The 57,125-nt window shown below is 52.2% G+C and carries 54 protein-coding genes, 1 other RNA gene, 1 pseudogene and 1 other annotated feature (2 of these 57 cut by a window edge); of the genes and pseudogenes, 24 read left to right on the plus strand and 32 right to left on the minus strand.

What is annotated here, in order from left to right; genetic code table 11:
- The 6 genes from htpG to ACHHZ7_RS13660 form a co-directional block, all read right to left on the minus strand.
- A protein-coding gene (htpG, locus tag ACHHZ7_RS13635; protein WP_060682645.1) for a molecular chaperone HtpG crosses the window boundary here: on the minus strand, positions 1–1,163 show its 5' portion. Its footprint begins 712 nt before the window's first position; only the first 1,163 of its 1,875 coding nucleotides appear in the window; the start codon lies at positions 1,161–1,163; its stop codon lies beyond the left edge, outside the window.
- A gap of 110 nt (positions 1,164–1,273) precedes the next feature.
- Complete coding sequence (gene recR, locus ACHHZ7_RS13640) at positions 1,274–1,879, minus strand: recombination mediator RecR (protein WP_003831050.1); 606 nt, start codon at positions 1,877–1,879, stop codon at positions 1,274–1,276.
- Positions 1,879–2,208 (minus strand): YbaB/EbfC family nucleoid-associated protein, encoded by a 330-nt coding sequence (locus ACHHZ7_RS13645; protein WP_003021764.1) that lies wholly within the window; start codon positions 2,206–2,208, stop codon positions 1,879–1,881. The genes recR and ACHHZ7_RS13645 overlap by 1 nt, the downstream gene beginning before the upstream one ends.
- A 57-nt stretch (positions 2,209–2,265) precedes the next feature.
- On the minus strand, positions 2,266–4,194 hold the full coding sequence (dnaX, locus tag ACHHZ7_RS13650) for a DNA polymerase III subunit gamma/tau (protein ID WP_060682646.1): 1,929 nt from the start codon (positions 4,192–4,194) through the stop codon (positions 2,266–2,268).
- Positions 2,869–2,933: a sequence feature (DnaX frameshifting element), on the minus strand. It overlaps the preceding gene by 65 nt.
- A gap of 210 nt (positions 4,195–4,404) precedes the next feature.
- Entirely contained in the window at positions 4,405–4,956 is a 552-nt protein-coding gene (apt, locus tag ACHHZ7_RS13655) for an adenine phosphoribosyltransferase (RefSeq protein WP_003021759.1), read from the minus strand.
- Positions 4,957–5,149: 193 nt separating this feature from the next.
- Positions 5,150–5,527, minus strand: a complete 378-nt coding sequence (locus tag ACHHZ7_RS13660; RefSeq protein WP_008783969.1) for a DUF454 family protein — start codon at positions 5,525–5,527, stop codon at positions 5,150–5,152.
- 69 nt (positions 5,528–5,596) lie between these two features.
- On the opposite strand from ACHHZ7_RS13660, the gene priC reads away from it, so the two are divergent.
- Both priC and rsmS read left to right on the plus strand, forming a co-directional pair.
- Entirely contained in the window at positions 5,597–6,124 is a 528-nt protein-coding gene (priC, locus tag ACHHZ7_RS13665) for a primosomal replication protein N'' (protein WP_008783968.1), read from the plus strand.
- A 14-nt stretch (positions 6,125–6,138) separates the two neighbouring features.
- The gene (rsmS, locus tag ACHHZ7_RS13670; RefSeq protein ID WP_008783967.1) at positions 6,139–6,300 is read left to right on the plus strand and encodes a pleiotropic regulatory protein RsmS; all 162 of its coding nucleotides are present in this window, start codon (positions 6,139–6,141) and stop codon (positions 6,298–6,300) included.
- Between the two features lie 75 nt (positions 6,301–6,375).
- Here the strand turns inward: rsmS and mscK are convergent, their stop codons facing one another.
- Both mscK and acrR read right to left on the minus strand, forming a co-directional pair.
- The gene (gene mscK / locus ACHHZ7_RS13675) at positions 6,376–9,741 is read right to left on the minus strand and encodes a mechanosensitive channel MscK (RefSeq protein WP_048214782.1); all 3,366 of its coding nucleotides are present in this window, start codon (positions 9,739–9,741) and stop codon (positions 6,376–6,378) included.
- 128 nt (positions 9,742–9,869) lie between these two features.
- On the minus strand, positions 9,870–10,520 hold the full coding sequence (gene acrR / locus ACHHZ7_RS13680) for a multidrug efflux transporter transcriptional repressor AcrR (protein WP_395149121.1): 651 nt from the start codon (positions 10,518–10,520) through the stop codon (positions 9,870–9,872).
- Positions 10,521–10,661: 141 nt separating this feature from the next.
- Here acrR and acrA point away from each other — a divergent pair, with 141 nt between their 5' ends.
- The 6 genes from acrA to ACHHZ7_RS13710 all read left to right on the plus strand — a co-directional run bounded on the left by acrA (position 10,662) and on the right by ACHHZ7_RS13710 (position 17,456).
- Positions 10,662–11,855 (plus strand): multidrug efflux RND transporter periplasmic adaptor subunit AcrA, encoded by a 1,194-nt coding sequence (acrA, locus tag ACHHZ7_RS13685; RefSeq protein ID WP_003831044.1) that lies wholly within the window; start codon positions 10,662–10,664, stop codon positions 11,853–11,855.
- Positions 11,856–11,877: 22 nt separating this feature from the next.
- Positions 11,878–15,027: an efflux RND transporter permease AcrB gene (gene acrB, locus ACHHZ7_RS13690; protein ID WP_354649667.1), complete on the plus strand. Its 3,150-nt coding sequence runs from the start codon at positions 11,878–11,880 to the stop codon at positions 15,025–15,027.
- A gap of 488 nt (positions 15,028–15,515) precedes the next feature.
- Positions 15,516–15,890 carry an Hha toxicity modulator TomB gene (tomB, locus tag ACHHZ7_RS13695; RefSeq protein WP_003021733.1) on the plus strand — a complete coding sequence of 125 codons (375 nt, stop codon included), beginning with the start codon at positions 15,516–15,518 and terminating at the stop codon, positions 15,888–15,890.
- 27 nt (positions 15,891–15,917) lie between these two features.
- Positions 15,918–16,136, plus strand: a complete 219-nt coding sequence (locus tag ACHHZ7_RS13700; protein ID WP_002892050.1) for an HHA domain-containing protein — start codon at positions 15,918–15,920, stop codon at positions 16,134–16,136.
- Between the two features lie 181 nt (positions 16,137–16,317).
- A complete protein-coding gene (gene maa, locus ACHHZ7_RS13705) occupies positions 16,318–16,869 on the plus strand; it encodes a maltose O-acetyltransferase (protein WP_060682647.1) in 552 nt (183 codons plus the stop codon).
- Positions 16,870–16,985: 116 nt separating this feature from the next.
- On the plus strand, positions 16,986–17,456 hold the full coding sequence (locus ACHHZ7_RS13710) for a YlaC family protein (RefSeq protein WP_060682648.1): 471 nt from the start codon (positions 16,986–16,988) through the stop codon (positions 17,454–17,456).
- 78 nt (positions 17,457–17,534) lie between these two features.
- On the opposite strand, the gene ykgO is transcribed toward ACHHZ7_RS13710, so the two are convergent.
- Complete coding sequence (ykgO, locus tag ACHHZ7_RS13715; protein WP_005125190.1) at positions 17,535–17,675, minus strand: type B 50S ribosomal protein L36; 141 nt, start codon at positions 17,673–17,675, stop codon at positions 17,535–17,537.
- Position 17,676: 1 nt separating this feature from the next.
- Positions 17,677–17,937 carry a type B 50S ribosomal protein L31 gene (locus ACHHZ7_RS13720; protein ID WP_008783961.1) on the minus strand — a complete coding sequence of 87 codons (261 nt, stop codon included), beginning with the start codon at positions 17,935–17,937 and terminating at the stop codon, positions 17,677–17,679.
- Positions 17,938–18,125: 188 nt separating this feature from the next.
- Between ACHHZ7_RS13720 and ACHHZ7_RS13725 the strand changes: the two genes are divergently transcribed.
- On the plus strand, positions 18,126–19,679 hold the full coding sequence (locus ACHHZ7_RS13725; RefSeq protein WP_032942548.1) for an EAL domain-containing protein: 1,554 nt from the start codon (positions 18,126–18,128) through the stop codon (positions 19,677–19,679).
- A gap of 51 nt (positions 19,680–19,730) precedes the next feature.
- Here ACHHZ7_RS13725 and ACHHZ7_RS13730 read toward each other — a convergent pair whose 3' ends face one another.
- Together ACHHZ7_RS13730 and ACHHZ7_RS13735 are read right to left on the minus strand one after the other, a co-directional pair.
- On the minus strand, positions 19,731–20,084 hold the full coding sequence (locus tag ACHHZ7_RS13730; protein WP_008783959.1) for a DUF1428 domain-containing protein: 354 nt from the start codon (positions 20,082–20,084) through the stop codon (positions 19,731–19,733).
- An 82-nt stretch (positions 20,085–20,166) separates the two neighbouring features.
- Entirely contained in the window at positions 20,167–20,778 is a 612-nt protein-coding gene (locus tag ACHHZ7_RS13735; RefSeq protein ID WP_060682649.1) for a YitT family protein, read from the minus strand.
- 87 nt (positions 20,779–20,865) lie between these two features.
- Between ACHHZ7_RS13735 and ACHHZ7_RS13740 the strand changes: the two genes are divergently transcribed.
- Positions 20,866–22,293, plus strand: coding sequence for a PLP-dependent aminotransferase family protein (locus tag ACHHZ7_RS13740; RefSeq protein WP_060682650.1), 1,428 nt, complete (start codon positions 20,866–20,868; stop codon positions 22,291–22,293).
- Positions 22,294–22,352: 59 nt separating this feature from the next.
- Here ACHHZ7_RS13740 and ACHHZ7_RS13745 read toward each other — a convergent pair whose 3' ends face one another.
- The 3 genes from ACHHZ7_RS13745 to ffs form a co-directional block, all read right to left on the minus strand.
- Positions 22,353–22,571: a hypothetical protein gene (locus ACHHZ7_RS13745; RefSeq protein ID WP_032942544.1), complete on the minus strand. Its 219-nt coding sequence runs from the start codon at positions 22,569–22,571 to the stop codon at positions 22,353–22,355.
- Positions 22,568–22,819, minus strand: a complete 252-nt coding sequence (locus ACHHZ7_RS13750) for a hypothetical protein (protein ID WP_003831029.1) — start codon at positions 22,817–22,819, stop codon at positions 22,568–22,570. Before ACHHZ7_RS13750 ends, ACHHZ7_RS13745 begins: the two co-directional genes overlap by 4 nt.
- 198 nt (positions 22,820–23,017) lie before the next feature.
- Positions 23,018–23,114, minus strand: an RNA gene (gene ffs / locus ACHHZ7_RS13755) — signal recognition particle sRNA small type.
- A gap of 84 nt (positions 23,115–23,198) precedes the next feature.
- Here ffs and ACHHZ7_RS13760 point away from each other — a divergent pair.
- Positions 23,199–23,588: pseudogene (locus ACHHZ7_RS13760) on the plus strand (MGMT family protein).
- 31 nt (positions 23,589–23,619) lie between these two features.
- On the opposite strand, the gene ACHHZ7_RS13765 reads toward ACHHZ7_RS13760, so the two are convergent.
- Complete coding sequence (locus tag ACHHZ7_RS13765; protein WP_032942542.1) at positions 23,620–24,189, minus strand: YbaY family lipoprotein; 570 nt, start codon at positions 24,187–24,189, stop codon at positions 23,620–23,622.
- Between the two features lie 212 nt (positions 24,190–24,401).
- Between ACHHZ7_RS13765 and tesB the strand changes: the two genes are divergently transcribed.
- Entirely contained in the window at positions 24,402–25,262 is an 861-nt protein-coding gene (gene tesB / locus ACHHZ7_RS13770; RefSeq protein WP_003831027.1) for an acyl-CoA thioesterase II, read from the plus strand.
- A gap of 50 nt (positions 25,263–25,312) precedes the next feature.
- On the opposite strand, the gene amtB is transcribed toward tesB, so the two are convergent.
- The 5 genes from amtB to decR form a co-directional block, all read right to left on the minus strand.
- Positions 25,313–26,599 carry an ammonium transporter AmtB gene (gene amtB / locus ACHHZ7_RS13775; protein ID WP_008783954.1) on the minus strand — a complete coding sequence of 429 codons (1,287 nt, stop codon included), beginning with the start codon at positions 26,597–26,599 and terminating at the stop codon, positions 25,313–25,315.
- Positions 26,600–26,630: 31 nt separating this feature from the next.
- Positions 26,631–26,969, minus strand: coding sequence for a P-II family nitrogen regulator (gene glnK, locus ACHHZ7_RS13780; protein WP_003021657.1), 339 nt, complete (start codon positions 26,967–26,969; stop codon positions 26,631–26,633).
- Between the two features lie 248 nt (positions 26,970–27,217).
- On the minus strand, positions 27,218–28,996 hold the full coding sequence (locus ACHHZ7_RS13785) for a SmdB family multidrug efflux ABC transporter permease/ATP-binding protein (RefSeq protein WP_060682651.1): 1,779 nt from the start codon (positions 28,994–28,996) through the stop codon (positions 27,218–27,220).
- Positions 28,989–30,761 carry a SmdA family multidrug ABC transporter permease/ATP-binding protein gene (locus ACHHZ7_RS13790; protein ID WP_395149122.1) on the minus strand — a complete coding sequence of 591 codons (1,773 nt, stop codon included), beginning with the start codon at positions 30,759–30,761 and terminating at the stop codon, positions 28,989–28,991. The genes ACHHZ7_RS13785 and ACHHZ7_RS13790 overlap by 8 nt, the downstream gene beginning before the upstream one ends.
- Before the next feature lie 44 nt (positions 30,762–30,805).
- The gene (gene decR / locus ACHHZ7_RS13795) at positions 30,806–31,264 is read right to left on the minus strand and encodes a DNA-binding transcriptional regulator DecR (protein ID WP_003831023.1); all 459 of its coding nucleotides are present in this window, start codon (positions 31,262–31,264) and stop codon (positions 30,806–30,808) included.
- A gap of 116 nt (positions 31,265–31,380) precedes the next feature.
- Between decR and ACHHZ7_RS13800 the strand changes: the two genes are divergently transcribed.
- The gene (locus ACHHZ7_RS13800; RefSeq protein ID WP_220471131.1) at positions 31,381–32,436 is read left to right on the plus strand and encodes a PLP-dependent cysteine synthase family protein; all 1,056 of its coding nucleotides are present in this window, start codon (positions 31,381–31,383) and stop codon (positions 32,434–32,436) included.
- A gap of 50 nt (positions 32,437–32,486) precedes the next feature.
- Here ACHHZ7_RS13800 and cof read toward each other — a convergent pair whose 3' ends face one another.
- Positions 32,487–33,305 (minus strand): HMP-PP phosphatase, encoded by an 819-nt coding sequence (cof, locus tag ACHHZ7_RS13805; RefSeq protein ID WP_060682653.1) that lies wholly within the window; start codon positions 33,303–33,305, stop codon positions 32,487–32,489.
- Between the two features lie 144 nt (positions 33,306–33,449).
- On the opposite strand from cof, the gene ACHHZ7_RS13810 reads away from it, so the two are divergent.
- Both ACHHZ7_RS13810 and queC read left to right on the plus strand, forming a co-directional pair.
- On the plus strand, positions 33,450–35,150 hold the full coding sequence (locus ACHHZ7_RS13810) for an SgrR family transcriptional regulator (RefSeq protein ID WP_048214789.1): 1,701 nt from the start codon (positions 33,450–33,452) through the stop codon (positions 35,148–35,150).
- A gap of 65 nt (positions 35,151–35,215) precedes the next feature.
- Entirely contained in the window at positions 35,216–35,911 is a 696-nt protein-coding gene (queC, locus tag ACHHZ7_RS13815; RefSeq protein WP_043015404.1) for a 7-cyano-7-deazaguanine synthase QueC, read from the plus strand.
- Positions 35,912–36,016: 105 nt separating this feature from the next.
- Here the strand turns inward: queC and ACHHZ7_RS13820 are convergent, their stop codons facing one another.
- The 9 genes from ACHHZ7_RS13820 to bolA all read right to left on the minus strand — a co-directional run bounded on the left by ACHHZ7_RS13820 (position 36,017) and on the right by bolA (position 46,438).
- Entirely contained in the window at positions 36,017–36,415 is a 399-nt protein-coding gene (locus tag ACHHZ7_RS13820) for a YbgC/FadM family acyl-CoA thioesterase (RefSeq protein WP_032942538.1), read from the minus strand.
- Positions 36,416–36,521: 106 nt separating this feature from the next.
- Complete coding sequence (locus ACHHZ7_RS13825) at positions 36,522–36,896, minus strand: helix-hairpin-helix domain-containing protein (protein ID WP_060682654.1); 375 nt, start codon at positions 36,894–36,896, stop codon at positions 36,522–36,524.
- A gap of 146 nt (positions 36,897–37,042) precedes the next feature.
- On the minus strand, positions 37,043–38,917 hold the full coding sequence (gene ppiD, locus ACHHZ7_RS13830) for a peptidylprolyl isomerase (RefSeq protein ID WP_003831016.1): 1,875 nt from the start codon (positions 38,915–38,917) through the stop codon (positions 37,043–37,045).
- Between the two features lie 268 nt (positions 38,918–39,185).
- Positions 39,186–39,476, minus strand: coding sequence for a nucleoid-associated protein HU-beta (gene hupB, locus ACHHZ7_RS13835; protein WP_219352570.1), 291 nt, complete (start codon positions 39,474–39,476; stop codon positions 39,186–39,188).
- A gap of 190 nt (positions 39,477–39,666) precedes the next feature.
- Positions 39,667–42,021 carry an endopeptidase La gene (gene lon, locus ACHHZ7_RS13840; RefSeq protein WP_003831014.1) on the minus strand — a complete coding sequence of 785 codons (2,355 nt, stop codon included), beginning with the start codon at positions 42,019–42,021 and terminating at the stop codon, positions 39,667–39,669.
- 184 nt (positions 42,022–42,205) lie between these two features.
- Positions 42,206–43,480: an ATP-dependent protease ATP-binding subunit ClpX gene (clpX, locus tag ACHHZ7_RS13845; RefSeq protein ID WP_003831013.1), complete on the minus strand. Its 1,275-nt coding sequence runs from the start codon at positions 43,478–43,480 to the stop codon at positions 42,206–42,208.
- 126 nt (positions 43,481–43,606) lie between these two features.
- Entirely contained in the window at positions 43,607–44,230 is a 624-nt protein-coding gene (gene clpP, locus ACHHZ7_RS13850; RefSeq protein WP_003021624.1) for an ATP-dependent Clp endopeptidase proteolytic subunit ClpP, read from the minus strand.
- A 247-nt stretch (positions 44,231–44,477) separates the two neighbouring features.
- Positions 44,478–45,776 (minus strand): trigger factor, encoded by a 1,299-nt coding sequence (tig, locus tag ACHHZ7_RS13855; RefSeq protein ID WP_003021622.1) that lies wholly within the window; start codon positions 45,774–45,776, stop codon positions 44,478–44,480.
- 344 nt (positions 45,777–46,120) lie between these two features.
- Positions 46,121–46,438, minus strand: coding sequence for a transcriptional regulator BolA (gene bolA, locus ACHHZ7_RS13860; protein ID WP_003021619.1), 318 nt, complete (start codon positions 46,436–46,438; stop codon positions 46,121–46,123).
- A gap of 306 nt (positions 46,439–46,744) precedes the next feature.
- On the opposite strand from bolA, the gene ACHHZ7_RS13865 reads away from it, so the two are divergent.
- The 8 genes from ACHHZ7_RS13865 to ACHHZ7_RS13900 all read left to right on the plus strand — a co-directional run bounded on the left by ACHHZ7_RS13865 (position 46,745) and on the right by ACHHZ7_RS13900 (position 55,807).
- A complete protein-coding gene (locus ACHHZ7_RS13865) occupies positions 46,745–47,323 on the plus strand; it encodes a lipoprotein (protein WP_032941838.1) in 579 nt (192 codons plus the stop codon).
- A 44-nt stretch (positions 47,324–47,367) separates the two neighbouring features.
- The gene (gene ampG, locus ACHHZ7_RS13870; RefSeq protein WP_048214791.1) at positions 47,368–48,843 is read left to right on the plus strand and encodes a muropeptide MFS transporter AmpG; all 1,476 of its coding nucleotides are present in this window, start codon (positions 47,368–47,370) and stop codon (positions 48,841–48,843) included.
- Between the two features lie 584 nt (positions 48,844–49,427).
- Positions 49,428–50,375, plus strand: a complete 948-nt coding sequence (gene cyoA, locus ACHHZ7_RS13875; protein ID WP_032942534.1) for a cytochrome o ubiquinol oxidase subunit II — start codon at positions 49,428–49,430, stop codon at positions 50,373–50,375.
- A gap of 19 nt (positions 50,376–50,394) precedes the next feature.
- Positions 50,395–52,386: a cytochrome o ubiquinol oxidase subunit I gene (gene cyoB, locus ACHHZ7_RS13880; RefSeq protein ID WP_060682656.1), complete on the plus strand. Its 1,992-nt coding sequence runs from the start codon at positions 50,395–50,397 to the stop codon at positions 52,384–52,386.
- The gene (locus ACHHZ7_RS13885) at positions 52,376–52,990 is read left to right on the plus strand and encodes a cytochrome o ubiquinol oxidase subunit III (protein WP_003831007.1); all 615 of its coding nucleotides are present in this window, start codon (positions 52,376–52,378) and stop codon (positions 52,988–52,990) included. Before cyoB ends, ACHHZ7_RS13885 begins: the two co-directional genes overlap by 11 nt.
- Positions 52,990–53,319 (plus strand): cytochrome o ubiquinol oxidase subunit IV, encoded by a 330-nt coding sequence (locus ACHHZ7_RS13890; RefSeq protein WP_003831006.1) that lies wholly within the window; start codon positions 52,990–52,992, stop codon positions 53,317–53,319. The genes ACHHZ7_RS13885 and ACHHZ7_RS13890 overlap by 1 nt, the downstream gene beginning before the upstream one ends.
- A gap of 11 nt (positions 53,320–53,330) precedes the next feature.
- A complete protein-coding gene (gene cyoE / locus ACHHZ7_RS13895; protein WP_003831005.1) occupies positions 53,331–54,221 on the plus strand; it encodes a heme o synthase in 891 nt (296 codons plus the stop codon).
- A 221-nt stretch (positions 54,222–54,442) separates the two neighbouring features.
- Positions 54,443–55,807 carry an MFS transporter gene (locus tag ACHHZ7_RS13900; RefSeq protein WP_060682657.1) on the plus strand — a complete coding sequence of 455 codons (1,365 nt, stop codon included), beginning with the start codon at positions 54,443–54,445 and terminating at the stop codon, positions 55,805–55,807.
- Positions 55,808–55,853: 46 nt separating this feature from the next.
- On the opposite strand, the gene ACHHZ7_RS13905 is transcribed toward ACHHZ7_RS13900, so the two are convergent.
- On the minus strand, positions 55,854–56,345 hold the full coding sequence (locus ACHHZ7_RS13905) for a YajQ family cyclic di-GMP-binding protein (RefSeq protein ID WP_003831002.1): 492 nt from the start codon (positions 56,343–56,345) through the stop codon (positions 55,854–55,856).
- Between the two features lie 174 nt (positions 56,346–56,519).
- On the opposite strand from ACHHZ7_RS13905, the gene panE reads away from it, so the two are divergent.
- Positions 56,520–57,125: the 5' portion of a 2-dehydropantoate 2-reductase gene (gene panE / locus ACHHZ7_RS13910; protein WP_060682658.1), read on the plus strand. It continues 306 nt past the right edge of the window; only the first 606 of its 912 coding nucleotides appear in the window; the start codon lies at positions 56,520–56,522; its stop codon lies off the right edge, out of view.

Below are 57,125 nucleotides of genomic sequence, written 5' to 3' on the forward strand. Positions count from 1 at the left end.
TCCGCCGGGCCTTCTTTCAGTACCAGGCCGAACTGTTTCCAGAAGGTCTGGTATTTTTCCGCGTCGTCTTTCGCCAGTTTTTCCAGCATCTGCAGTACGCGTTTGGTCAGCGCGCTGCGCAGGTTACGGGTGACGGTGCTGTCCTGCAGGATCTCACGGGAAACGTTCAGCGGCAGATCGTTGGAATCTATCAGACCGCGCACAAAGCGCAGGTAGTTCGGCATGAACTGCTCGGCGTCGTCCATAATAAACACACGCTGGACGTACAGTTTCAGACCATGCTTGTGATCGCGGTTCCACATATCCCACGGAGCCTGGGACGGGATGTACAGCAGGCTGGTGTACTCCTGCTTACCTTCCACACGGTTGTGGCTCCAGGTCAGCGGGTCAGTGAAGTCGTGGGCGATGTGCTTGTAGAACTCGTTGTATTCGTCGTCTTTGATTTCCGACTTGTTACGGGTCCACAGCGCCTGCGCTTTGTTGATCTTTTCCCAGGAAACCACGATCTCGCCGTCTTTTTCTTCGGATTTTTCGATCTCTACCGGCAGCGCGATATGGTCGGAATATTTGCTGATGATGGAACGTACGCGCCAGTCATCAAGGAACTCATCTTCGCCTTCACGCAGATGCAGGGTGATTTCGGTGCCGCGATCGTCTTTGGTGATGTCAGCAACGGTGTACTCACCTTCACCCGCAGATTCCCAGAACACGCCGTTTTCCGGCTTATCGCCCGCAGCGCGGGTACGCACGGTGACTTTGTCCGCCACGATGAACGCAGAGTAGAAACCCACCCCGAACTGGCCGATCAACTGGCTGTCTTTCGCCTGATCGGATCCCATGGATTCGAGGAAAGATTTAGTACCGGATTTCGCAATGGTCCCCAGATGATCGATAACGTCATCACGGTTCATCCCCACGCCGTTATCGGCAATGGTCAACGTACGCTTATCTTTATCGAAGGAAACACGTACACGCAGCTCACCGTCCCCTTCATACAGGTCCGGGTTAGACAGGGCGCGGAAACGCAGCTTGTCTGCCGCATCCGAGGCGTTAGAGATAAGCTCACGCAGGAAGATTTCTTTATTGGAATACAGAGAATGGATCATCAGGTGCAGAAGCTGTTTTACTTCTGACTGAAAACCACGAGTTTCTTGTCCTTTCATGTAGATCTACCTCAACAATGCCGTTTTCAATGGTAAAAACACGTTGAGGGTGAAATGGGGACAAGCGGGAAGGATTTCAAGCGGAAGCCGCCGTCGCGGCCTCCGTTTGTTCAGAATTTAATCTTGTGTCGCCCTGCCAGAGAGTGCGACAGCGTAGTGCCATCGACCATTTCCAGCTCGCCGCCGACCGGTACGCCATGGGCGATACGGCTGGCTTCAACGCCATATTGCATGCAAAGCTCAGCAATATAGTTGGCGGTCGCCTCTCCTTCGACCGTAGGATTGGTCGCCAGGATCAGTTCGTTGATTTGCTCAGACTCCAGTCGCTGTTCGAGACGATCCAGCCCGATATCATCAGGGCCAATACCGTCCAGCGGCGACAGGTGTCCCATCAGCACGAAGTAACGTCCGGAAAATTGCCCGGTTTGCTCAATGGCGTAGATGTCCGCCGGACTCTCCACCACACAAATCTGACCGTTTTCCTGGCGACGCGGGTTCGAGCAAATGTTGCAGACGTCTTGCTCTGTGAAGGTGCGGCAATCGGCACAGTGGCCGATTTCCGACATTGCCTTCGTTAACGCCTGTGCCAGACGCATCCCGCCGCTGCGATCGCGCTGAAGCAGCGTGAACGCCATGCGCTGCGCCGACTTCGGGCCAACGCCCGGCAGACAGCGCAGTGCTTCCATAAGCTGAGTTAACAGCGGGCTGGTTTGCATCAGAACGGCATCTTAAAGCCAGGCGGCAGCTGCATTCCGGAGGAAACAGAGGCCATCTTCTCTTTCTGCGTCTCTTCAATGCGACGCGCCGCGTCGTTGAATGCCGCAGCAACCAGATCTTCCAGCATCTCTTTGTCGTCTTCCAGCAGGCTTGGATCGATCTCCACGCGACGGCAGTTGTGCGCGCCGTTAATGGTCACTTTTACCAGACCCGCGCCAGATTCGCCGGTCACTTCCAGCTTGGCGACTTCTTCCTGCATCTGCTGCATTTTTTCTTGCATCTGCTGGGCCTGTTTCATCAGGTTACCCAGACCGCCTTTACCAAACATAGGCTTCTCTCTCAATCACGTTAAGGGATGACGACCGTCAAACCATTAGGCTCACGATCAAATGGGGCGAATACTCTCTTCGTCCAGCTCCGCATCGAAAAAACGACGCAGCGTCTGGATGTTATTATCCGCAATAATCGACTCACGCGCCTGCGCGAGTTTCTCTTCATAAATGGCCTGACGCCACTCCAGCGGCGTACGCACCGCTGGATTATCATCTTCAACGATGGTCAATTCAACCGTTGACCCCGTTAAGGAACTCAGTGCTTCAGCCAGTTTTTGCTGCGCGCCGCTGGAATTTAGGTGTCGCTGCGTGGAACGCAGGTGCAGGCAAACTACGTTGCCATTCTCTTCTTTCCAGGCATTAAGCGCTACCTGCTCCACCAGTTTAGGCAGCGAGAGCTGACTCACCTGGGCGGCCCACGGGTCGCGTTCAATGGCTTCAGCCGCAAGCTTTGCCGCCAGTTCCGGCGTTTTTTCATGCTCAAGCGCTTTTTTCAGCGCTTTCGGCGTGGCAACGACTTCTTTAACTTCTGCAACAGGATTGGTCGCTTTCCAGCGATACGCTTCTTTCTTCGCCGGTGCTTTTTCCAGCGCAGAGACCGCCGGACGCGCCTGAACACGTTCCGACACCGAAGCCAGTCTTTCCAGCGCAGCATTATTCACCGGCCGCGCGCGGGAAGCGGCTGCCGGTTCACTCTTTTTTGCTTTGGTTGCTCCCTGAGCGCGTTGCAACTGGCTACGCGCCGCCAACACCTGACTGGTGGCATCGGAGAGCGGCACATTCTGTTGCTGTTGTGCAGGCGCAGGCTGCTGCTGCACCTGCGTCGGGGTCATCACCGCAGTGGGTGCGACCGGGGCAAACGACTGTCGTGGAACTTCAGGTTCCGGGAGCGGCATGCGCGGATGAAAAGCCAGCGCACGCAGCAGCGTCATTTCGACGCCCATTCGCCTGTCCGGCGCATACGGCAGTTCTTTGCGGCCGATTAACAAAGTTTGGTAGTAAAGCTGCACATCGGTTGGCGGAACAATTCGCGCCAGTTCACGCATACGCTGTTCAATGGCGGCCATATCGCTGCCGAGCGCGGCAGGCGAAAGCTGAACCATGGCAATACGATGCAGCAAAGCCGACATCTCAACCAGCAGCGCTTCCCATTCGATACCGCGCGCGGCGGCGTCGTTTACCAGCGCCATAACGCGTTCGCCGTCCGCAGCCACAACCGCTTCAACGAGCGAGAGCGCCTGGTCGTCGTCCAGCGTGCCGAGCATGGTGCTTACCGCCTCGGTCGAGACCTGACCATCGCCGCTGGCGATCGCCTGATCGGTAAGGCTCAGCGCATCACGCAGGCTGCCGTCCGCGGCGCGAGCCAGCAGTTGCAGTGCACGTGGTTCATGGACGATATGCTCTTCTTTGAGGATATGCTCAAGCTGATGGCGAATCTGTTCGACATCCAACGCTTTAAGATGGAATTGCAGACAGCGCGACAGGATAGTCACCGGCAGCTTCTGCGGATCGGTAGTCGCCAGCAGGAACTTAACGTGCGCGGGCGGCTCTTCGAGCGTTTTCAGCAAGGCATTAAAACTGTGGCGCGACAGCATGTGCACTTCGTCGATCAAGTAAACCTTAAAGCGACCGCGCGCAGGCGCATACTGGACGTTATCCAGCAGGTCACGGGTGTCTTCGACTTTGGTGCGTGAGGCGGCGTCGATTTCAATCAGATCGACAAAACGCCCCTGCTCGATTTCCCGGCAATTATCGCACACGCCGCACGGCGTAGCGGTGATACCGGTTTCACAGTTTAATCCCTTCGCCAGTAAGCGGGCGATAGAGGTTTTCCCGACGCCACGGGTGCCGGAAAACAAATAAGCATGATGAATACGCCCTAACGACAAGCCGTTCGCCAGTGCCGTCAGCACATGTTCCTGGCCGACGACGTCAGCAAAGGTTTGTGGGCGCCATTTTCGGGCTAAGACCTGATAACTCATTGGCAGGCTCTGAAAGGCTGGAGGGTGGATTCACAGGGGGATAATGCTAACACAACCTCGCAGCGACGGCGAGGTTGACACGTTATATTCGGGCGTTATCGTTGCAGTCAGTTTGGTTTCGGGCAGCGCACAGAAACCGGAGCGTACACGCAGTACGTGAGGATTTCGAGCACTGACCGGGGCCAAAATGGCAAAAAAGATAGCCCTAAATTAGTGGCCCGGGAATGGAACCAGGCTATAACAGGTCAGCCCCTGTTTTTCCAGACGCTGTTCGCCGCCCAGATCAAACAGGTTAATGATAAAAGCAGCATCGGTAACTTCACCACCCAGACGACGGATCAGCTTCACGGTCGCTTCAATCGTGCCGCCAGTTGCCAGCAGGTCGTCCACAACCAGCACTTTATCGCCAGGTTTGATGGCATCAACGTGGATTTCCAGCTGATCGGTGCCGTACTCCAGCTCATAGGTCTCAGCAATAACTTCACGCGGAAGCTTACGGGGTTTGCGTACCGGAACAAAGCCGACGCCCAAACCCAACGCTACCGGCGCGCCAAACAGGAAGCCACGCGCTTCGGTGCCAACCACTTTAGTGATACCCGCATTTTTGTAGCGTTCAACCAGCAATTCAATGCTGAGGGCGTAGGCTTTCGGGTCTTCCAGTAAACTGGTGACATCACGAAAGAGAATGCCCGGTTTTGGGTAGTCGTGGATGCTTTTGATGCTATTTTTGAGAAACTCAAGCTGCTGTGCTGTCGCGGTCATAAGTTTGTGCCTGATTAATACAGTATTACTTCACGGCGCACTAAACACTTCATCCTCGACGAATCTTGAATGATTTTGTGTCTATATAAGAGCCAAGGTTACACTTGCTTAACCTTTGACCACCTGCGCCTGTGCTCGAAAACGGTCGAATTTACTGGCTGTGAGAGACAATTGCAACAGCGATTATTGCGCTTTACTGCTTTTGTTGTTTTTCATCAATCACCGGGATCCGCCACATAAAAATCAGTAAACAGGCGAGAATAACCAGCAGCAGGCCGCGTACCCACATCATATTGACCAGCCACAGTGAAATACCAAACGTCACCAGGATCAACAAAATAGCGCGCGGTTTTGCTCCCGGCGGCATCGCACGGTGTTTTTGCCAGTGGCGCAAATACCCGCCGAACCACGAACGGTAAAGCAACCAGTCGTGAAAACGCGGCGATGAGCGGGCAAAACACCAGGCAGCCAGCAGTATAAACGGCGTCGTCGGCAACAGAGGCAATACAACGCCCAGCGTACCTAGCACTACCGCTATCCAGCCAATGATGATTAGAATAATGCGTTGCATAATATGAGTACTTAACACAGAGAATCGCTACTTTAGCATAACGGTTCTCATTTTCATCGGAGTGTTGTTGTGAAAACCGCCATGCTGTTACAGACGCTCGAAAACCAGCTTAACCGCTTGCGACAACATTGCGCCCCGCTGGCGCACCACACAACGCTTAGCGCCCGCTTTGACAGGCATCTGTTTCACACGCGCAGCACGTTGCTGCAGGCCTGTCTGGATGAGGCTGACGATAATCTTACTGCCCTGCGTCGCGCCGTTGAGCAGCAGCAACTCCCACAAATCACCTGGCTTGCGGAACACCTTGCCTCACAGTTAGAGGCGATTTCACGTGAAACCGCCAGTTGGTCGCTCCGGGAGTGGGACAGCGCATCTCCAGGTCTTGCGCGCTGGCAGCGCAAGCGAGTACAACACCAGGAGTTTGAACGCCGTCTGGTTGAAATGACGCGAGAACGCAAAGAGCGCCTGGCTCAGGCTACCGGCTTTGAAGAACAGCAAAAACTGCATCGTGAAGTAGAAGCATTCGAGGCGCGACTGGCGCGCTGTCGCCATGCTCTGGCAAGAATAGAAAACGTGCTGGCGCGTTTAACCCGTTAATCCCCGGAGAATTTATGTCATTAGAGAACGCCCCGGACGAGGTCAAACTGGCCGTCGATTTGATTGTTTTACTTGAGGAAAATCAGGTTGCGCCTGAAACCGTACTGAAGGCGCTGGAGATTGTTAAACGGGATTACGAAAAGAAACAGCTCTCTTGTTCAAAAAACGCGATATAGCTGGAATGCCTGAAAGCGTTGCACTTATCAGGCCTACGAATGAATCGAAGCTCGCAGGCCTGATGAGTTTTTCTATTAACCTACCGAAGGCGTCGGATCATCACCTTTAATGATGTCACGCTTAACCTCGGTCACGGTATCACCTTTCGCGTTATGCAGATGCACTTCGAGCTGGTTAAAGGCGATATCAATGTCGTTTTCACGGCACAAACGATCGACCGCACGGTTCAGTTCATCAACCGTGTGGCTACGATCGCGCAGTTCACGTACGTATAATCGCAGTTCATGATCCAGCGTGCTGGCGCCGAAGGCGGTAAAGAACACCGCAGGCTCTGGATCGTGCATCACTTTCGGGTGTTCCATCGCCGCCTGCAGCAGCACTTTCTTCACTTTATCCAGATCCGAACCATAGGCCACGCCGATGCGGATCACCAGGCGCGTGGTGGTATCGGAAAGCGACCAGTTGATCAAACGCTCCGTCACAAATGCTTTGTTCGGGATGATCACCTCTTTGCGATCGAAGTCGGTAATAGTGGTGGCACGGATACGGATCTTGCTGACCGTTCCTGAGAACGTACCGATAGTCACGGTATCGCCGATGCGGACCGGGCGTTCAAACAGAATAATCAGACCCGAAACAAAGTTACCGAAGATTTCCTGCAAGCCAAAACCAAGACCAACCGACAGGGCTGCTGCCAACCACTGTAGCTTGTCCCACGAAACACCGAGCGATCCGAAGACCGTCATCGCGCCGATGGCGATGATCGCGTAGTTAAGGATCGTGGTGATCGCATACGAAGCGCCCTGACGCATCTTCAGTCGCGACAGCACCAGCACTTCCAGCAGGCCGGGTAAGTTACGGATCAGCGCCCACGCGACCATTGAGGCAATAATCGCAAACAGCAGGCTGCCCATGGTGACGTCTTTCACCACCGCAGCTCCCGCTTCGGTGCCGTTGTAATGCCAGAGCGTAATGCTATCGAGGTAGCTGAATACAGTTATCAAATCAGACCAAATAGCCCAGAACAGAACACCAAACAGGGCAACCATTACCAGCATGGTGATGCGCAGCGTTTGCTGGTTCACCTGCTCAAGCGCAATGGTCGGTTCTTCCTGCGGCTCGGCTCCTTCCGCCCCTTCTTTCACCAGGTTCTGACGACGCGCTAAGGCACGGCGCCAGGCGATACGACGTGCCGCCACGCTCAATCCACGCAGTACCGTCTGATACAGCAGGTTCCAAAGGATAACCAGATAGACCGTTTCAATCCAACGACCGGCCAGGCGCAACGTGGTGTAGAAATACCCTGTCGCCGTCAGCACCATTAATGCAATCGGGATAATTGAGAGGACAGTAATGGTAACCAGACGCAAGCCATGCGACTCTTTGTCGCGCCAGCTTTCACGACACATTGGCCATACCAGGAAGGCAATCAGCAGCAGGTTGAGGAAAATAACTACCTGACCCAGCACATCGTCCATCAAATTAAGCGGCGACAGCTCAGCAATGACCGACCAGAAGTTGAGCGGTAACAGCGCCAGGCTAATACGCACGATCTGGCGGCGCCAGTGGCTTGTCTGTTTCGCTGGCATACCAAAATGACGAATTGCCACGCCATCTTTTTCCAGCACCTTCCAGCACAGACCAAACACCAGCCAGAAGACTGTCATCTTCTTACTGAACGCCCACAGCAGGTCGCTGATATTCAACTGCATGGTAAGCAGAATCAGGCCCACGGCGAGGATAATCAGGCACGCCGGCAACGCTCTGATCAGATCGATCAGAATCGCTTTTGGCGTATTGAGCTGACTGTCATTACGCAGGTTCCCTACTGCGGCGGCTAATTTCGCCTGATACTCTTTCAACCATTTCAAACGCCAGCGGATTAACCCGGCAATAAGCAGCAGTGGCAGCCCCGCCAGGAACGCAATAAAGACGGCGGGCCAGGCTTTTTCCCAGTTCACTGTGATTTTCATCGACTTAAACTGGTCTTTTAGCGTTTGCGGGAAGGCTTTGATCCAGTCCCAGTCCATCGGACGGTTACTATTAACCCAGAAGATTTGCTGCGTGAGGATCCCTTTCAGGTTCTTCGACACGCTCATTAGCTGCTGTTGATTGATTTGCAGGTTAATCGCCATCATCAACTGGTTGCCCAGCTGCTTGTTCAGCTGATCCAACAGTTCACGGCGCATATCCACAACCTGCAGCAGGGCATCATGGACTTCACCATTCACTTCGTTGCTGTGCCCTTCTTCCAGTTTGGCGACAAACGCATCGTTCTGGAATAGCGCATCACGCTGCTGGTTGATTTCAAACTGCTCCAGACGCAAATCAGCGATCCGGTTAGTCATATCGGCAAGTTCATCCGCCGACGGCAGTGTTTGTTGTTGCTGATACAGAATACGCGACAGCAGCAGGCTGCCTTTCAGGACGGCGATCTGTTCTTTAATATTGCGTTCGGATTGCAGCGCGCGGTCAAGCCAGTTTTTGACTTTGATATTCTGCTGCATCAGGTTGTTGCCGTTTTCGGTCGCGGCAATCAGACGCTGACTTAGCTGATGGTTAACGTCCAGTTCCTGCTTCACTAACGGATTTGACTGAATACGCTCGGCTTCATCCGGCGTTACCGCTTCCTGAGCCGTCTTTTCGGTTAACGTCAGTCGTTTGCTGTTCACCGCTTCTTGCAGAAGCTGGAGCTGATGTTCAAGCCGGTTACTGTTAGCTGTTACGTAATCACGTTGTTTTTGCAAGGTATCCTGCAAAACAGTATTACCTTCGAGGCTCTTACGCTGTTGGTCGATCTGCGCATTCAGCAGCGCCTGCTGCGCCTGCAGCAACACCTGCTGGCTGGGGCGTAACGCCGCCTCTCCCACATTGGTGCCATCGAGTCGATTGCGGATTTGCTGCATTTGCTGCGACGCGGTGTACATCGCATTCTGCACACGCTCTGGCTGCGTTTGCAGCGACACCAATTGGCTGTTGTAGGCAGCAAGATCGTTTTGCGAGCTTTGCAGATCATCCAAAACCTGTGCCACGCGCGACTCAAGCTGTCGTAAGGAGAGTGTACTCAGCGTTTTTCGCGTTTCATCGTCGTTATCGACATCGCTGAGCGAATTTAACGCATCCGTCGCCTGACGCATTTTCTCCGGCGCCTGGGCAACTTTCTGACGAAGCTGTACGGTCTCATCTTTCACGCGATCGATTTTATCCAGCGTGGCGATGGTATCGAGGAGATCCTGTTGAACCAGCTTATCCTGCGCGGAGAGATCTTTTTGTTTACTCAGCGCGTCCAGTTGGCTCTGAATATCCGCTTTCGTCGGCAGTTCACCACTCTGTTGCGCCCGCGCAAAAGCAGACGACTGGCAAGATAGCAAGAGAATGAAGAAAAGAATGGTAATAGCAATAAGATGCTGTGAACGTTTATAGAGCTGCAACATAGTCATGAGAATGAACGTTTCTGAACCGGAAAAGTGACCGAAAATAGTCAAGCGGCAAGAATATCACGGCTGTGACCGGCAGAATAGCAGCAGGCAAAACGACCAGGAGAATTCCTGGTACAGGCCCAAAACATTTAGTGGATTTCCGCCACGCCAAGCCGCAGAGTTGGGCACATAAGGCACATCTCCAGCAGCACTGCGACGTATTCCCGAGCTTCTTTTTTCAGATCAAACGATTCGGGGGCAAATAACCAGTTTTCTATGATTCCGGTAATATAGCTGCGCAACAGGACCGCCACGCGACGTGTGTTCAGGTTTTCCGGCAGCATATTGGCATCCATACAGTGCCGCAATGTTTGTTCGATACGATCGTAATTTTCAATACAAAGATGGCGTTGAGCTAACTGAACAGAGGCCATTTCCCCGACAAATTCGCATTTGTGGAATATAATTTCCAGCAACAAACGTCGGCGTTCTTCTGTCACGGTAGCTTCAAGAACGTAAATTAAAATTTTTCTTAATACTGATAGTGGATCGTCGGGGAATTTTGCCTGATACTCAGTCTCTAACTCATCAATGTTAGGTTTTGCTAGCTCCCAGATTTCACTGAATAAATCCGACTTGTTTTTGAAATGCCAATAGATTGCGCCGCGCGTGACACCAGCGGCTTTTGCGATCTCCGCAAGCGAGGTGGATGATACCCCTTGTTGCGAAAACAAATGCAGAGCAACATCGAGAATATGCTGTCGTGTTTCCTGTGCTTGTTGTTTGGTTTTTCGTGCCATATGTCAGTGAATTTACAGGCGTTAGATTTACATACATTTGTGAATGTATGTACCATAGCACGACGATAATATAAACGCAGCAATGGGTTTATGGGCTTTAAGCCATTGATCAATTTGAAATCGGACACTCGAGGTTTACATATGAACAAAAACAGAGGGTTAACGCCTCTGGCAGTCGTTCTGATGCTCTCAGGCAGCTTAGCGCTAACAGGATGTGACGACAAACAGGCCCAACAAGGGGGCCAGCAGATGCCAGAGGTTGGAGTTGTTACGCTCAAAACTGAACCTCTACAGATAACAACTGAGCTTCCGGGTCGCACCAGTGCGTTTCGCATTGCAGAAGTTCGTCCTCAGGTTAGCGGTATTATCCTGAAGCGTAATTTCACGGAAGGTGGCGATATCGAAGCGGGTGTATCTCTCTATCAGATTGATCCTGCAACTTACCAGGCCGCTTATGAAAGCGCAAAAGGCGATCTGGCCAAAGCACAAGCCGCAGCAAATATCGCTCAACTGACGGTTAAACGTTATCAGAAACTGTTGGGTACCAAGTACATCAGTCAACAGGACTATGATAGCGCGCTGGCAGACGCACAGCAGGCAAACGCCGCCGTTGTCGCCGCGAAAGCCGCGGTCGAAACTGCACGCATCAATCTGGCCTATACCAAAGTGACGTCGCCGATCAGCGGCCGCATTGGTAAATCATCCGTTACGGAAGGTGCTCTGGTGCAAAACGGTCAAGCGACCGCGCTGGCGACCGTTCAACAGTTGGACCCGATCTACGTGGACGTGACGCAGTCAAGCAACGACTTCCTGCGCCTGAAGCAAGAGCTGGCCAACGGCACGCTGAAGCAAGAGAACGGCAAAGCGAAAGTCGAACTGGTAACCAATGACGGCATTAAATTCCCGCAGTCCGGCACGCTGGAATTTTCTGATGTGACGGTTGATCAAACTACCGGGTCGATTACGTTACGCGCCATCTTCCCTAACCCGGATCACACCTTACTGCCGGGTATGTTCGTTCGCGCACGTCTGGAAGAAGGGATTAACCCAACGGCATTACTGGTTCCACAGCAAGGCGTTACCCGTACACCGCGTGGCGATGCCAGTGCATTGGTTATCGGTGCAGACAACAAAGTTGAAACTCGTCAAATTGTCGCCGCACAAGCGATTGGCGACAAATGGTTAGTCACTGATGGACTTAAGCCGGGCGACCGCGTGATTGTCACTGGGCTGCAGAAAGTACGTCCTGGAGCGCAGGTAAAAGCGCAGGAAATCACCGCTGATAACAACCAGCAAGGCCAAAGCGGTAGCCAGCCTGAACAGTCCAAGTCTTAACTTAAACAGGAGCCGTTAAGACATGCCTAATTTCTTTATCGATCGCCCAATATTTGCGTGGGTGATCGCCATTATCATCATGTTGGCAGGGGGGCTCGCGATCCTCAAATTGCCGGTAGCGCAATATCCAACTATTGCACCGCCAGCAGTGACGATCTCCGCGACCTACCCTGGCGCTGATGCCAAAACAGTACAGGATACTGTTACGCAGGTTATCGAACAGAACATGAACGGTATCGATAACCTGATGTACATGTCCTCTAACAGTGACTCCACGGGTACCGTGCAGATCACCCTAACCTTCCAGTCTGGTACTGATGCGGATATCGCGCAGGTACAGGTGCAGAACAAACTGCAGCTGGCCATGCCGTTGCTGCCTCAGGAAGTACAGCAACAAGGGGTTAGCGTTGAGAAGTCATCCAGCAGCTTCCTGATGGTTGTCGGTGTTATCAACACCAACGGCACCATGACGCAGGAGGATATTTCCGACTACGTTGGCGCCAACATGAAGGATGCCATCAGCCGTACTTCAGGTGTGGGTGATGTTCAGCTGTTCGGTTCTCAGTACGCGATGCGTATCTGGATGGATCCGAACAAACTGAACAACTTCCAGCTGACGCCGGTTGATGTAATCAGCGCCATCAAAGCGCAGAACGCCCAGGTTGCAGCCGGTCAGTTAGGCGGTACGCCGCCGGTGAAAGGCCAGCAGCTTAACGCGTCAATCATCGCGCAAACCCGTCTGACCTCCGCTGATGAGTTCAGCAAAATTCTGCTGAAAGTGAATCAGGATGGTTCCCAGGTTCGTCTGCGTGACGTGGCGAAAGTGGAACTGGGCGGTGAGAACTACGACATCATTGCGAAGTTCAACGGTAAACCGGCATCCGGTCTGGGTATCAAGCTGGCGACAGGTGCTAACGCCCTGGATACAGCAAACGCTATCCGCGATGAACTGAAGAAGATGGAACCGTTCTTCCCGTCAGGTCTGAAGATCGTTTACCCGTATGACACCACGCCGTTCGTGAAAATATCTATTCACGAAGTAGTGAAAACGCTGGCGGAAGCAATCATCCTCGTGTTCCTGGTAATGTATCTGTTCCTGCAGAACTTCCGCGCGACGCTGATTCCGACTATCGCCGTGCCGGTGGTGCTCTTGGGTACGTTTGCCGTCCTTGCGATTTTCGGCTTCTCGATAAACACCCTGACGATGTTCGGGATGGTGCTCGCCATCGGCCTGCTGGTGGATGACGCCATCGTTGTGGTCGAGAACGTTGAACGTGTAATGGCTGAGGAAGGACTACCGCCGAAGGAAGCAACGCGTAAATCAATGGGCCAGATTCAGGGCGCACTGGTGGGTATCGCGATGGTACTGTCAGCGGTATTTATCCCAATGGCGTTCTTCGGGGGTTCTACCGGTGCAATTTACCGTCAGTTCTCCATCACCATTGTTTCCGCGATGGCGTTGTCTGTACTGGTGGCATTGATTCTGACCCCTGCCCTGTGTGCGACCATGCTCAAACCGATTGCTAAAGGCGATCACGGAGAAGGCAAAAAAGGCTTCTTCGGCTGGTTTAACCGCATGTTCGATAAGAGTACGCACCATTACACCGATAGCGTAGGCGGTATTCTGCGCAGCACCGGTCGTTATCTGGCGCTGTATCTGATCATCGTCGTGGGCATGGCCTATCTGTTCGTTCGTCTGCCAAGTTCGTTCCTGCCAGACGAAGACCAGGGGGTATTCCTGTCTATGGCTCAGCTGCCAGCGGGTGCAACGCAAGAGCGTACCCAGAAGGTGCTGGACGAAATGACGGATTACTATCTGACCAAAGAAAAAGCGAACGTTGAATCGGTGTTTGCCGTTAACGGCTTCGGTTTTGCAGGTCGTGGTCAGAACACCGGTATCGCATTCGTCTCTTTGAAAGACTGGAGTGAACGTCCAGGTAAAGAGAACAAAGTTGAAGCGATTACTCAACGTGCAATGGGCGCATTCTCGCAGATCAAAGACGCCATGGTCTTTGCCTTTAACCTGCCAGCGATTGTGGAGTTAGGGACCGCAACCGGTTTTGACTTCCAGTTGATTGACCAGGCAGGTCTGGGCCATGAGAAGCTGACTCAGGCGCGTAACCAACTGTTTGGTGAAGTCGCGAAGCATCCTGATCTGTTGGTCGGTGTTCGTCCTAACGGTCTGGAAGATACGCCGCAGTTCAAGATCGATATCGATCAGGAAAAAGCGCAGGCTCTGGGCGTTTCCATTAGTGATATTAATACAACGCTGGGTGCAGCATGGGGCGGAAGCTACGTGAATGACTTTATCGACCGTGGTCGTGTGAAGAAAGTTTACGTCATGTCTGAAGCGAAATACCGTATGTTGCCGGAAGATATTGGAAACTGGTACGTCCGCGGCAGCGATGGACAGATGGTACCGTTCTCCGCCTTCTCCACCTCACGTTGGGAATACGGTTCACCGCGTCTGGAACGCTATAACGGTCTGCCGTCCATGGAAATCTTAGGTCAGGCCGCTCCGGGTAAAAGTACCGGTGAAGCCATGGCCATGATGGAGCAACTGGCCAGCAAACTGCCATCCGGTATCGGTTATGACTGGACCGGTATGTCCTACCAGGAACGACTGTCCGGCAACCAGGCCCCTGCCCTGTATGCCATTTCACTGATCGTCGTGTTCTTGTGTCTGGCAGCGCTGTACGAGAGCTGGTCAATTCCGTTCTCCGTAATGCTGGTTGTACCGCTGGGTGTTATCGGTGCATTGCTGGCAGCAACGTTCCGCGGCCTGACCAACGACGTTTACTTCCAGGTAGGCCTGCTCACAACCATTGGGTTGTCGGCGAAGAACGCGATACTTATCGTCGAATTCGCCAAAGACTTGATGGATAAAGAGGGTAAAGGTCTGATAGAGGCGACGCTGGACGCAGTACGCATGCGTTTACGTCCAATCCTGATGACGTCACTGGCCTTTATTCTGGGCATAATGCCGCTGGTCATCAGCTCCGGCGCAGGTTCCGGTGCACAGAACGCCGTTGGTACTGGCGTAATGGGCGGGATGGTGACGGCTACCGTGTTGGCTATCTTCTTTGTTCCGGTGTTCTTTGTGGTGGTACGCCGCCGCTTTAGCCGCAAAAATGAAGATATTGAGCATAGCCACTCAGTAGAGCATCATTGATACATCTCTAAAGATAAGGCCGCGCAAGCGGCCTTTTTTCTGGAAAAATCATAAAAATCACTTATTGCCATTCCGTTTATTTTCTATCGGATAAATAAGCGATATAATCCTTGCAGCCTTAAAAGCTATTCTTAAAAAAACAGCGAGAGTTCTTATTTACTTTAATAAATATTAAGATTAATCCTATCCACTGGTTCACATTGTCGGTTGTTGCCTTTCGTTGCTAAACCTAAACAAGATAACCCGATGATTGCCCGAAGAATAAAGAAATTGTCCCATTTCGAATAGCGGCATTTATCTGTTAAAATGTAAAAATGACTTAGCATCATAATTTTACATAATTGTAATTTTTCGTGATATGACGATGAAATCTTTTTTAGAGTAGATTATAGTTAAATCATCAGGAGTCGCGGGCAAGTTCCAGGTAGTTGTTGTATCCATCCCGAAAGGTGTTCGGTTAGTTTAAGCCACTAAGAAGGGGATGCGTTATGGATGAATACTCACCCAAAAGACATGATATCGCGCAGCTTAAATTTCTCTGCGAAACTCTGTATCATGACTGTCTTGCAAACCTTGAACAAAGTAACCATGGCTGGGTTAATGACCCTACCTCTGCAACCAGCTTGCAGCTCAATGAACTGATAGAGCATATTGCAACCTTCGCACTTAATTATAAAATTAAGTACAATGAGGACAATAAGCTGATCGCGCAGATAGATGAATACCTGGATGACACTTTTATGTTGTTCAGCAGTTATGGTATTAATACGCAGGATCTGCAGAAATGGCGGAAGTCAGGTAATCGACTGTTTCGCTGTTTTGTCAATGCCACCAGGGCTAATCCTGTTAGTTTGTCTTGTTAAAAATTATTACAATCATAGGTAAGAGTTATGTCCGATAAACCATTAACTAAAACAGATTATTTGATGCGCCTGCGACGTTGCCAGACAATTGATACGCTAGAGCGCGTTATTGAAAAAAATAAATATGAATTGTCCGACAACGAACTGGCTGTATTTTACTCAGCAGCAGATCATCGCCTTGCTGAATTGACCATGAATAAGCTTTACGACAAGATTCCAACTTCTGTTTGGAAATTCATTCGCTAATTGCACTCAAGGTTAAGTCAGGTATAGCGGTACCGTTGTCTGGCTGACCATTTTCGTATTTACAATGGTTATTTAATTCAAATCGCGTGACTATGATCACAGCAAAGAAGCGGGAACGTTCCCCTTGTTTGCATTACGTTTTACTGTGCTGAAATAACCTTCAGTACACAGGGAATTCGTAATGCGTAATGAAAAGCAAAAAATGATCGCCGGCGAATACTATCGCCCGGCAGATGAAACGCTGCGCAGTGACCGACTAAGCGCTCGTCAGTTGATCCATCGCTACAATCTCACCGCTCCCGATGAAAAAAATGAGCGTCAGGCAATCCTGCACGATCTGTTAGGTCAGAGTGAGGGAGCCTATATTGAACCCTCTTTCCGTTGTGATTACGGTTATAACATCTATCTTGGTAAAGACTTTTACGCTAATTTCGACTGCGTTATGCTCGACGTTTGTCCAATTCATATTGGCGACAACTGCATGCTGGCACCAGGCGTTCATATCTATACCGCGACCCATCCGCTGGATGCTACCGAGCGCAACAGTGGCCTGGAGTTCGGAAAGCCCGTGACTATCGGCAATAATGTCTGGATAGGTGGCCGTGCAGTGATCAATCCCGGCGTCACGCTGGGCGATAACGTGGTTGTGGCATCAGGCGCAGTGGTCACTAAAAGCGTTCCGGCAAACACCGTGGTTGGGGGCAATCCCGCAAGGATCATCAAAACGCTGTGATCTTAAATGTAACTGTTATGCTAAATTGCGGTTAATCTGTTACTTTCTTCAAAGGGTATCCCCTTTTAAAATAGGGCGATCCCTCCTGAATTTTGCAGATATCACGAAGGCAAGAGATGACAGAAATACAGCGCCTGCTTACTGAAACAATCGACGACTTAAATATTCGCGAGAAGCGCGACAACAAACCGCGCTTTAGCATCAGCTTTATTCGCAAACACCCAGGGCTGTTTATCGGCATGTATGTTGCGTGGTTTGCCACGTTGGCGGTGATGCTACAGTCAGAAACGTTAGTCGATTCGGTATGGCTGCTGGTGGTACTGTTCGTTGTACTCAACGGCTTTTTCTTTTTCGACGTTGCGCCACGATACCGCTTTGAAGATATCGACGTTCTGGATTTTAGAGTTTGCTATAACGGAGAATGGTACAACACTCGCTTTGTCCCCTCCTCGCTCATCGATACTATCCTGCACTCACCGTCCGTGGATAGCGAACATAAAGCACAGCTGCAAAAGATGATATCGCGCAAAGGCGAACTCTCGTTTTACGATATCTTTACGCTTACCCGCGCCCAGACCAGCCAGTAACGGCATCTCAGCACAGATAAAAAAAGTGCGTTCCTGCGAAAGTAACGCACTTTAATCCCTGAAATGCTGGCAAAGAAACTAACGTCTTTTTTTACGCCCCTGTACTGCTTTAAAGCGCGGATTCGTTTTGCAGATAACGTACAAACGCCCTTTGCGTTTTACTATCTGGCAGTCAGGATGGCGCTGTTTTGCGCTGCGAAGTGAATTGAGTACCTGCATTTTAACCCCGCTTAACGCCAATAAAATGACCAAAACGTTTTTGGAAACGTGCTGCACTACCTTCATTATCAAAGGTTTTTTGTTTCCCGGTATAGTACGGATGTGATTTAGAAGAGATATCGAGGGTCACGTACGGGTACATTTTCCCCTCAAACTCAATTTCACGCTCAGTCTTGATGGTCGAACCGACCTTAAAGAATTCATTGGCACTGGTATCGTGAAACACTACGGTACGGTAAAAAGGATGAATATCCGGTTTCATGGCAACCTCAATTTGATACGTTATAACATAACCATAAAAATACACCACTCTTGCACAAACCACAACCTGATTTACGCTACAGGGAGTCAAACGGGATGATAAATGGCCGTAAATATATGATGCCAATCGAATAGCTTTTTGGGGTTTCGGATATACTTTCCCTACGCTGTGTAAATAAGGATATCACTGTGACAACACGACATTTGATAAGCCTGGTGACTGGGGTACTGTTCCTTTCCATCCTCGCGCCGGTAGGTTTAAGCCTGTGGCTGGCACATCGACAGGTCGAAACGAAATTTATCGATGAACTCGATATGTTCTCAACACGAGTCGCATTACGTACGGAACGCGTAGGCGAGCAGGCGAAAAAAGCATTGCGCCATATTGAAGCATTTCAGGGGGTGCCTTGCAGTGAAGAGCATCTGCTGGAAATGCGTCGTTTGTCCTATAGCTATCGCTATATTCAGGAAGTGCTGTACCTCAAAGATAATGTTCCGCAATGCTCATCTCTGGAAAAAAGAAGCCAGGCAGACGCATTTCCACCCGCAATGAAAGTTACGCCTGATGGATATCGCGCATGGCTTACCACGCAAAATGATTTGGGCATCAAGCGCTTTATGGCAGCATTAGGGAGCGAACATTATGTTGTGATGGTCGATCCGGGTTCTTTCATTGACGTCATCCCTTTTGGCTCATGGCCGATTGAAGTGACTATCATTGGCACCGTGCGCAACGTTGTTGTTGCCAGTAGCGCCGATCTGCCATCGGACGTTTTGCAGCATGTACAGCAAGAAAAATCGATTACTCATTTTAAAAAAGATGGCAGCATTTATAACGCCCGCCCCTTCCCGGAACTGGGTATCACGATCGTAACCTGGGCATCTACCCTGCCGTTACAAAAAACCTGGCACCGACAGGCGCTGATCTGGCTTCCGGCAGGCATTCTTATCGGATTGCTCACCGCCGCCTTTGTTTTGCGCATTTTGCGCCGCTTACAGTCGCCCCATCACCAATTACAGGACGCTATCCAGCATCGGGATATCAAGGTCTACTACCAACCGATTATCTCGCTCAAAACGGGAAAAGTCGTCGGGGCTGAAGCACTGGCTCGCTGGCAACAGGCTGACGGAAGCTATCTGTCGCCAGAAATTTTCGTCGCGCTGGCGCAAGAGACCGGGCTGACAGAGCCTCTCACACGGTTGATTATTGAAAGCGTATTTGAAGATTTAGGTAAATGGCTGCGTCAGCATCCGGAGCAGCATATATCCATCAATCTTGAGTCAGCCGATCTGGCCTCCGAAACGCTTCCTGCTCTGTTAAGTCAGAAAGTGAACCACTGGCAACTTAAGCCTGCGCAAATCGCGTTGGAGCTAACTGAACGCGAGTTTGCCGACCCGAAAAACAGCGCGCCGTTTATTGCTAAATACCGTCAGGCAGGCCACTCGATCTATATCGATGATTTTGGCACCGGCTATTCCAGCCTGAGCTATTTACAGGATCTGGATGTCGACATCCTGAAGATAGACAAATCGTTCGTTGATGCACTGGAGTACAACAACGTGACGCCACATATTATCGAGATAGCGAAAACGTTGAAGCTGGAGATGGTGGCGGAAGGTATCGAAACCGAGAATCAGGAAGCCTGGCTACGCCAGCATGGCGTGCAGTACGGTCAGGGCTGGCTTTACAGCAAAGCGCTGCCGAAGGCGGAATTTATTCTGTGGGCAGAAAAACGGCTTTAACATTGCTGTTGATGTTGAGATGGCTGGCGGCACGCCGCACAGCCAGTCACATCACTCTTCCATAATGGGCGCAAATCCACCGTAGATCATTCGCTTGCCGTCAAATGGCATAGATTCACCGAACTCCTTCATACGGGGATCGGACATCATCTTCTGATTCGCCGCATCGCGGACCTCTTTGGAAGGGTATTCAATCCAGCTGAATACCACTTCTTCATGCTCCTGTGCTTTCACAGCCATGCGAAAATCGGTCAGTTTGCCGTCGGGGACATCATCTGCCCAGCACTCCACTACGCGCAATGCACCGAACTCCTTGAAAAGCGGAGCTGCTTTTGCCGCCATCGCAATGTACGCCTCCTTGTTTTCAGCGGGTACGGCAACCACAAAGCCATCAACATACTTCATGAGAAAAACCTCCGAAGTGTACTGCGCGGCAAGCCGATTCCGGCCGCGTCAGTCGAGGTTAAGTTTAGTCGCCAGTAGGCGATCACGCCCCAGGTGCATTCCTGATACGCGTACGTGACTGCGGCTGATGCCGAAACCACGGCAGGCAAAGCTGAATGAGCGGCCCGATAGCCAAGGCATACAGCACCGTACCAACGCCCACGGTTCCACCCAGCAGCCAACCGATAAGCAGCACCGACACTTCGATTGCGGTTCGAATTCGTTGTACTGGCCAGCCGGTACGCGCGTGGATACCGGTCATCAGACCATCACGCGGACCGGCGCCAAAACCTGCGCCAATGTACAGGCTGGTTGCTAACGCATTCAATATTACCGCTGACACCAGCAGCCCACTGCGCGCCAGCAGAGATTCAAATCCAGGAATCACCAGCAGCGCGGCATCTGCCGCCAGCCCGATCATAATCACGTTGCTCAGCGTGCCAAAGCCTGGACGCTGGCGCAGCGGTATCCACGCCAGCAACACCAACACGCCCACGGCAATAATCACCACGCCGATATTCATCGACAATAAATTGGCTACACCCAGGTGAAACACGTTCCACGGATCGGCCCCTAAATCAGCACGGACAAACATCGCCGTCGATACACCGTACAGTGTCAGCCCGATAAACAGCTGAAGCAAACGACGCAGCATGCTTTTCCCCTCTCACTCTCAGATAACTTTCATCTTCACCGCAATTGGCACTATGATTAATGTCCAGTTTTCAAAAAGTGGACTGCTATGTCATCTCGCCGTTATGGAAGTCAGTCTTTGCAACGCCTGCTCGGACACTGGCTGGAAAGCCCCTCGCGAACGCCCATCTGGCGACAGCTGGCAGAAGCGTTACGTCTGCTTATTCTCGATGGTCGACTGGCGCTGGATAGCCGCTTACCGGGTGAACGCGAGCTCGCCGTCGTCCTGCAAGTAAGTCGAACTACCGTCGCCAGCGCTATGGCGCAACTGCGTGAAGAGGGATATCTGGAAAGCCGTCATGGTAGCGGTTCACGGGTGATCCTGCCGGAACATATTCGCCATGTGCCAACCCGGACCAGTACCGGCACAGCACTTGATTTGTCCACGGCGGCTCTAAGTGCCGGTCCCGAAATTCATCAGGCTTACCAGCAGGCGCTGTTTGCTATGCCACAGCATTTGCTGAGCTCCGGGTATCTGCCGCAGGGGTTGTCGGTATTACGTGAATCCATCGCCCGGCATTATTGCGATCGCGGGCTCCCGACGCAGCCCGATGAAATCATGGTCGTGAATGGTGCAGTCAGCGGCCTGGCGCTGATCCTGCGTTTGCTCACCGGCCCCGGCGATCGCGTAGTGGTAGATCACCCCACTTATCCGCTGGCGATTGCCGCGATTCAAGGCGCATCCTGTCGCCCCGTCGGCGTGTCGCTACCCGAGCACGGTTGGGATACCGCGGGTCTGGTCGCCACCATCGCGCAAACCGCACCGAGAATGGCCTACCTGATGCCGGACTTTCACAATCCGACCGGGCGTTGCATGGACGCTGCAACTCGCCAGGTCGTGGCGGATATTACCGAACGAACCCGCACTACCCTGGTGGTCGATGAGACGATGGTGAACCTGTGGTATGACGCCCCGCCGCCGCCGCCGCTTGCCACATTCAATCGCGACGCGCCGATCATTCTATTGGGTTCGGCCGGGAAAAGCTTTTGGGGGGGATTTCGTCTGGGCTGGATCCGGGCGTCGGCGCGAACCATTGCGGCGCTGGTACAAACCCGCGACACCTTCGATTTAGGCTCCCCCGTGCTTGAACAACTTGCCACCAGCTGGCTGCTGGATAACGCCGCCGACTTTCTTCCTGACAGAAGACGGCTACTCACATCGCAGCGCGATCTGTGCTCAAGCCTGATGAACGCACATTTCCCGGAGTGGCAGTTTACCCAGCCACAGGGAGGACTCTCTTTTTGGGTTGAACTGCCCGATACGCTGGCAACGCTATTCGCTACGCGCGCCGAAAGCGTAGGCATTCAATTAGGAACCGGTACGCGGTTTGGGCTTGATGGCGCATTCGATCGTTTTTTGCGTATGCCTTTCACGTTGCCGGATGACACAGCGCGTGCCGCCTTCAGGGTGTTACAACCCATTTGGGATAATCTGCGTTTGCAGGCCAGCAGCGGGAAAGTACGCAAAATAATCTAAGCGACGAATCAAAGGACTCGCCCTTATAAGCCGGGAAGGATGAGAGAGTCCCGGTGATATTACCGCTGAGGGGGAACCGGAAAACCCTTCAGTGAAATCACGAAATTTTCACCGTCTTTCTTAATTTTTGCCCCGGCATCACACCAGTCTGAGGCAATACGGAAGAACTCATCGCTGCCGACGTTCCAGCTCAGACGAACATGTTTCACATAACCGGAGCGTAGCATTTCACAAGCTTCGCCGTAATTACTGGCAGTTGAGAGCGGTTGTTGTTTCATTTTTTCTTCTTCAGTAGTCTGCGCAATGCTTTGATTTCTTTAGGAGTCAGTGCTTCAACTACGGACTCTTCCGTATGCTGGCTATCGATATCCTCAGCGGAGACTCCCGCCTCTTCAACGGCGGTAAACGCAATCAGCAGCAGTTTTTCCGTCGCAACACTTAAATTTTCATTATGCACTTCAGCGTAATGGCGAAGCTTTTCTTTAAGCGCCTCATCAATTTTGACATTCAATACAGCGGTCGACATCGTAGAAAATCCTTGTGGTCAGCCAAAACACACCGAATGTAAGACCCTGTCGTTACAGCGCGATGGCGGCGGCAAAAGCATCAAATAACATCCCCGAAACACATTGACAGCATTTGATGACAATAAAATGACAATACGATGACAAAGAAAAGAAGATAAGCAGAAGGGAAATTGCCGGACGGCAGAATTGGGTGGGGGCCCTGCCAGCTACATCCCGGCACACACGTCATCTGCCTTGGCTGCTTCCTTCCGGACCTGACCTGGTAAACAGAGTAGTGTTGCGGGAGAACCAACAGAGCCCCCATTGAGAGCGTTGTTAACCAACGCGCAGGCGCATTATCACTGCTGCACCCTGTAATTGCAACCCATCCAGCATCGGATGCTGTTTTCTTGTGCAATGCGGCTTCACTCCCTCGCCATTCGGCATTATGCTGGAGAATTAGCGCAGGAATAAATAATGGATATACAAGACACTTTCCCCCAACGCGTCTGGCAAATCGTCGCGTCAATCCCCGAAGGTTTCGTCACCACGTATGGCGATGTTGCCAGGCTTGCCGGTTCGCCGCGCGCTGCGCGCCAGGTCGGCGGCGTGCTTAAGCGTCTCCCCGAAGGCAGCACTTTGCCCTGGCATCGGGTGGTTAATCGTCATGGTGCCATTTCGCTGACCGGCCCCGACTTACAACGGCAGCGTCAGGCGTTGCTGGCAGAAGGAATAGTGGTTTCAGGAAGCGGGCAGATAGATTTACAGCGCTATCGCTGGGTGTACTAACCCTCTCCAGACGGAGAGGGTTACGACTGCCTTAGTACTGCGTGGGAGCAGGAACGGCAGAAGAGGGATTTACCTGGGTTGGTGACGTTGACGGCACCGTGGTGGCTGCCCCACCGCTTGCCTGAACCGGTACTGCTGTTTGCTGTACAGGGACCAGCGTCAGGTCAGCTTTCGTACCACCCTGATTAATGACCGTCTGAACGGTATCAGTAATAAAGACCAGTTTGTCATTAACCGTAATTGCCGCACTCAGCAGAATACGGGCGTTAGGCTGAATATCTGCCGGGTTAAATGGTAATACAAAGCTGAATGGCGCCTGCTTACCTTCAGTACGGACCGCTTTTTGCGACAGCACTTTTGACGGTGCATCGGCCAGCGACGCATCTGACAGCGTGACGGTCAGCACCGCATCGGGTGGCAAGGCCACTTTCTGGCGGATCCATACCGTACCGGAAACATTTGGCTGTTGAATTTTAGACTGTGTGTCAGCAATTGACGTATTAGGGTTTGGCGCAGGTGTCTGAATATCTGCACTTTTATCAGCACAGGCCGCCAGAGCGACCGCAACCGCTAAACCACTTACCATGTGCACGAGTTTCATTAAATTCTCCTTATCATCTATGCACCAGCGAGAACTATCCTCGCCAGAAGAGTGGTTAACAAAAACATAACGTGACTAAGTGTGGCACAAGACAGCTATTTTTGCCTGTAATAGGCCTTTAATTCAGACAATTGCACCCATCGGACCACTTTCAAAATTGCGTTATACTCTGCCTACCTCGCTGCGAGATCGATATAACCTGGAGAGCACGTATGAGTCTGGCGCTGAAAAATTTGCTGACATTGTTAAATCTGGAAAAAATTGAAGAAGGACTCTTTCGGGGCCAAAGTGAAGACTTAGGGTTACGTCAGGTTTTTGGGGGACAGGTTGTCGGTCAGGCGCTGTATGCCGCCAAAGAAACCGTACCGGAAGAGCGTCTGGTGCACTCCTTCCACAGCTACTTTTTACGCCCCGGTGATAGCCAAAAACCCATCATCTATGATGTAGAAGTCTTGCGTGATGGTAACAGCTTCAGCGCGCGCCGCGTTGCCGCAATTCAGAATGGTAAACCCATTTTTTACATGACCGCCTCTTTCCAGGCACCGGAAGACGGATTTGAACATCAGAAAACCATGCCGGATGCGCCGGGTCCCGATGAGCTGAAATCAGAAACAGAAATTGCCCGCTCAGTGGCGCATTTACTGCCGCCGCTGTTGAAAGAAAAATTTATCAACGATCGTCCGTTGGAAGTGCGCCCGGTTGAATTTCATAACCCCTTAAAAGGTCACGTCGCACCTCCGGCGCGCCAGGTATGGATCCGTGCAAACGGTGAGCTGCAGGACGATCTGCGCGTCCATCAATATCTGCTGGGTTATGCCTCAGACCTGAACTTCCTGCCTGTAGCGCTGCAGCCGTACGGGATTGGTTTTCTGGAAAAAGGGATTCAGATCGCCACCATTGACCATTCAATGTGGTTCCACCGTCCGTTCAATATTAATGAGTGGCTGTTGTATAACGTCGAAAGTACTTCTGCCTCCGGTGCCAGAGGTTTTGTACGCGGGGAGTTTTATACGCAGGACGGCGTGCTGGTCGCCTCTACCGTGCAGGAAGGGGTAATGCGTAATCGCAATTGAGAATTACCGGATGGTGGCGCAAAAGCGTTGCCATCCGGCAGATTGAAACATCAAGCGTTATAAGCGTTCTCGCCGTGACTGTTCACATCCAGACCTTCGCGTTCCTGCTCTTCCGGTACGCGCAGACCCACCGTCATATCCGCAAGCTTATAGCCAATGAAGGCCACCACGCCGGACCAGACGATAGTGATCGCCACACTTTCCAGTTGCACCAGCAGCTGATGCCCCATGGTCACGCCCTCAGCAAAGCCCACGCCGCCCAGAGAGCTGGCAGCGAAAACCCCGGTCAGGATGCAGCCAACAATACCGCACACGCCGTGCACGCCAAACACGTCACACGGATCGTCCACGCGCAGAAAACGCTTCAGCATGGTCACCCCCCACAGGCCAGCCAACCCCGCAACCACACCGATAATCAGCGCCCCGCCGACACCGATGTAGCCACATGCAGGTGTTACGCCCACCAGACCCGCAATAGCGCCAGAACAGGCGCCCAGCAGAGACGGTTTGCCACGCAGCGCCCATTCACCGAAGATCCATCCGAGGATGGCGGCGGCGGTGGCGACCACGGTATTGACGAAGGCCAGTGCGGCAATTTCATTCGCCGTTCCCGCTGAACCGGCGTTAAAGCCAAACCAACCAATGTAGAGAATAGCGGTACCGGTGAAGACCATCGGCAGGTTATGCGGTTTAAAGGCTTCTTTGCCAAAACCGACGCGTTTGCCAATCAGATACGCGCCAACCAGACCGGCAATCGCTGCGTTGATGTGCACGACCGTCCCGCCCGCAAAATCCAGTGCGCCGTGAGAAGCCAGCAATCCGCCGCCCCAGACCATATGTGCAATGGGGATGTACGACAGCGTTAACCACACCACCACAAAAATCAGCACCGCAGAGAAACGAATACGCTCAGCCAGCGCCCCGACAATCAGCCCAACGGTGATGCAGGCAAAAGATCCCTGAAAAGCAACGTGAATGTACTGGTAGAAGCTCCCCGTGACCGCCGTCAGCGCGATGTTCTTCAGCAATACCCAGTTGAAGTTGCCGAAGAAATTATTCCCTTCGCCAAAGGCCAGTGAGTAGCCATAAACCACCCATAGAATACAAACCAGAGCGAATGTCACCGTCACCTGAGTCAGCATCGACAGCACGTTCTTACCGCGAATCAAACCGCCGTAGAACAACGCAATGCCAGGGATAGTCATAAACAGCACCAGCGCGGTACAGATCATCATAAAAGCGTTATCTGCTTTATCCGCAACCGCCGGTGCCGCCATTGCCAGTCCCGGCAGTAGCGCCAGTGAAGCAATACCCGTTTTCATCGTTGCTATCTTCATTTTTTGGTTTCCTATCACTGTGTGCCAGAAGTTACAGTGCGGCTTCGTCGGCTTCGCCGGTACGAATACGAATCACACGTTGCAGCTCGGCGACGAAGATTTTGCCGTCGCCAATTTTTCCGGTGTATGCCGCCTTACTGATGACATCAATCACGCCATCCAGTTGGTCGTCGGCAATCGCCACATCAATCTTCACCTTTGGCAGAAAATTGACGCTATATTCAGCCCCACGGTACAGCTCAGCATGACCTTTCTGTCGGCCAAATCCCTTCACTTCGGTGACGGTCAGCCCCTGAATACCAATAGACGACAGTGCTTCACGGACGTCTTCCAGTTTGAACGGTTTGATTACCACGGTAACCAGCTTCATAGATCCCCTCCAGTCAGAATTCAGTAGTGGCTGCAGATACACGAGAGGAATATTGCAAGGGGTGTGCCAGGAATGAAAAACGCGGAATGATTCAGGTTCGCCGGGTACTATCGGGAGAGAAAAAGAAAAAACGCACTATAACGGTGCATAGTGCGTTACATTTTTGCACCAGATTGTTGATTGCCGGATGGCGGCGTAAACGCCTTACCCGGCCTACGATACCGCGTGGCCGGATAAGCGCTGCGCCGTCAGGCGATAACAGAATCCTCTTGCGTGCTGGCGGCTAACTCTTCGCCCGCCAGCTGCAGCTGATACATCTGCCAGTAACGGCCTTGCGCCGCCAGTAATTGCTGGTGCGTACCACGCTCAACCGCCTGACCGCGATGCAGCACCAGAATGGTATCCGCATCGACAATCGTCGATAACCGATGCGCAATCACCACCAGCGTAGTGTGTTCACGGACCGCCGCCAGCGCGTGCTGAATGGCCTGTTCAGTACCGGAATCAATACTGGCCGTGGCTTCATCGAGGATCAGCACCTGCGGCGTTTCAACCAATACCCGCGCCAGCGCCAGCAGCTGTTTCTGCCCAACGGAGAGATTATTGCCCTGCTCGCCCAGCCGGGTATGAATCCCCTCGCTCAAGCCCCGAGCCAGTTCAGCCAGTTGCACGGTCTCCAGCGCCTGCCAGACCCGCTCTTCTGAGATATCGCGACCCAGCGTGACGTTTGCCAGGAAGGTATCCGCCATCACCACCGGATCCTGCTGCACCATCGCGATGCCCTGACGTAACGCACCGTGGCTCAGAGAAGACAACGGACGTCCGTCAAGGCGGATTTCCCCCTGCGTCAGCGGGTAATATCCCATCAGTAGGCTGGCCAGCGTGCTTTTGCCGCTGCCTGTGTGTCCGACCAAAGCCACAAAGCTGCGCGAAGGCACGGACAGATTGATGTTTTGCAGCACCAGATTGTCGTCGCGATAGGCAAATGAAACGTTATCCACCTCAATGTCTCCGCTTTTGAGCGGGCGATCGTCTTCACCATAGCGCTGACGAGGCCCGTCCATCAGTTCGAACACTCGCTCACCAGCGACAACCGCCTGCTGCAGCATTGATTGCTGGGTGGTCAGCTCGATCAGCGGTTCGTTCAAACGGCCGAGGTAGCTGATGAACGCGTACAGCACGCCAACCTCGATGGAGGTGCCAGAGGTAAAACTGAACAGCATCAGCAAACCGCAGAGGATTAGTGCCGAGAACAGGCTCAGCAGCGGACGCAGCAAAAAACCATCCAGTCGCAGGGTTTGCATACGCGCCATATAGTGCGAGCGGCTGGCCTCACCCATTCTCTCGCCAAACCTTGCCTGCTGGCGGAACTGCTGGATAACGCTCATGCCGTTGATGACTTCGTTAAAGCCATCGTTAATATCCGCCAGATAAGCGCGCACCCGGCGCACAATCGGGGTGCTGTAGCGTTGGTAAATCACCATCACCACCAGCACGGCTGGGAAAATGGCCATTGCCACCAGCGCCATGCGCCATTCCAGGCTGAACATTGCCACCAACATCGCGCCGATTAAGGCCGCGCTGCGCAGGACCGTTGCGACCACCGTCACGTACAAGTCGCGAATAACTTCAGTATCATTGGTCACGCGGGAGATAAGCTGCCCGACGGGCTGAGTATCAAAAGCGCTGAGCGGCTGACGCAGCGCAGCGTCCATTACGTCGGTGCGTAACTGTTGTACTACGCCAACCGCCGCCTGGTTAAACAGCAATGACTGAGCGTAATGCAGACCTGCCGCCAGCAGTTGCAGACCGACATAGGCCGCAACCAGCCCGGCAACCATCGCCAATGGCAGATTGTTCTTCGCCACCATGTTATCGATAAAATAGCTAATCAGCAGCGGACCGCTGACTTCCGCCGCAGCCGCCACCCACAGCATAACTACCGCAATCGCCAGCTGTTTTCGCCATGGGGAACCATACGCCAGCAGTCTTTTCAGAGTTGGCCATAATTGCCCGAAACTACGCATTAGCCGCCTCCTCGTTTATCTCTGGTGCATCAGACAGCGCCGCTTCAAGTTGCTGATAGCGGTACATGTCGCGATACCAACCGGGCTGTTGCACTAAAGATTCATGCTCACCGCGCTGAGCAATATGCCCATGCTGCATCACGATAATCTCGCTGGCTTCCGTCAGAGCCGATAAACGGTGTGCGCTGATAATCACGGTTCTGCCTTCGCCCCACTGGCGCAGGTTATGTAGGATCTGATGTTCGGTACGACCATCCACCGCCGACAGCGCATCATCCAGAATCAGAATTTCAGCGTTCAGCAATAACGCTCGAGCGATAGAAATACGCTGTTTTTGCCCGCCTGACAGCATCACCCCGCGTTCGCCCACTTCGGTGTCGTAGCCCTGAGGAAGACGTAAAATATCCTCATGAACGCTGGCAAGGCGCGCCACATGCTCGATCTCTTCCTGCGTGGCCTGCGGGCGTCCTAAGGCGATGTTATTACCGACGGTATCGGAAAACAGGAATGGTGTCTGGCTGACAACCGCCAGTCGGCTGCGCCAGCTATCCAGCTGTAAGCGCGTTAATGGGATATCATGAAAGCGCACATCGCCCTGGGTGATATCAAAATGACGCTGGATCAGCGACACCACCGTACTTTTTCCCGCGCCGGTCGGACCACAGATGCCCAGCATCTGTCCAGGTTTGAGCTGGAAATTCACATTTTCCAGCGCCGGGAGGGTGGTTTGCGGGTAACAAAATTCGCGAATCGCCACCGCCAGCTCACCGCGTCCTTCCGGCACCGGTTCAGTACCGTCATCCACTACCGGCGCTTCTGCCAGCATGGCGCGAATTCGGCTATACGCGGCGCTGCCGCGTTCGACGATGTTAAACATCCAGGCCAGCGCCAGCATCGGCCAAATCATCAGACCGAGATACATCATAAAGCTGGTGAGCTGCCCGAGCGTCAGCGAGCCGTGAACCACCATCCAGCTTCCCCCGGCAATCGCCAGCAGGTTAGCCATACCAATGGCGATATAAATCGTAGGATCAAAGCGGGCGTCAATGCGCGCCACACGCAGGTTTTTCTTACCGGTATCTTCAGCATCAGCGGCAAATAATGCCGACTGCCGATCCTCCAGCCCAAAGGCCTTGATCATACGAATACTGGTCAGGCTTTCCTGAGTACGATCGTTGAGACTGGAAAACGCCGCCTGCGCCAGCTTAAAACGGTTATGGAGTCGATCGCCGTAACGTTTGATCATCAACGCCATCACCGGCATCGGCAGCAGCGCAATGAGCGTCAGTTGCCAACTTATCTGCGTTGACATCACGATCAGCACCGCACACCCCATAACCAGCGAATCTACCAGCGTCAGCACCCCTTCTCCGGCGGCAAATACGACGCGATCGACATCGTTGGTTGCCCGCGCCATCAGATCGCCCGTACGGTGACGCAAATAAAATTCAGGATGCTGGCGACTCAACTGACGGTAATAATCTTCCCGCAGCTCAACCGCCAGTTGGTAAGATGCGCCAAACAGCAGCACGCGCCAGACATAACGCAGCAAATAAACCACCACGGCAATCAGGGCAATTGTCCCCACCCACATCAGCAGCAGCTCGGTGGTGAAGCGTTGAGTCGTCACGCCATCCACAATGATCCCGACCACTTTCGGCGGAATAAGCTGAAGGATAGCGATGATGATAAGCAAGGCCACTGCCCCGAGGTAGCGACGCCACTCCCGGCGGAAGTACCAGCTTAATTGAGCAAATAATCGCACGCGTTATATCCTGACAAGATTTCCGGCAATAAGCGCCGGGAGAATTATTCAATAGGTAGAGCAGTTGTGTATTTAATCTGTTCCATGGCAAAGCTTGAGGTGACGTCAGACAGGCCCGGTACGCTGTTCACCAGGCGCTTATAGAATTCATCATAGCTTTTCATATCAGCAACCTGCACTCGCATCAGGTAGTCATACTCCCCTGCCATACGCCAGAACCCCAGAACCTCGGGCATTCCGGTCACTTCAGTGACAAAGCGGCAATACCATTCGCTGCTGTGATGCTGAGTTTTGATCAGCACAAACGCGGTGAGTCCCAGCCCCAGTTTTTCTGGATCCAACAGGGCGACTCTGCCCAGCAGGATACCGTCATCCTCAAGTCGTTTGAGACGTTTCCAGCAAGGGGTGGTAGTCAGATTAACGGCATCTGCTAATGCCTGCAAAGAAAGGGTGCAGTCCTGTTGCAGTAAGCCGAGTAGCTTGCGGTCAATTTTGTCTAACATATCCACTCCACAGAGAAGAATTTTCTCCTTACATTCTATTTTAAAGGCTAAATGGCAACAATTTTTTCCGTGCTTTTCGCTATTCTGGGCACAAAATGACAAATGGATATCTATTAATGATGAATAGCTCCTGGGTTAAAAACGCCATCAATGAAATCAACGCGGATTATCAACGTTCTGCGGATACGCATCTCATTCGCCTGTCGCTACCGGCGTTCCCGGGCATTCAGCTCTATTTAAAAGATGAGAGCACGCATCCGACCGGGAGTCTGAAGCATCGTCTGGCGCGCTCACTGTTTCTGTACGGATTGTGCAATGGCTGGATCAAAGAAGGCACCACCATCATTGAATCATCGTCCGGTTCAACGGCGGTCTCTGAGGCTTATTTCGCTCGACTGTTAGGGTTGCCATTTATTGCCGTCATGCCTTCCTGTACGGCAAAACGTAAAGTTGAACAGATTGAATTTTACGGCGGTCGCTGTCATTTCGTGGAAAGCGCCTGCGAAATCTATGCAGCCTCTGAGCAACTGGCGCGTGAGCTGAACGGTCATTACATGGACCAGTTCACTTACGCTGAGCGCGCCACCGACTGGCGCGGCAATAATAATATCGCCGACAGCATCTTTCGTCAGATGCAGTGCGAGCCCAACCCCGTTCCCCGCCATATTGTGATGAGCGCCGGAACCGGTGGCACCTCAGCAACCATTGGCCGCTATATTCGCTGTCAGGGCTACGATACTCAACTGATGGTGGTAGACCCGGAAAACTCGGTCTTTCTGCCCTTCTGGCAGGATCGCGATGCCACGTTACGCAGTCCGGTAGGAAGTAAAATTGAAGGCATTGGCCGCCCGCGTGTCGAACCGTCTTTCATTCCTGACGTGGTCGATGAAATGCTGCGCGTGCCGGATGCCGCAAGCGTGGCCACCGCACACTGGCTGGAAACACAGTTGGGCCGCAAGGTCGGCGCCTCTACCGGCACAAACATGTGGGGAACGCTACAACTTGCCGCCCGTATGCGCGATGCAGGCGTTACCGGTTCGCTGGTGACACTGTTGTGTGACAGCGGCGAACGCTATCTGGAAACCTACTACAACCCACAGTGGGTCGACGCGCACATCGGTGATTTAACGCCGTGGAAAGCGGAGCTTGCCCAACTACTGAACACCCATTAATGGGATAAAAAAAAGCCAGACGCGAAGTCTGGCTTGCTGGAAGGGATCTCTCATTCGGGGGAATAAGGTAGATGTGGATTGTCCAGCCAATGCGTCAAAAAGTGTGACACTGCCTGATTACGGCAATGCCCAATCACCGATAAATGAGGCAGTTCAGCAATCAGTTGCGGCATCGCGTTACCCATAATCAGGCCGCGCCCAACGCTGCCTAACATTTCGCGATCGTTCATGGCATCGCCAAACGCCATACACTCGGCCATTGAATAACCTAAATAGTCGCTCAACACCGCCAATGCCGATCCTTTATTACAGCCCAGCGGCAGCACCTCAAGGCAATCAAACGCGGAAAAACAGAGATTCGCCTGTTCACCCAGCGCTTCATTCAGTTGAATGCGCAATTGGATAAGAGAGTCATGATCGCCGCAGAAGCAGACTTTGGTGACCTGATGCGCCGGAATACGTTTCACATCGACGATCTGATAGCGAAATCCGCTATACACATGCGCCTGCAGCAGCGAGGGGATCTCTTGTCTGGTGAACCAGCCATTGTCATTAAAGACATGCATGCTGGCGGTAGTGTCCCACTTCTGATGCAACACAATATCCGCGACATTCGGATCCAGATCCTGACGGTGTAACACATCGCCCTCAACAGAGTGAATGCGCGTGCCATTACCCGTGATCAAAAAGGCGTCCAGTGAGATCGAGCCTAAAATATGGCGCATCTCAAGCACATGTCGGCCGGTAGCAAATGTCAGAGTAATATCGCGTTCACGCAGGCGCGACAGCGTTGAAAGCGTTTCGTCACCTAAATGGTGATTCGGCATCAAAAGGGTGCCATCCATATCAAATGCAGCCAGACGAGCCATTTCTTTCTCCACACTGTGACGCGGTTAACTTGTGATCCAGTATCACCTGAGATATACGGAAGTAATAGTGAATAGATAAAATGAATTGTTCCGGGTTTCTCTACGCATAAACCGTTAACGAACATCCTGAAGGAAAAAGTATTAATGCGTCTGCTTAATCGCCTGAACCAGTACCAACGCCTGTGGCTGCCCTCGAACGGCGAACCGCAGTCGGTGACCGTCGGGGAACTGGCCGAACGCTGTTTTTGTAGCGAACGCCATGTACGTACCCTGCTAAAGCAAGCGCAGGATGCGGGCTGGCTGGAGTGGCATGCCCAGTCGGGGCGCGGGAAACGCGGGCAGCTGCGGTTTTTAGTGACGCCAGATTCACTGCGCAACACCATGATGGAACAGGCCCTGCAAAAGGGCGAGCAGCTTAGCGTACTGGAACTGGCTCAGCTGGCGCCGGGCGAATTGAGAACACTGCTACAACCGTTTATGGGCGGTCAGTGGCAAAACGACACGCCAACCCTGCGTATACCCTATTACCGCCCGCTCGACCCCTTGCACCCCGGTTTTCTCCCCGGTCGCGCGGAGCAACACCTCGCTGGACAAGTTTTCTCTGGCCTGACCCGGTTTGACAGCACTACGCAACGTCCCTGTGGAGACTTAGCCCACCACTGGAATATCTCCGCTGACGGCCTGCGCTGGGATTTCTATATTCGTTCCACCCTGTACTGGCATAACGGCGATGCGGTCAGCAGCACACAGCTACATCAGCAGTTGCTGAAGCTGTTAGAACTCCCCGCGCTGAATAAGCTGTTTATCAGCGTAAAGCGCATTGAGGTGACGCATCCCCAGTGTCTGACCTTTATTCTGCATCGTCCCGACTTCTGGCTGGCGCACCGTCTGGCAAGCTACAGCAGTCACCTGGCGCATCCTGAGCACCCGTTTGTGGGTACCGGCCCGTTCCGGTTGACGCTGTTTACTCCTGAGCTGGTGCGTATCGAGAGTCACGATCACTACCATCTGAGTCATCCGCTACTAAAAGCCATTGAATACTGGATAACCCCGCAGCTCTTCTCCCAGGATTTGGGCACCAGCTGTCGCCATCCGGTGCAAATTGCGATTGGTAAACCCGAAGAATTGCCTATGCTAAGCCAGGTAAGCAGCGGGATCAGTCTTGGTTTTTGCTATCTCACGCTCAGAAAAAGCGCGCGCCTGAATACGCAGCAAGCCCGTAGACTGATCAATATCATCCACCGTTCTTCCCTGCTACAAACGCTTGAAGTGGATGAAAATCTGATCACGCCAAGCAATGCTCTGCTGCCTGGATGGACTATCCCGCAATGGGATGAACTCGACGAGGTAGCGCTGCCGGAAAAGCTGACGCTGGCTTATCACCTGCCGGTAGAACTTCACGCTATGGCTGAACAGCTTCGCCAGGCGTTGGCGCTGCTCGGCTGTGAATTAACGCTTATTTTTCATAATGCTAAAAACTGGGATGGCGATCATCCCTTAGCCCAGGCCGACCTGATGATGGGCGACAGGCTGATTGGTGAGGCACCTGAATATACTCTCGAACAGTGGTTGCGCTGCGATCAGCTCTGGTCACATGTATTGAATGCGCCAGCATACACACATTTGCAAACGACCCTGGATGCTCTACAAATCCAGGCCGATGAGGACGATCGCCACGCGGCTTTACAACAAGTTTTCGCCACGCTAATGCATGACGCTACCCTGACGCCACTGTTCAATTATCACTATCGCATCAGCGCGCCACCGGGCGTGAACGGCGTACGCCTGAATCCTCGTGGCTGGTTCGAGTTTACCGAAGCCTGGCTGCCACCTCCTTCCGCGTGAAGAAGCTGGTCGACGGCACGCCCAGGCGCTACCATAAGGGCTTCGTTATTTTGTCAGGAAAAGCCATGAAACGTGCCGTTGTTGTATTCAGTGGAGGTCAGGACTCCACGACTTGTCTGGCGCAAGCGCTGCATCAGTATGATGAAGTGCACTGCGTGACCTTTGATTATGGTCAGCGCCATCGCGCTGAGATTGATGTCGCACGTGACCTGGCCTTAAAACTTGGCGCGCGCGCGCACAAAGTGCTTGATGTCACATTGCTCAGTGAACTGGCTGTCAGCAGCCTGACCCGCGATAACATTCCGGTACCCGATTACGAACCGGATGCGAACGGCATTCCCAATACCTTTGTGCCAGGACGCAATATTCTGTTCTTAACGCTGGCAGCAATTTACGCGTACCAGGTGCAGGCAGAGGCGGTCATTACCGGCGTTTGTGAGACCGATTTCTCCGGCTATCCGGACTGTCGCGATGAGTTCGTTAAAGCCCTGAACCATGCTGTAAGCCTGGGGATGGCGAAAGATATTCGCTTTGAAACCCCACTGATGTGGATCGATAAAGCCGAAACCTGGGCACTGGCCGATTATTGGGGCAAGCTGGACCTGGTACGCGAAGAAACACTGACCTGCTATAACGGCATCAAAGGTGACGGTTGCGGTCACTGTGCGGCGTGTAATCTGCGTGCCAACGGCCTGAACCATTATCTGGCGGATAAATCGGCAGTGATGGCGGCAATGAAGCAGAAAACCGGGTTAAAGTGATTGTATTGCCGGATGGCGCTTTGCTTATCCGGCCTACATGCAGTTGCAGCAACTCTTGTAGGCCGGATAAGGCGCTTGAGCGTCGCCTTCCGGCAGTCGCAGCCACTACTGCACCATCTGCTCCAGTTTTTCGCGCAACTCCCCTTCCAGCGGCAACGCTTTTTGCGTTTTCAAATCAATACAAACGAACGTAATCAGCGCGTCTGCCACCACCTGCCCTTCCGGCTCCAGAATAATGGTCTGATTTAACACACCACTTTTGCCATTTAACTGTTGAACCTGACTGGTGATAGTCAGCAGGTCGCTCAGCACCGCAGGTCGTCGGTAGTTGATATTAATATTCACGACCACAAAAGCGATGTTGTGTGCTGTCATCCACTGAAAGCTGTCGCTGTTTTCCAGACCATCCCAGCGGGCTTCTTCCAGAAACTCCAGATAGCGGGCATTGTTAACGTGCTGATAGACATCAAGATGAAAACCACGAACTTTGATTTGTGTTTGCATAGCGCAGGAGCCTTACGTTGTTTTTATAGGAACAGATTTTTGGGTAAAGAGGTCATAACTGGTATGACCTCTACAGTCTGGCAAACTTTCAGCGCTCTGCAAGTTATTAAAGTGTTAAAACTGCCAGGTTACGCTCAACCAGTGAACTGCCCAAGCCCGGCACCTGCTTTAAATCGTCCACCGTTTTAAACGGCCCGTACTCCTCACGATAGCTCACAATCGCCTGCGCTTTCTTTAGACCCACGCCATTCATAACTCGCGCTAAATCCTCCGCAGAAGCGTTGTTGATGCTTACCCTGGTGCCCTCATCGTCGCTTGCTTTAGCGGGCTGTGTGGCTTTGCTTTGTGCCGCCCCTGGGTTTTCCGCTTTGGTTTGAGTCGCCTGGCTTTTGGCGACAGGCTCAGCCGCCAATGCGGTTTGGGCCATACCAGCGCAGGTCAATGAAAGAGTGATAAGCAGAGCTTTGATTCCATGTTTCATACTGTTTTCTCCTTGTTTGTTAACAGTGGAATCACGATAGCGAGGTGCAGAACGGCAGACAAACGGCAAATATCAGAAATGGAAAAGGCCGCGAAAGCGGCCTTTGGTAGATACAACTTTTTGCAATTTTTTGCGAACTGCCTCGGTTATTGCTGCTGTTCCAGCGCATCCCCGATTTTAATTTTTGCGGCTTTACGCAGGTTGCTCATCAGCGCTTCGAAGACAATCTGCGCGTTGTTCTGAGTGATCCCCTGAACCATCGCTTTCTTCTGCGCTTCAGGCATAGAACCGGCTTTCACCTCGTCCAACGCCAACAGAACAACGTTACCCTGCATGTCGTTCGCGACGCCGTAGCTCGGTTTGTCTTTCGCCGGCAGGCTCAGACCAAAGGCAGCCTGGCTCAGCGGATCCTGACCCGTACGGCTCAGCGTTTTCGCCTCGCCAAAGCTCAGACCCGCCGCTTTCATCGCTTCATCGCCTTTACCGGCTTTCAGATCCGCCAGCAGTTTATCGGCATCAAGCTTCGCCTGCTGCTCTGCTTTATTGTGCTTAACGAGCGCAGTTACCTGCTCTTTCACTTCAGCCAGTGGCTTCACGGCTTCGGCTTTGTGCTCTGCAATACGCAGCACGAACGCACGATCGCCGTCCACGGTGATGATATCGGAGTTACTGCCAGGCGTACCGTTCTCACCAACCAGACCACCATTGAAAATGATGTCAGCGACTGGTTTGAAATTCAGTTCTTCCGGCAGGCTGTCACGGCTAAACCAGCCCGTTTCAACCGCTTTCATACCCGCAGCCTGCTCTGCACCCGCCAGAGATTCGTTATCATTGCTGGCCGCGTCGCTGACTTTCTGCTGCAGCGCATAGTACGCATCCAGCGCTTTTTCCTGCTTCACTTTTGCCGCAATCTCGTCACGGGCTTCGCTCAGCGGTTTAACTTGCGCAGGCTGTACGTCGTCAAGACGCGCAACGAGGAAACCAACGGAAGACTTAATTACGCCAGACAGTTGGCCTTTTTCTTTCAGACCAGCATTTTTCAGCTCATCCGGGGTGGTGGAATCTTCCAGCCATCCCATATCGCCGCCTTTACGGGCAGAGATGATATCGGCAGATTTTTCTTTCGCCAGCGCAGCAAAATCACCGCCTTTGTTCAGCTCGTCCAGTACCGCTTTGGCTTCATCTTCCGTTTTGGTCTGAATGATGCTGTAGCGGTTACGCTGCGGCTGAGTGAACTGATCCTGATGCTGGTCATAGTAAGACTGAATATCAGCATCGCTGGCCGTCTCCTGCATAGCAGCGGCGTCCAGCTTGATGTAGCTCACGCGGAACTGTTCCGGCGTCATAAAGTTGTTTTTATTCTGCTCGTAGTAGCTGGCAACTTCCTGCTCGGTAACAGACTGCTTCGCGGCCAGTGCGTTAACGTCAATCGTCGCCTCGCGCACGATACGCTGCTGTGCGACCAGCGCCGCCAGTTCGTCCGTTTCGCCTTTCAACATGAAGTCCGTACCGGCAACACCGTTAATCAGCTGCTGTGTCGTAAGCTGATTACGTAATGCCTGAGCGTACTGGTCTGCAGTCATTCCCATTTGATTGACAATCGCGTTGTAGCGGTTGTTATCAAACTTGCCGTCCACCTGGAACGCAGGCGTGGCGAAAATGGCCTGTTTAACCTGATCGTCGCTGATGTTGAGCTTAAGCTCGCGGGAATACTGATCCAGCAGCGCTTCGTCAACAAGACGATTCAGCACCTGCTGACGCAGCGTTTTCATATAACCTTCGTTCGCGGCCAGCTCGGAGTATTGATCGCCCAGCTGTTGCTGCATGCGGTTACGTTCACTGTTGAACGCATTCTCGAACTGCCCGCGGCTGATCTCCTGGCCATTCACTTTGGCGGCGAAGTTATTGCCTCCGCCAATCAGGTAACCACTCACGCCGGTCAAAATGAACGACACGATAATGATACCGAAAATAATCTTGAGCACGAGACTGTTAGCAGCCGTGCGTAAGCTGTCCATCATGGTGTAACCACACTCCGCTGTAGATGACTATACGCGTTATCCTCTCTGCTGCCCCCGCGTTGATGACAACAACGGCAACAAGGATTTTGAGTATATATGCTTCACGCAGCATAGCGTTTCCTGAACGCTGCGCACAAAGGTCTATTGTGACAAGAAACAGGGGCAATTGTCAGCCCACAACGCGTAGAAAGTACCGGAATTACAAATAAAAAAGGCACATCAGTCGATGCGCCCTTGTACTTCGTCACATCCCCAAAGGGGAAATCACTTAGTTTACCGCGTCTTTCAGTGCTTTACCTGCACGGAAGCCCGGTACTTTAGCCGCGGCAATGGTGATCTCTTTACCTGTTTGCGGGTTGCGACCAGTACGGGCAGCACGCTCTTTAACGGCAAAAGTACCAAAACCTACCAGCGCTACGTCATCACCTTCTTTCAGAGATTCGGTAACAGAAGCAATAATTGCATCTAACGCACGTCCAGCCGCAGCTTTAGAGATATCAGCCCCTGCAGCAATTTTGTCGATCAGTTGAGATTTATTCACTCTTCTCTTCCTCTTTATAATTTATATCGCACCTGAATCCTTCAAAGTGCGACCGCGCAGCAGTTATATCAGGCCTGCCATGCCCTTACAACACCCGTTAATGATGGCAAGCCTAATCCGTTATCTAAATTAGCTATACAAAAAAAGGCTGGCAAGCCCGAAATGGCCTGCCAGCCCTGTTTTTATTAATGCTCTTTGCGCGAGGTCACTATTTTGCCGTCACAACCTGCATTCCAGAGGGTTCATTTTGCAACGCAAGAGTCAGAACTTCCTCAATACGTTTCACCGGGTGAATATTAAGATCGGCAATTACGTTGTCCGGAATCTCTTCCAGGTCACGTTTGTTCTCATCGGGAATTAAGACCGTCTTAATGCCGCCACGGTGTGCCGCCAGCAGTTTTTCTTTCAAACCACCGATAGGCAGAACCTGACCACGCAGGGTGATCTCACCCGTCATCGCCACGTCGGCGCGAACTGGGTTACCGGTAAGACAAGAAACCAGCGCAGTACACATAGCAATACCCGCACTTGGACCGTCTTTCGGCGTAGCCCCTTCAGGTACGTGAACGTGGATGTCGCGTTTTTCGTAAAAGTCCGGGTTAATACCCAGTTTTTCCGCACGCGCACGCACCACGGTCAGCGCAGCCTGAATCGACTCCTGCATGACTTCACCCAGAGAACCGGTGTAGGTCAACTTACCTTTACCCGGTACGCAGGCGGTTTCGATAGTCAGCAGATCGCCGCCCACTTCCGTCCACGCCAGACCCGTCACCTGACCAACGCGGTTTTCGTTGTCCGCGCGGCCATAGTCAAAGCGCTGTACACCCAGATAATCGTGCAGGTTGTCGCCATTGATCTCAATATGTTTCAGCGATTTATCCAGCAGCAGCTGTTTCACCGCTTTACGGCACAGTTTAGAGATTTCACGTTCCAGACTACGTACGCCTGCTTCACGGGTGTAGTAACGAATAATGCCCACAATGGCGCTATCGTCGACCGTCAGCTCACCTTTTTTCAGCGCATTACGCTCAATCTGTTTCGGCAACAGGTGACGTTTGGCAATGTTCAGCTTTTCGTCTTCGGTATAACCGGACAGACGGATCACTTCCATACGATCCAGCAACGGTGCCGGAATATTCATGGAGTTAGAGGTCGCAACAAACATTACGTCGCTGAGATCGTAGTCCACTTCCAGGTAGTGATCGCTGAACGCCACGTTCTGCTCTGGATCCAGCACCTCAAGCAGTGCGGAAGCCGGATCGCCACGCATGTCGGAAGACATTTTGTCGATCTCATCAAGCAGGAACAGCGGGTTTTTAACGCCCACTTTGGCCATTTTCTGGATCAGTTTACCCGGCATAGAACCGATATAGGTCCGGCGGTGGCCACGAATTTCGGCTTCATCACGCACGCCGCCCAGCGCCATACGGATGTATTTACGCCCAGTTGCCTTCGCAATGGACTGCCCCAGAGAGGTTTTACCTACCCCCGGCGGTCCAACCAGACACAGGATCGGCCCCTTGATTTTATTTACACGGCTTTGAACCGCGAGGTACTCAAGGATACGGTCTTTGACGCGCTCCAGACCATAATGGTCGGTATCGAGGATTTCCTGCGCCTGACGTAGGTCTTTTTTGACCTTGCTACGCGCATTCCACGGCACCTGTACCATCCAGTCGATGTAGCCACGCACCACAGTCGCTTCCGCCGACATAGGAGACATCATTTTCAGCTTCTGCAGTTCTGCTTCCGCTTTCTCTTTTGCCTCTTTCGGCATTTTCGCCGCGTCGATTTTACGCTTCAACGCTTCGTTTTCGTCCGGTGCATCGTCCATCTCACCGAGTTCTTTCTGAATAGCTTTCATCTGCTCGTTCAGATAGTACTCGCGCTGAGATTTTTCCATCTGCTTTTTCACACGGTTGCGAATGCGTTTCTCAACCTGCAGCAGATCGATTTCAGACTCCATCATCGCCATCAGATATTCCAGACGTTCGTTAACGTCGGACATCTCCAGCACGGACTGCTTGTCAGCCAGCTTCAGCGGCATGTGTGCAGCGATGGTATCCGCCAGACGTGCAGGATCGTCAATGCTGTTCAGCGACGTCAGCACTTCTGGTGGGATTTTCTTGTTCAGCTTGATATAGCCTTCGAACTGGCTGATAGCGGTACGCACCAGCACTTCCTGTTCGCGCTCATCAATAGCAGGCGAGTCAAGGTACTCTGCTTTCGCAGAGAAATGCTCGCCGTTGTCAGACAGCGCAGAAATACGCGCACGCTGTAACCCCTCGACCAGCACTTTTACGGTGCCGTCAGGCAGTTTCAGCATCTGCAAAATAGAGGCCACGGTCCCGACGGTGAAAAGATCGTTTACACCCGGCTCATCCGTTGACGCTTCTTTCTGTGCGACCAGCATGATTTTTTTATCATGGTCCATAGCCGCTTCCAGACAACGGATAGATTTTTCCCGCCCTACAAATAAGGGTATGACCATGTGCGGATAAACCACCACATCGCGCAACGGCAATACGGGGATTTCAATGCGTTCAGAACGCTCAGGATTCATAGAGCTCTCTCTTAGTTTAGTTTCCGCCAGGTAATCAGGTGGTACGACTGTGCTTCACACCACCTTTAACATGTATGTCAGTATATGGGGATGTTTCCCACACATTCAACGCCATGTTTACGGAAAAATAAAAGGGGAGATAAAATCCCCCCTTTTTAATTAAATGTCTGTATGAATTGATGAATTATTCGCCAGATGCCTGCTGCGCTTCCGGCTTACCGTAAATCAGCAATGGCTTGCTCTGACCGCCAATCACCGACTCATCGATCACCACTTTTTCGACGTCTTCCATAGAAGGCAGATCGTACATGGTGTCGAGCAGCGCGGCTTCGACGATAGAACGCAGACCACGAGCACCGGTTTTACGCGCCATCGCTTTCTTAGCGATCGCATCCAGCGCTTCCTCACGGAATTCCAGATCGACACCTTCAAGATTGAACAGCGCCTGGTACTGCTTGGTCAGGGCGTTTTTCGGCTCTTTGAGGATCTGGATCAATGCTTCTTCGCTCAGCTCGCTCAGCGTTGCCACAACCGGCAGACGACCGATGAACTCAGGGATCAGACCAAATTTGATCAGATCTTCCGGTTCAACCTGCGACAGCAGTTCACCTTCGCTGGCTTTATCAGACTGTGCTTTTACCGTTGCGCCAAAACCAATGCCGGAGCCGGTTTCAACACGGTTAGCAATCACTTTATCCAGACCGGCAAAGGCACCACCGCAGATAAACAGGATCTTGGAGGTATCAACCTGCAGGAATTCCTGCTGAGGATGTTTACGACCACCCTGCGGCGGAACGGCAGCAACCGTCCCTTCGATCAGTTTCAACAGCGCCTGCTGTACACCTTCGCCGGAAACGTCACGGGTAATAGATGGGTTATCAGACTTACGAGAAATCTTGTCGATCTCATCGATATAGACGATCCCACGCTGTGCTTTCTGCACGTCGTAATCGCACTTCTGCAACAGTTTCTGAATAATATTTTCAACATCTTCACCCACATAACCGGCTTCGGTCAGCGTGGTGGCATCAGCCATGGTGAACGGAACGTCCAGCAGGCGCGCCAGCGTTTCAGCCAGCAGCGTTTTACCGGAACCCGTCGGGCCAATCAGCAGGATGTTACTTTTGCCCAACTCGACGCCATTGCTGGTGTCGCCATTGCGCAGACGTTTGTAATGGTTGTATACCGCGACCGCCAGCACTTTCTTCGCCTGCTCCTGACCGATAACGTAATCGTCCAGGTGGTTGCGAATTTCATGTGGCGTCGGCAGCGCACTGCGTTCACGGTGCGGTGCTACTTCCTTAATCTCTTCGCGAATGATGTCGTTGCATAAATCAACACATTCGTCGCAGATATACACGGATGGACCGGCAATCAGCTTACGCACTTCATGCTGGCTTTTGCCGCAAAAAGAGCAGTACAACAATTTGCCCGAGCCATCTTTGCGTTTATCTGTCATGGGTCAAAACCTCTTCTTTGTTCTTTGTGCCGCACACGACGACGCAAATGCCATTCTCAGGCGCAAGACGCTAGTCAGCGTTGTGCCGCTCCAGGTAATTATAGCGGCACACCTGCGCACTGGGCATTAATTACGATGGGTCAAAATCGAGTCAACCAGACCGTACTCTACCGCTTCAGAAGCGGAGAGGAAGCGATCGCGCTCGGTATCACGTTCAATCTGCTCAAGAGATTGACCCGTATGATGCGCCATAAGTTCGTTCATGCGCCCTTTTACCTTCAGGATTTCACGGGCATGAATTTCAATATCCGTTGCCTGGCCCTGGTAACCGCCCAGAGGCTGGTGGATCATGACGCGAGAGTTAGGCAGGCAAAAACGTTTGCCTTTCGCCCCGGCGGTCAGCAGGAACGCGCCCATTGAGGCCGCCTGGCCCATACAAATGGTGCTGACGTCCGGCTTAATAAACTGCATGGTGTCATAGATAGACATCCCGGCAGTGATCACTCCACCAGGGGAGTTGATGTACAGGTAGATATCTTTTTCTGGGTTTTCTGCTTCCAGGAACAGCATCTGCGCCACGATCAGGTTAGCCATATGGTCTTCGACCTGGCCGGTCAGAAAAATGACGCGTTCCTTAAGTAGACGAGAATAGATATCAAAAGAGCGCTCACCACGTGAGGTCTGTTCAATGACCATCGGCACCAGCGCCATATGGGGTGCAAAGTTATCTCGTTCGCCGCTGTATGACATTTCCGTCTCCTGGATAAAATTTGAAAAAACCTGCTGTGCTGATTGTAACCTTATGGACGGATTATCAGCTAGTCCCTCAGTAATGGGTACGACATCGCCATAATTCAAGCATAACAATCTTTTGTTGTAACGCTAACACTGAAACGCTGTTTTCGCACTCTTCCCATGCAAAATGCGTGACAAAAAAAAACCCGCCACCAAAAGGTGACGGGCTTGCGTACGAAATTCGAGCTAAAAAAGCGACGAATTACGCCTGCTGGTTCATCAGTTCATTGAAGGAAGTGGCTTTTTCAGTCACTTTCGCTTTCGCCAGAACGGCTTCAACAGCCTGCTCTTCCAGAGCGACGTTACGCATGTTGTCCATCAGCTCTTTGTTTTTGCTGTAGAACTCAACAACTTCTTTCGGATCTTCGTAAGCAGAAGCCATCTCTTCGATCAGGCCTTTAACGCGATCTTCGTCAGCTTTCAGTTCGTTGGTACGAATCACTTCGCCCAGCAGCAGACCAACAACTACGCGACGCTTAGCCTGTTCTTCGAACAGTTCACGCGGCAGTTCCAGAGCTTGTTTCTCGTTGCCGCCGAAACGTTGTGCAGCCTGACGACGCAGAACGTCGATTTCGCTGTCGATCAGAGCAGCCGGAACGTCGATGTCGTTAGCTTTTACCAGACCTTCGATCGCCTGAGACTTAACGCGGTTACGCACAGCGCCTTTCAGCTCGCGTTCCATGTTTTTACGGACTTCAGCGCGCAGACCTGCTACGGAACCATCTTCAACGCCGAAACGTTTGATGAATTCTTCAGTCAGTTCCGGCAGTTCGCGTTCTTCAACTTTCTTCAGGTTGATAACGAACTTCGCAGCTTTACCTTTCAGGTTTTCAGCGTGGTATTCTTCCGGGAAGGTCACGTCGATAGTGAACTCTTCGCCAGCTTTGTGGCCTTTAACGCCTTCTTCAAAGCCCGGGATCATACGACCCTGGCCCATCGCCAGTACGAAGTCAGACGCTTTGCCGCCTTCGAACTCTTCGCCGTCTACAGAACCGGTGAAGTCGATGGTTACACGGTCTTCTGCATCAGCAGCGCCGTCTTTGTCTTTCCAGGTAGCCTGCTGCTTGCGCAGGGTGTCCAGCATTACGTCAACGTCAGCGTCGGTAACTTCAACAACCGGTTTTTCAACTTCGATTGCTTCCAGGCCAGTCAGCTCAACTTCCGGGTAAACTTCAAACTCTACCGCGTAAGTAAAATCTTCACCCAGTTTGTATTCGCCCGGAACGTAGTTCGGTGCGCCAGCCGGATTGATTTTTTCTTTGATGATCGCGTCAACGAAGTTGCGGCTCATCAGGTCACCCAGAACGTCCTGGCGAACAGACGCGCCATAACGCTGAGCAACAACATTCATCGGTACTTTTCCTTTGCGGAAACCGTCAATACGCACTTTCTTCGCTACGTTGACCAGCTCGCTTTTCACAGCGGTCTCGATGCTGTCAGCAGCGATAGTAATCGTTACACGGCGGCCAAGGCCTTGAGTGGTTTCAACTGAAACTTGCATCTTGTTACCTCAAAAAATCACAGTGCTCGGTCAACTCTTCTCCGCAAGCACAGGTTGTTGGCTTCGCGGAACTGGGATGTTCTCATAAGCAATCACATTCCCTGTCGTCAGAATCATCCCGAAGACATTCCGAAAAATAAGACGCGCATTATAGCGGCATCACTTTTATGAGTCGAGAACGGTTATCGCGCGTTGCTGCGGCTTTTTTCACAATTCCCGGCTAATTTTTGTCTGAATACTGTACGACTGCCCCAGAATTCAGACAAAACAAAACGGCCCGCAGGCCGTTTTCACATAATCTGTAGCAACATACTGGAAAAGCGTCGGTTGTTGCAAATCCGTTTTTACGCGATGCTTCCCGCTCCACGACACGGAGGCGATGCAAAAATCGTATCCTGCAACGCTTCCCACTCCTTAATAGTGTAGGTATGCAGGGCAAGCGCATGAACGGTTGTGGAAAGCTCCGCCGTTAACGTGCTGTAAATCATCCGATGACGATTAAGAAAACGTTCACCTGTAAAGCGATCGCTAACCAGTACAACCTTAAAGTGGCTTTCAGAACCAGCCGGGACATTGTGACGATAGCTTTCATCCACAACTTCGAGGAACACGGGTTCGAACGCTGCCCTTAATTTTTCTTCTATTTGCTCACGAATCATCATGAAATTTTTCCTCCGACAACGCTGAGATGTCACCCATCCCTTTAAATACTAGCCGCTTTTACCGTTTTCATTACACCTTAGCAACAAAAAATTAGCGCTTGTCTGATTTTCTCATTCAAACGGATGAAGTTCACTGATTCCTCACTCCAATTTATTGCAAAAAGTCCGTTTATAGTCTCCACAAAGTCATAAAACGGACAACACAATGAATTTACATGCGTTACCCACTTCCCCTCATCGTTGGCGATGTTATGATGGCGGGAATTTTCTCTAACCATACAATTTAGATTCGCTGAGAGCCCTGGCATGTTTAAAAAAATCCTCGTCCCGTTTGTCGCACTGTTTATGTTAGCTGGATGCGCAACGCCGCCGACTACTATTGAAGTCTCCCCGAAAATTACCCTGCCGCAGCAGGACCCGAGCCTGATGGGTGTGACCGTTAGCATCAACGGTGCCGACCAGCGCCAGGATCAAGCGCTGGCAAAAGTCACCCGTGACAACCAGCTGGTAACCCTGACCGCGTCCCGCGATCTGCGTTTCCTGCTACAAGAAGTGCTGGAAAAACAGATGACCGCACGTGGTTATATGATTGGACCAAACGGTGCAGTCAACCTGCAAATCATTGTTAACCAGCTGTATGCTGACGTGTCTCAGGGTAGCGTGCGCTATAACATCGCAACCAAAGCAGACATCGCCATCATCGCGACCGCCGCCAACGGCAACAAGATGACCAAAAACTACCGCGCAAGCTATTCTGTTGAAGGTGCCCTGCAGGCCTCTAACAAAAATATCGCTAACGCCGTTAACAGCGTACTGACCGACACCATCGCTGATATGTCTCAGGACACCAGCGTTCACGATTTCATCAAGCAGAACGCTCGTTAATTTCTGCCCATATGGCCCGGCGTTCGTCGGGCCTATAGAAGCCCATGTCCAGTCAATACTTACGTATTTTTCAGCAACCACGTTCAGCTATCCTGCTCATTCTGGGGTTCGCCTCCGGTTTACCGCTCGCACTCACCTCCGGTACGCTTCAGGCGTGGATGACAGTCGAGAATATCGATCTTAAAACCATCGGTTTCTTTTCCCTGGTCGGTCAGGCCTACGTATTTAAATTTCTCTGGTCCCCGTTGATGGACCGTTACACGCCACCGTTTTTAGGTCGACGTCGCGGCTGGCTGCTGGCGACCCAGGTGCTGTTGTTAATTTCTATCGCTGCGATGGGCTTTCTGGAGCCTGGCACACAGTTACGCTGGATGGCCGCACTCGCAGTAGTGATCGCTTTTTGCTCGGCATCGCAGGATATCGTCTTTGATGCCTGGAAAACCGACGTATTGCCCGCAGAAGACCGCGGTACCGGCGCGGCTATCAGCGTGCTGGGCTATCGATTAGGGATGCTGGTTTCAGGCGGATTGGCCTTGTGGATGGCCGATCGCTGGCTGGGCTGGCAAGGGATGTACTGGCTGATGGCTGCACTGTTGATTCCCTGTATCATCGCCACTCTGTTAGCACCTGAACCAACTGACACCATTCCGGTGCCTAAAACGCTGGAACAGGCAGTTGCGGCTCCGCTGCGAGACTTCTTTGGTCGTAACAACGCATGGCTGATCCTGCTGCTTATTGTGCTGTATAAGCTCGGGGATGCTTTCGCCATGAGCCTGACCACCACCTTTTTAATCCGCGGCGTTGGGTTTGATGCGGGTGAAGTTGGCGTGGTGAATAAGACGCTGGGGCTACTGGCGACCATTGTTGGCGCGCTGTACGGTGGGATCCTGATGCAGCGCCTCTCTCTGTTCCGCGCATTGCTTATTTTCGGCATCCTGCAAGGGGCGTCGAATGCGGGCTACTGGCTACTGTCCATCACTGACAAACACATGTTCAGCATGGCGGCGGCCGTCTTCTTTGAAAACCTGTGCGGCGGAATGGGCACAGCGGCATTTGTCGCTTTATTAATGACGCTGTGCAATAAGTCCTTCTCAGCGACCCAGTTCGCCCTGCTCTCCGCGCTTTCAGCCGTTGGTCGCGTTTACGTTGGCCCGGTAGCGGGTTGGTTTGTCGAAGCACACGGCTGGCCGACGTTTTATCTGTTCTCCGTATTTGCCGCGATCCCCGGCCTGATACTGCTGCTGGTATGTCGCCAGACCCTGGAACATAGCTGGCAAAATGAAAGCTTCATTCCGCGCACGGAATTTCGTGGAGCATACAGTCTGGCATTAATGACGCTAGTTGCGGGCTGCTGCCTGCTGCTGGTTTGGCTGCTGCTGTTAACCATGAACGCGCTGGATTACACCAACTTCTCCTTCCTGCCGGAACTGCTTGAAGTCTCAGTGGTAGTCGCGGTCTGCGGGGTCGTTTTTGGTGGATTGCTTGATTATCTGGCATTGCGCAAAACCCGTCTGGCATGATGTTGCATATTTATGCTCTAAATAATTCGAGTTACGGGAAGGCGGCGACGCAGCAAATCCCCAAGAGCTTACATAAGTAAGTGACTGGGGTGAGCGAGGAAAGCCAACACACCCGTAGCTTGAAGTATGACGAGCATATTTGGTCGTTGTAATCACCCTACGTAATTATAACGGCGAAATAAGCAACAACTGCTAAAAATAATATTTGTTATTTTGTGCGCCAAAGAATTTGGAAATTATTGACGCCTTTTATATATACTATTTTCCTTACTCGATTCAGCCAAGAAAGATTTATTTTTTGTTCCTCAATTGTCCGTTTATTGATAATCAATTGTTAAGCAATTGTTTTATTTTCGTATTGGTTATACCAATTGCCCTCAGTACGCCCCCCACCTGCCCGCTTTCGTTATAACGTGATGTTGCAACAGGTTCTTAAAGCCAAAGCGACATATATTGCAACATATGTGACATGCACGGCAGAACCCAGTAACACAGATCTAGAGATGTTTACAGTAATGTAACCTTCCCGTAAAATGCCCTCACACTTTAAACGCCACCCGGTCCCGTGGAATTGAGGTCGTTAAATGAGACTCAGGAAATACAATAAAAGTTTGGGATGGTTGTCATTAATTGCAGGCACTGCATTACTCAGTGGCTGTAATTCTGCGCTGCTTGACCCTAAAGGACAGATTGGACTGGAACAACGGTCATTGATACTGACGGCATTTGGCCTGATGTTGATTGTCGTTATTCCCGCCATCTTGATGGCTGTTGGTTTTGCCTGGAAGTATCGTGCAAGCAATAAAGATGCGAAGTACAGCCCGAACTGGTCACACTCCAATAAAGTGGAAGCTGTGGTCTGGACGGTGCCGATCTTAATCATCATTTTCCTTGCCGTTCTGACCTGGAAAACCACTCACGCTCTTGAGCCAAGCAAACCGCTGGCGCATGACGAGAAGCCCATTACCATCGAAGTGGTTTCCATGGACTGGAAATGGTTCTTCATCTATCCGGAACAGGGTATCGCTACCGTGAATGAAATCGCCTTCCCGGCGAATACTCCGGTTGAATTCAAAGTGACTTCCAACTCCGTGATGAACTCCTTCTTTATCCCGCGTCTGGGTAGCCAGATTTATGCCATGGCCGGTATGCAGACTCGACTGCATCTGATCGCTAACGAAGTCGGTACTTATGATGGTATCTCCGCAAGTTATAGCGGACCAGGCTTCTCCGGTATGAAGTTCAAGGCTATCGCAACAAAGGACCGCGCCGAATTCGACCAATGGGTTGCTAAAGCTAAACAGTCCACGAACACCATGAGCGACATGGCAGCGTTCGAGAAAGTGGCTGCGCCAAGCGAATACAACCAGGTGGAATACTTCTCCAACGTGAAACCGGATTTGTTTAAAGATGTTATTAACAAATTTATGGCTCACGGTAAGAGCATGGACATGACCCAACCCGAAGGTGAGCACAGCGCACACGAAGGAATGGAAGGCATGGACATGAGCCACGCGGAATCCGCTCACTAAGGGGCCGAGGAAGAATACGATGTTCGGAAAATTGACGCTGGATGCAGTTCCGTTCCATGAACCTATTGTCATGGTTACGATTGCTGCCATTATCATCGGTGGTGCGGCCTTACTGGGCCTTATCACTTACTTCGGTAAGTGGACCTACCTGTGGAAAGAGTGGCTAACCTCGGTTGACCACAAACGCCTTGGCATCATGTATGTCATCGTCGCAATCGTCATGTTGATTCGTGGCTTTGCCGACGCCATCATGATGCGTAGTCAGCAAGCGCTGGCTTCTGCAGGTGAAGCAGGCTTCCTGCCTCCTCACCACTACGACCAGATCTTCACGGCTCACGGCGTGATTATGATCTTCTTCGTGGCAATGCCATTTGTTATCGGTCTGATGAACCTGGTGGTTCCGCTGCAGATCGGCGCACGTGACGTTGCATTCCCGTTCCTGAACAACCTGAGCTTCTGGTTCACCGTTGTCGGCGTAATCCTGGTTAACCTTTCTCTGGGCGTGGGTGAATTCGCGCAGACCGGTTGGCTGGCGTATCCGCCACTTTCGGGAATAGAGTACAGTCCAAGCGTCGGGGTCGACTATTGGATATGGGCAGTCCAGTTGTCCGGTATTGGTACAACCCTGACCGGTATCAACTTCTTTGTGACCATCATTAAGATGCGTGCGCCAGGAATGACCATGTTCAAGATGCCGGTGTTTAGCTGGGCATCTCTGTGCGCGAACATCCTGATCATCGCTTCTTTCCCAATCCTGACGGTTACCGTCGCGTTGCTGACCCTGGATCGCTATCTGGGCACCCATTTCTTTACCAACGATATGGGCGGCAACATGATGATGTACATCAACCTGATTTGGGCCTGGGGCCATCCGGAAGTGTACATTCTGGTTCTGCCAGTCTTCGGTGTGTTCTCCGAAATCGCGGCAACCTTCTCACGTAAACGTCTGTTTGGTTACACCTCGCTGGTGTGGGCAACCGTGTGTATCACCGTTCTGTCGTTCGTTGTTTGGCTGCACCACTTCTTCACCATGGGTGCAGGCGCTAACGTAAACGCCTTCTTCGGTATCACCACCATGATTATCGCCATCCCGACCGGGGTGAAGATCTTCAACTGGCTGTTCACCATGTATCAGGGCCGTATCGTATTCCACTCAGCAATGCTGTGGACGATTGGCTTTATCGTCACCTTCTCAGTCGGCGGCATGACCGGTGTACTGCTGGCGGTGCCGGGTGCGGACTTCGTTCTGCACAACAGTCTGTTCCTGATTGCGCACTTCCATAACGTTATCATCGGCGGTGTCGTATTTGGATGCTTCGCTGGTATGACCTACTGGTGGCCAAAAGCGTTTGGCTTCACGCTGAACGAAACCTGGGGTAAACGCGCATTCTGGTTCTGGATCATCGGCTTCTTCGTAGCATTTATGCCGCTGTACGTGCTGGGCTTCATGGGTATGACCCGTCGCCTCAGCCAGCAGATTGATCCACAGTTCCATCCGATGCTGGTCGTTGCCGCCTGCGGCGCCGCGCTGATTGCACTGGGTATCCTGTGCCAGCTGATTCAGATCTTCGTTTCTATTCGCGACCGCGAGCAGAACCGTGACCTGACCGGTGACCCATGGGGTGGTCGTACGCTGGAGTGGGCAACCTCTTCCCCGCCTCCGTTCTATAACTTTGCCGTTGTGCCGCACGTTCACGAGCGTGATGCCTTCTGGGAAATGAAAGAAAAAGGTGAAGCGTACAAGCAGCCTGCGCACTATGAAGAAATTCATATGCCGAAGAACAGCGGTGCCGGTATCGTCATTACCGCCTTCGCAACACTGTTTGGTTTCGCCATGATCTGGCATATCTGGTGGCTGGCGATTGCAAGCTTCGCAGGCATGATCATCAGCTGGATTGTGAAAAGCTTTGATGAAGACGTGGATTACTACGTGCCGGTCCCGGAAGTCGAAAAACTGGAAAACCAGCATTTCGATGAGATTACTAAGGCAGGGCTGAATAATGGCAACTGATACTTTAACGCACGCGACTGCCCACGCGCACGAACACGGGCACCACGATGCAGGCCAGACCAAGATCTTCGGATTCTGGGTCTACCTGATGAGCGACTGCATTCTGTTCTCTATTCTGTTTGCAACCTATGCCGTTCTGGTGAACGGCACCGCAGGTGGCCCGACAGGTAAGGACATTTTTGAACTGCCGTTCGTTCTGGTTGAAACATTCCTGCTGTTATTCAGCTCCATTACTTACGGCATGGCAGCGATTGCCATGTACAAGAACAACAAGAGCCAGGTTATCTCCTGGCTGGCGTTGACCTTCTTGTTCGGTGCCGGATTCATCGGGATGGAACTCTATGAATTCCATCACCTGATTGTTAACGGTATGGGCCCGGATCGCAGCGGCTTCCTGTCTGCGTTCTTCGCGCTGGTCGGTACTCACGGTCTGCACGTCACCTCCGGTCTTATCTGGATGGCGGTGCTGATGGTGCAAGTTGCTCGTCGCGGCCTGACCAGTACTAACCGTACCCGCATCATGTGCCTGAGCCTGTTCTGGCACTTCCTGGATGTGGTGTGGATCTGTGTGTTCACTGTTGTTTATCTGATGGGGGCGATGTAATGAGTCATTCTAACGAGAGCGGCGGCGCATCCCATGGCAGCGTAAAAACCTACATGACAGGTTTTATCCTGTCGATCATCCTGACGGTCATTCCGTTCTGGATGGTGATGACAGGTTCTGCCTCACCGGCCGTCATTCTGGGAACTATTCTGGCAATGGCAGTGGTACAGATTCTGGTGCACCTGGTGTGCTTCCTGCACATGAATAGCAAATCTGATGAAGGTTGGAACATGACGGCCTTTGTCTTTACTGTGCTAATCATCGCCATCCTGGTTGTGGGCTCCATCTGGATTATGTGGAACCTTAACTACAACATGATGATGCACTAAGAGCGGCGATTATGATGTTTAAGCAATACCTGCAAGTAACGAAACCAGGCATCATCTTTGGCAACCTGATCTCGGTGATTGGGGGATTCCTGCTGGCCTCGAAAGGCAGCATTGATTATCCCCTGTTTATCTACACGCTGGTTGGGGTGTCACTGGTTGTGGCGTCGGGTTGTGTATTTAACAACTATATCGACAGGGATATCGACAGGAAGATGGAGAGGACCAAAAACCGCGTGCTGGTTAAAGGTCTGATTTCTCCTGCCGTCTCGCTGGTATACGCCACCTTGCTGGGTATTGCTGGCTTTATGCTGCTGTGGTTTGGTGCCAACCCTCTGGCCTGCTGGCTGGGGGTGATGGGCTTCGTGGTATACGTGGGCGTCTATAGCCTGTATATGAAGCGCCATTCCGTTTACGGTACGCTGATTGGCTCACTCTCCGGCGCTGCGCCGCCGGTGATTGGCTACTGTGCCGTAACCGGTGAGTTCGATAGCGGTGCGCTGATTCTGCTGGCTATTTTCAGCCTGTGGCAGATGCCGCACTCTTACGCGATTGCGATTTTCCGCTTCAAGGATTATCAGGCTGCCAACATCCCAGTACTGCCGGTGGTGAAAGGTATTTCGGTCGCGAAGAACCATATCACGCTGTACATCGTGGCGTTTGCTATCGCCACGCTGATGCTAACCCTGGGCGGCTATGCAGGTTATAAATACCTGATTGTTGCCGCGGCGGTGAGCGTCTGGTGGTTGGGCATGGCGCTGCGTGGTTATAAAGTGGAAGATGACAGAGTCTGGGCGCGCAAGCTGTTCGGTTTCTCCATCATCGCCATTACCGCGCTCAGCGTGATGATGTCGGTCGACTTTATGGTGCCAAACTCGCAGAACCTGCTGACTTACGTCTGGTAAGTTAATCGTCACACCTTCTATGCCGGATGGCGGCTGACGCCTTATCCGGCCTACAAAAAAGCACATAGCTTGTAGGCCGGATAAGTTACGTTCAGATCGCTATCCGGCATTTTCGTCTCCAGCCGACGCCCCTCACAACCCCAACATTTGTTAATAAAGCGCATATTTACCCAGCCTGCTTAGCGCTTTACACTAGGCGCGAAATTAATACAGAGGTGGGAATGAACGATTACAAAATGACGCCCAGTGAGTTGCGCGCCACCTGGGGTTTAGGGACCGTATTCTCGTTGCGCATGCTTGGCATGTTTATGGTCCTGCCGGTTCTGACCACTTACGGTATGGCGCTACAGGGTGCCAGCGAAGCGCTGATAGGCCTTGCTATCGGCATTTACGGTCTGGCCCAGGCCGTCTTCCAGATCCCCTTTGGCCTGCTCTCTGACCGCATCGGTCGTAAGCCGCTTATTGTCGGCGGGCTGGCGGTATTCGTTCTCGGCAGCATAATTGCTGCTCTCTCCGATTCAATCTGGGGCATTATTCTTGGTCGGGCTTTACAAGGCTCTGGCGCGATTGCTGCTGCCGTAATGGCGCTGCTTTCCGACTTAACTCGTGAGCAAAACCGTACCAAAGCGATGGCGTTTATCGGCGTCAGCTTTGGTATCACCTTCGCCATTGCGATGGTGCTGGGACCAATCGTTACCCATGCGCTGGGGCTACACGCGCTGTTCTGGATGATTGCAGCTCTTGCTAGCACGGGTATCGTGCTGACCATTTGGGTCGTTCCCAATAGCACAACCCACGTGCTGAACCGCGAGTCGGGCATGGTAAAAGGCAGCTTCAGTAAAGTGCTGGCAGAGCCCAAACTGCTGAAGCTCAACTTTGGCATCATGTGTTTGCACATATTGCTGATGTCCACCTTCGTCGCCTTACCGGGCCAACTGGCGAAAGCAGGCTTCCCCGCCGCAGAGCACTGGAAAATTTATCTGGTGACGATGCTGCTGTCCTTCGTTTCCGTGGTGCCGTTCATCATTTACGCCGAAGTGAAGCGCCGCATGAAACGCGTGTTCCTCGCCTGCGTGTTACTGATTCTTATTGCAGAGATTGTATTGTGGAGCGCTAACGTGCGTTTCTGGGGGTTGATTGCGGGCGTGCAGATATTCTTCCTCGCGTTCAACCTGATGGAAGCCCTCCTCCCCTCGCTTATCAGTAAAGAGTCTCCGGCTGGCTATAAAGGCACGGCAATGGGCGTTTACTCCACCAGCCAGTTTCTTGGCGTGGCGATTGGCGGTTCGCTCGGCGGTTGGGTGGTTGAAATGTTTGATGGTCAGGCCGTATTCCTGGCCGGTGCGCTTCTGGCGGCAGTGTGGTTATTGGTGGCGAGTACAATGAAAGAGCCGCCGTATGTCAGCAGCCTGCGGGTGGAAATCCCACCTGAAATTGCTGCGGATGACACCCTGAAGCAGCGTCTGCTGGCTAAAGAAGGGATAAGCGAAGTGTTAATTGTCGCGAAAGAACATTCGGCCTACGTGAAAATCGACAGCAAAGTCACCAATCGATTTGAGGTTGAGCAGGCCATCAGCCAGGCGTAAAGATGAGATTTGTCAGATGGCGGCTTACGCCATCTGACATAACGACTTAATCGCGGAAGTTCTTGAACTGGAACGGTTGACCGAGGTCGCCGCCGCGAACCAGCGCCATAACGGATTGCAGGTCGTCACGCGCCTTGCCGGTTACACGGATTTCTTCGCCCTGAATCTGCGCCTGCACCTTCAGTTTGCTGTCTTTGATCAGCTTAACGATTTTCTTTTGCACTGCGCTTTCAATGCCTTGTTTAAGCTTAGCTTCAACAAACCAGGTTTTACCGCTGTGCACGAAGGTTTCTGGTACGTCCAGCGACGTGCCTTCAATACCGCGTTTGAGCAGCTTGGCACGCAGAATATCCAGCAACTGATTGACCTGAAAATCAGACTCGCTCAGCACCTTAATCGTCTTATTTGACTCATTCAGCTCAAAAGTCGCTTCAACGCCACGAAAATCAAAGCGTGACTCCACTTCGCGGCTGGCGTTATCTACCGCGTTACGGGCTTCCTGAAGATCAACTTCAGAGACAATATCGAAAGATGGCATCTTTTCCTCTCCCTTCATTTTTGATGCGAAGCATAATACCTGCAAAGTTACCCAACAGACAGCGCTATACTAGGCTGTATCCTTTAATTGTACGTGGTACTGATACCTGCGAACAATAATGGGGTACGGCCGATATGGATTAACACCTGGTGCTGTTGCAGGTGAGGAGGAAGAATGAAAATTACCGTACTGGGATGTGGAGCGCTAGGACAGCTTTGGCTTACCGCGCTATGCAAACATGGACATGAGGTGCAAGGATGGCTACGCGTACCGCAACCCTATTGCAGCGTAAACCTGATCGACACGGATGGGTCAGTTTTTAATGAATCCCTGACGGCAAACGACCCCGACTTTTTGGCAAAAAGCGACCTGCTATTGGTCACCCTGAAAGCCTGGCAGGTTTCTGATGCGGTAAAAAGCCTGGCCGCAATTCTGCCTGAAACTACTCCCATTCTGCTGATTCACAACGGCATGGGGACAATTGAAGAGCTGCATAACATTAAGCAACCTCTGCTGATAGGCACCACCACCCACGCGGCACGCCGTGACGGCAACGTCATCATTCATGTCGCTCAGGGAACAACACGCATTGGTCCGGCACGTGAACAAGACGGTGATTTCAGTTATCTGGCTGAAGTCCTGCAAGAGGTGCTACCGGACGTCGCCTGGCACGACACTATTCGCGCCGAGCTGTGGCGAAAGCTGGCCGTCAACTGCGTCATTAACCCGCTGACCGCATTATGGAATTGCCCAAACGGCGAGTTACGCCATCATCCTGAA

It is taken from the genome of Citrobacter freundii complex sp. 2024EL-00216, assembly GCF_043945515.1.
Lineage (GTDB): Bacteria > Pseudomonadota > Gammaproteobacteria > Enterobacterales > Enterobacteriaceae > Citrobacter > Citrobacter portucalensis.

Excerpts from the sequence above, each read along its gene's own strand:
- ppiD (WP_003831016.1), bottom strand. The coding sequence starts at position 38,917 with ATGATGGACAGCTTACGCACGGCTGCTAACAGTCTCGTGCTCAAGATT.
- clpP (WP_003021624.1), bottom strand. The coding sequence starts at position 44,230 with ATGTCATACAGCGGCGAACGAGATAACTTTGCACCCCATATGGCGCTG.
- acrR (WP_395149121.1), bottom strand. The coding sequence starts at position 10,520 with ATGGCACGAAAAACCAAACAACAAGCACAGGAAACACGACAGCATATT.
- ACHHZ7_RS13810 (WP_048214789.1), top strand. The coding sequence starts at position 33,450 with ATGCGTCTGCTTAATCGCCTGAACCAGTACCAACGCCTGTGGCTGCCC.
- ACHHZ7_RS13885 (WP_003831007.1), top strand. The coding sequence starts at position 52,376 with ATGGCAACTGATACTTTAACGCACGCGACTGCCCACGCGCACGAACAC.
- ACHHZ7_RS13730 (WP_008783959.1), bottom strand. The coding sequence starts at position 20,084 with ATGAAGTATGTTGATGGCTTTGTGGTTGCCGTACCCGCTGAAAACAAG.
- ACHHZ7_RS13660 (WP_008783969.1), bottom strand. The coding sequence starts at position 5,527 with ATGCAACGCATTATTCTAATCATCATTGGCTGGATAGCGGTAGTGCTA.
- ACHHZ7_RS13735 (WP_060682649.1), bottom strand. The coding sequence starts at position 20,778 with ATGCTGCGTCGTTTGCTTCAGCTGTTTATCGGGCTGACACTGTACGGT.
- ACHHZ7_RS13710 (WP_060682648.1), top strand. The coding sequence starts at position 16,986 with ATGACAGAAATACAGCGCCTGCTTACTGAAACAATCGACGACTTAAAT.
- ACHHZ7_RS13785 (WP_060682651.1), bottom strand. The coding sequence starts at position 28,996 with ATGCGTAGTTTCGGGCAATTATGGCCAACTCTGAAAAGACTGCTGGCG.
- maa (WP_060682647.1), top strand. The coding sequence starts at position 16,318 with ATGCGTAATGAAAAGCAAAAAATGATCGCCGGCGAATACTATCGCCCG.
- ACHHZ7_RS13765 (WP_032942542.1), bottom strand. The coding sequence starts at position 24,189 with ATGAAACTCGTGCACATGGTAAGTGGTTTAGCGGTTGCGGTCGCTCTG.
- ACHHZ7_RS13900 (WP_060682657.1), top strand. The coding sequence starts at position 54,443 with ATGAACGATTACAAAATGACGCCCAGTGAGTTGCGCGCCACCTGGGGT.
- ACHHZ7_RS13750 (WP_003831029.1), bottom strand. The coding sequence starts at position 22,819 with ATGTCGACCGCTGTATTGAATGTCAAAATTGATGAGGCGCTTAAAGAA.
- rsmS (WP_008783967.1), top strand. The coding sequence starts at position 6,139 with ATGTCATTAGAGAACGCCCCGGACGAGGTCAAACTGGCCGTCGATTTG.
- bolA (WP_003021619.1), bottom strand. The coding sequence starts at position 46,438 with ATGATGATTCGTGAGCAAATAGAAGAAAAATTAAGGGCAGCGTTCGAA.
- ampG (WP_048214791.1), top strand. The coding sequence starts at position 47,368 with ATGTCCAGTCAATACTTACGTATTTTTCAGCAACCACGTTCAGCTATC.
- decR (WP_003831023.1), bottom strand. The coding sequence starts at position 31,264 with ATGTTAGACAAAATTGACCGCAAGCTACTCGGCTTACTGCAACAGGAC.
- tig (WP_003021622.1), bottom strand. The coding sequence starts at position 45,776 with ATGCAAGTTTCAGTTGAAACCACTCAAGGCCTTGGCCGCCGTGTAACG.
- ACHHZ7_RS13645 (WP_003021764.1), bottom strand. The coding sequence starts at position 2,208 with ATGTTTGGTAAAGGCGGTCTGGGTAACCTGATGAAACAGGCCCAGCAG.
- amtB (WP_008783954.1), bottom strand. The coding sequence starts at position 26,599 with ATGAAGATAGCAACGATGAAAACGGGTATTGCTTCACTGGCGCTACTG.
- cof (WP_060682653.1), bottom strand. The coding sequence starts at position 33,305 with ATGGCTCGTCTGGCTGCATTTGATATGGATGGCACCCTTTTGATGCCG.
- mscK (WP_048214782.1), bottom strand. The coding sequence starts at position 9,741 with ATGACTATGTTGCAGCTCTATAAACGTTCACAGCATCTTATTGCTATT.
- acrA (WP_003831044.1), top strand. The coding sequence starts at position 10,662 with ATGAACAAAAACAGAGGGTTAACGCCTCTGGCAGTCGTTCTGATGCTC.
- tesB (WP_003831027.1), top strand. The coding sequence starts at position 24,402 with ATGAGTCTGGCGCTGAAAAATTTGCTGACATTGTTAAATCTGGAAAAA.
- clpX (WP_003831013.1), bottom strand. The coding sequence starts at position 43,480 with ATGACAGATAAACGCAAAGATGGCTCGGGCAAATTGTTGTACTGCTCT.
- acrB (WP_354649667.1), top strand. The coding sequence starts at position 11,878 with ATGCCTAATTTCTTTATCGATCGCCCAATATTTGCGTGGGTGATCGCC.
- ykgO (WP_005125190.1), bottom strand. The coding sequence starts at position 17,675 with ATGCAGGTACTCAATTCACTTCGCAGCGCAAAACAGCGCCATCCTGAC.
- ACHHZ7_RS13820 (WP_032942538.1), bottom strand. The coding sequence starts at position 36,415 with ATGCAAACACAAATCAAAGTTCGTGGTTTTCATCTTGATGTCTATCAG.
- queC (WP_043015404.1), top strand. The coding sequence starts at position 35,216 with ATGAAACGTGCCGTTGTTGTATTCAGTGGAGGTCAGGACTCCACGACT.
- ACHHZ7_RS13800 (WP_220471131.1), top strand. The coding sequence starts at position 31,381 with ATGATGAATAGCTCCTGGGTTAAAAACGCCATCAATGAAATCAACGCG.
- ACHHZ7_RS13865 (WP_032941838.1), top strand. The coding sequence starts at position 46,745 with ATGTTTAAAAAAATCCTCGTCCCGTTTGTCGCACTGTTTATGTTAGCT.
- dnaX (WP_060682646.1), bottom strand. The coding sequence starts at position 4,194 with ATGAGTTATCAGGTCTTAGCCCGAAAATGGCGCCCACAAACCTTTGCT.
- lon (WP_003831014.1), bottom strand. The coding sequence starts at position 42,021 with ATGAATCCTGAGCGTTCTGAACGCATTGAAATCCCCGTATTGCCGTTG.
- glnK (WP_003021657.1), bottom strand. The coding sequence starts at position 26,969 with ATGAAGCTGGTTACCGTGGTAATCAAACCGTTCAAACTGGAAGACGTC.
- cyoA (WP_032942534.1), top strand. The coding sequence starts at position 49,428 with ATGAGACTCAGGAAATACAATAAAAGTTTGGGATGGTTGTCATTAATT.
- ACHHZ7_RS13720 (WP_008783961.1), bottom strand. The coding sequence starts at position 17,937 with ATGAAACCGGATATTCATCCTTTTTACCGTACCGTAGTGTTTCACGAT.
- ACHHZ7_RS13700 (WP_002892050.1), top strand. The coding sequence starts at position 15,918 with ATGTCCGATAAACCATTAACTAAAACAGATTATTTGATGCGCCTGCGA.
- apt (WP_003021759.1), bottom strand. The coding sequence starts at position 4,956 with ATGACCGCGACAGCACAGCAGCTTGAGTTTCTCAAAAATAGCATCAAA.
- ACHHZ7_RS13745 (WP_032942544.1), bottom strand. The coding sequence starts at position 22,571 with ATGAAACAACAACCGCTCTCAACTGCCAGTAATTACGGCGAAGCTTGT.
- ACHHZ7_RS13740 (WP_060682650.1), top strand. The coding sequence starts at position 20,866 with ATGTCATCTCGCCGTTATGGAAGTCAGTCTTTGCAACGCCTGCTCGGA.
- recR (WP_003831050.1), bottom strand. The coding sequence starts at position 1,879 with ATGCAAACCAGCCCGCTGTTAACTCAGCTTATGGAAGCACTGCGCTGT.
- ACHHZ7_RS13825 (WP_060682654.1), bottom strand. The coding sequence starts at position 36,896 with ATGAAACATGGAATCAAAGCTCTGCTTATCACTCTTTCATTGACCTGC.
- ACHHZ7_RS13890 (WP_003831006.1), top strand. The coding sequence starts at position 52,990 with ATGAGTCATTCTAACGAGAGCGGCGGCGCATCCCATGGCAGCGTAAAA.
- tomB (WP_003021733.1), top strand. The coding sequence starts at position 15,516 with ATGGATGAATACTCACCCAAAAGACATGATATCGCGCAGCTTAAATTT.
- cyoE (WP_003831005.1), top strand. The coding sequence starts at position 53,331 with ATGATGTTTAAGCAATACCTGCAAGTAACGAAACCAGGCATCATCTTT.
- cyoB (WP_060682656.1), top strand. The coding sequence starts at position 50,395 with ATGTTCGGAAAATTGACGCTGGATGCAGTTCCGTTCCATGAACCTATT.
- ACHHZ7_RS13905 (WP_003831002.1), bottom strand. The coding sequence starts at position 56,345 with ATGCCATCTTTCGATATTGTCTCTGAAGTTGATCTTCAGGAAGCCCGT.